Annotated in this window: 49 protein-coding genes (1 of these 49 cut by a window edge); 17 read left to right on the top strand and 32 right to left on the bottom strand. The window is 71.2% G+C overall.

Annotated features, from left to right (window positions below; all coding sequences use genetic code 11):
* Nucleotides 1–410 precede the first annotated feature (410 nt).
* Both AB3M34_RS06470 and AB3M34_RS06465 read left to right on the top strand, forming a co-directional pair.
* A complete protein-coding gene (locus AB3M34_RS06470) occupies nt 411–1,364 on the top strand; it encodes a hypothetical protein (protein ID WP_370618335.1) in 954 nt (317 codons plus the stop codon).
* Entirely contained in the window at nt 1,361–2,746 is a 1,386-nt protein-coding gene (locus AB3M34_RS06465) for an ABC1 kinase family protein (RefSeq protein ID WP_370618333.1), read from the top strand. Before AB3M34_RS06470 ends, AB3M34_RS06465 begins: the two co-directional genes overlap by 4 nt.
* A gap of 183 nt (nt 2,747–2,929) precedes the next feature.
* Here AB3M34_RS06465 and AB3M34_RS06460 read toward each other — a convergent pair whose 3' ends face one another.
* Nucleotides 2,930–3,199 (bottom strand): WhiB family transcriptional regulator, encoded by a 270-nt coding sequence (locus AB3M34_RS06460; protein WP_370618331.1) that lies wholly within the window; start codon nt 3,197–3,199, stop codon nt 2,930–2,932.
* Between the two features lie 413 nt (nt 3,200–3,612).
* Nucleotides 3,613–5,673: an ATP-dependent DNA helicase UvrD2 gene (locus tag AB3M34_RS06455; RefSeq protein ID WP_370618329.1), complete on the bottom strand. Its 2,061-nt coding sequence runs from the start codon at nt 5,671–5,673 to the stop codon at nt 3,613–3,615.
* A gap of 134 nt (nt 5,674–5,807) precedes the next feature.
* Between AB3M34_RS06455 and AB3M34_RS06450 the strand changes: the two genes are divergently transcribed.
* Nucleotides 5,808–6,059 (top strand): mycoredoxin, encoded by a 252-nt coding sequence (locus tag AB3M34_RS06450; protein WP_370618327.1) that lies wholly within the window; start codon nt 5,808–5,810, stop codon nt 6,057–6,059.
* Nucleotides 6,060–6,080: 21 nt separating this feature from the next.
* Here AB3M34_RS06450 and nudC read toward each other — a convergent pair whose 3' ends face one another.
* The 6 genes from nudC to moeZ all read right to left on the bottom strand — a co-directional run bounded on the left by nudC (nt 6,081) and on the right by moeZ (nt 16,708).
* Complete coding sequence (gene nudC, locus AB3M34_RS06445; RefSeq protein ID WP_370618325.1) at nt 6,081–6,953, bottom strand: NAD(+) diphosphatase; 873 nt, start codon at nt 6,951–6,953, stop codon at nt 6,081–6,083.
* Nucleotides 6,946–10,263, bottom strand: coding sequence for a UvrD-helicase domain-containing protein (locus AB3M34_RS06440; RefSeq protein ID WP_370618323.1), 3,318 nt, complete (start codon nt 10,261–10,263; stop codon nt 6,946–6,948). Before AB3M34_RS06440 ends, nudC begins: the two co-directional genes overlap by 8 nt.
* Nucleotides 10,260–13,766, bottom strand: coding sequence for an ATP-dependent helicase (locus tag AB3M34_RS06435; RefSeq protein WP_370618321.1), 3,507 nt, complete (start codon nt 13,764–13,766; stop codon nt 10,260–10,262). Before AB3M34_RS06435 ends, AB3M34_RS06440 begins: the two co-directional genes overlap by 4 nt.
* Nucleotides 13,767–13,779: 13 nt before the next feature.
* Nucleotides 13,780–14,124, bottom strand: coding sequence for an MGMT family protein (locus AB3M34_RS06430; protein WP_370618319.1), 345 nt, complete (start codon nt 14,122–14,124; stop codon nt 13,780–13,782).
* 138 nt (nt 14,125–14,262) lie between these two features.
* Nucleotides 14,263–15,234: a type IV toxin-antitoxin system AbiEi family antitoxin domain-containing protein gene (locus tag AB3M34_RS06425; RefSeq protein WP_370618317.1), complete on the bottom strand. Its 972-nt coding sequence runs from the start codon at nt 15,232–15,234 to the stop codon at nt 14,263–14,265.
* Between the two features lie 298 nt (nt 15,235–15,532).
* The gene (gene moeZ, locus AB3M34_RS06420) at nt 15,533–16,708 is read right to left on the bottom strand and encodes an adenylyltransferase/sulfurtransferase MoeZ (RefSeq protein WP_370618315.1); all 1,176 of its coding nucleotides are present in this window, start codon (nt 16,706–16,708) and stop codon (nt 15,533–15,535) included.
* Nucleotides 16,709–16,958: 250 nt separating this feature from the next.
* On the opposite strand from moeZ, the gene AB3M34_RS06415 reads away from it, so the two are divergent.
* Both AB3M34_RS06415 and AB3M34_RS06410 read left to right on the top strand, forming a co-directional pair.
* Nucleotides 16,959–17,600, top strand: coding sequence for a TetR/AcrR family transcriptional regulator (locus AB3M34_RS06415; RefSeq protein WP_370618313.1), 642 nt, complete (start codon nt 16,959–16,961; stop codon nt 17,598–17,600).
* A 131-nt stretch (nt 17,601–17,731) separates the two neighbouring features.
* Nucleotides 17,732–17,956, top strand: a complete 225-nt coding sequence (locus AB3M34_RS06410; protein WP_370618311.1) for a DUF3107 domain-containing protein — start codon at nt 17,732–17,734, stop codon at nt 17,954–17,956.
* A 22-nt stretch (nt 17,957–17,978) separates the two neighbouring features.
* Here the strand turns inward: AB3M34_RS06410 and AB3M34_RS06405 are convergent, their stop codons facing one another.
* Nucleotides 17,979–18,686: a ferritin-like fold-containing protein gene (locus tag AB3M34_RS06405; RefSeq protein WP_370618309.1), complete on the bottom strand. Its 708-nt coding sequence runs from the start codon at nt 18,684–18,686 to the stop codon at nt 17,979–17,981.
* A gap of 322 nt (nt 18,687–19,008) precedes the next feature.
* Here AB3M34_RS06405 and AB3M34_RS06400 point away from each other — a divergent pair, with 322 nt between their 5' ends.
* Nucleotides 19,009–20,490 carry a DEAD/DEAH box helicase gene (locus AB3M34_RS06400; protein WP_370618307.1) on the top strand — a complete coding sequence of 494 codons (1,482 nt, stop codon included), beginning with the start codon at nt 19,009–19,011 and terminating at the stop codon, nt 20,488–20,490.
* A gap of 119 nt (nt 20,491–20,609) precedes the next feature.
* On the opposite strand, the gene AB3M34_RS06395 is transcribed toward AB3M34_RS06400, so the two are convergent.
* Together AB3M34_RS06395 and AB3M34_RS06390 are read right to left on the bottom strand one after the other, a co-directional pair.
* The gene (locus AB3M34_RS06395) at nt 20,610–21,362 is read right to left on the bottom strand and encodes a L,D-transpeptidase (protein ID WP_370618305.1); all 753 of its coding nucleotides are present in this window, start codon (nt 21,360–21,362) and stop codon (nt 20,610–20,612) included.
* A gap of 48 nt (nt 21,363–21,410) precedes the next feature.
* Nucleotides 21,411–22,199, bottom strand: coding sequence for a ParA family protein (locus AB3M34_RS06390; RefSeq protein ID WP_370618303.1), 789 nt, complete (start codon nt 22,197–22,199; stop codon nt 21,411–21,413).
* A 35-nt stretch (nt 22,200–22,234) separates the two neighbouring features.
* Here AB3M34_RS06390 and AB3M34_RS06385 point away from each other — a divergent pair, with 35 nt between their 5' ends.
* Nucleotides 22,235–22,993: an SDR family NAD(P)-dependent oxidoreductase gene (locus tag AB3M34_RS06385; protein ID WP_370618301.1), complete on the top strand. Its 759-nt coding sequence runs from the start codon at nt 22,235–22,237 to the stop codon at nt 22,991–22,993.
* The gene (locus AB3M34_RS06380; RefSeq protein WP_370618299.1) at nt 22,990–23,865 is read left to right on the top strand and encodes an alpha/beta fold hydrolase; all 876 of its coding nucleotides are present in this window, start codon (nt 22,990–22,992) and stop codon (nt 23,863–23,865) included. The genes AB3M34_RS06385 and AB3M34_RS06380 overlap by 4 nt, the downstream gene beginning before the upstream one ends.
* A gap of 84 nt (nt 23,866–23,949) precedes the next feature.
* On the opposite strand, the gene AB3M34_RS06375 is transcribed toward AB3M34_RS06380, so the two are convergent.
* Both AB3M34_RS06375 and AB3M34_RS06370 read right to left on the bottom strand, forming a co-directional pair.
* Nucleotides 23,950–25,056, bottom strand: a complete 1,107-nt coding sequence (locus AB3M34_RS06375; RefSeq protein WP_370618297.1) for a ring-opening amidohydrolase — start codon at nt 25,054–25,056, stop codon at nt 23,950–23,952.
* A 62-nt stretch (nt 25,057–25,118) separates the two neighbouring features.
* Nucleotides 25,119–26,072 carry a carbamate kinase gene (locus tag AB3M34_RS06370; protein WP_370618295.1) on the bottom strand — a complete coding sequence of 318 codons (954 nt, stop codon included), beginning with the start codon at nt 26,070–26,072 and terminating at the stop codon, nt 25,119–25,121.
* Between the two features lie 192 nt (nt 26,073–26,264).
* Here AB3M34_RS06370 and AB3M34_RS06365 point away from each other — a divergent pair, with 192 nt between their 5' ends.
* Nucleotides 26,265–26,570 (top strand): DUF4333 domain-containing protein, encoded by a 306-nt coding sequence (locus tag AB3M34_RS06365; RefSeq protein ID WP_370618293.1) that lies wholly within the window; start codon nt 26,265–26,267, stop codon nt 26,568–26,570.
* Between the two features lie 26 nt (nt 26,571–26,596).
* Here AB3M34_RS06365 and AB3M34_RS06360 read toward each other — a convergent pair whose 3' ends face one another.
* From AB3M34_RS06360 to AB3M34_RS06350, 3 genes are read right to left on the bottom strand one after another with little or no spacing between them, the layout of a single operon-like run.
* Nucleotides 26,597–27,235, bottom strand: a complete 639-nt coding sequence (locus AB3M34_RS06360; protein WP_370618291.1) for a LysE family translocator — start codon at nt 27,233–27,235, stop codon at nt 26,597–26,599.
* A 27-nt stretch (nt 27,236–27,262) separates the two neighbouring features.
* The gene (locus tag AB3M34_RS06355) at nt 27,263–29,197 is read right to left on the bottom strand and encodes a hydantoinase B/oxoprolinase family protein (RefSeq protein WP_370618289.1); all 1,935 of its coding nucleotides are present in this window, start codon (nt 29,195–29,197) and stop codon (nt 27,263–27,265) included.
* Nucleotides 29,194–31,320 carry a hydantoinase/oxoprolinase family protein gene (locus tag AB3M34_RS06350; RefSeq protein WP_370618287.1) on the bottom strand — a complete coding sequence of 709 codons (2,127 nt, stop codon included), beginning with the start codon at nt 31,318–31,320 and terminating at the stop codon, nt 29,194–29,196. The genes AB3M34_RS06355 and AB3M34_RS06350 overlap by 4 nt, the downstream gene beginning before the upstream one ends.
* Before the next feature lie 211 nt (nt 31,321–31,531).
* On the opposite strand from AB3M34_RS06350, the gene AB3M34_RS06345 reads away from it, so the two are divergent.
* From AB3M34_RS06345 to AB3M34_RS06335, 3 genes are read left to right on the top strand one after another with little or no spacing between them, the layout of a single operon-like run.
* On the top strand, nt 31,532–33,061 hold the full coding sequence (locus AB3M34_RS06345) for an AMP-binding protein (RefSeq protein WP_370618285.1): 1,530 nt from the start codon (nt 31,532–31,534) through the stop codon (nt 33,059–33,061).
* On the top strand, nt 33,058–33,663 hold the full coding sequence (locus tag AB3M34_RS06340) for a TetR/AcrR family transcriptional regulator (protein ID WP_370618283.1): 606 nt from the start codon (nt 33,058–33,060) through the stop codon (nt 33,661–33,663). Before AB3M34_RS06345 ends, AB3M34_RS06340 begins: the two co-directional genes overlap by 4 nt.
* On the top strand, nt 33,660–34,619 hold the full coding sequence (locus tag AB3M34_RS06335) for a phosphotriesterase family protein (protein ID WP_370618281.1): 960 nt from the start codon (nt 33,660–33,662) through the stop codon (nt 34,617–34,619). The genes AB3M34_RS06340 and AB3M34_RS06335 overlap by 4 nt, the downstream gene beginning before the upstream one ends.
* A 204-nt stretch (nt 34,620–34,823) precedes the next feature.
* On the opposite strand, the gene AB3M34_RS06330 is transcribed toward AB3M34_RS06335, so the two are convergent.
* The 7 genes from AB3M34_RS06330 to AB3M34_RS06300 form a co-directional block, all read right to left on the bottom strand.
* The gene (locus AB3M34_RS06330; RefSeq protein WP_370618279.1) at nt 34,824–36,242 is read right to left on the bottom strand and encodes an amidase; all 1,419 of its coding nucleotides are present in this window, start codon (nt 36,240–36,242) and stop codon (nt 34,824–34,826) included.
* On the bottom strand, nt 36,239–36,910 hold the full coding sequence (locus AB3M34_RS06325; protein WP_370618277.1) for an SRPBCC family protein: 672 nt from the start codon (nt 36,908–36,910) through the stop codon (nt 36,239–36,241). Before AB3M34_RS06325 ends, AB3M34_RS06330 begins: the two co-directional genes overlap by 4 nt.
* The gene (cutA, locus tag AB3M34_RS06320) at nt 36,907–39,321 is read right to left on the bottom strand and encodes an aerobic carbon-monoxide dehydrogenase large subunit (RefSeq protein ID WP_370618275.1); all 2,415 of its coding nucleotides are present in this window, start codon (nt 39,319–39,321) and stop codon (nt 36,907–36,909) included. Before cutA ends, AB3M34_RS06325 begins: the two co-directional genes overlap by 4 nt.
* On the bottom strand, nt 39,318–39,836 hold the full coding sequence (locus tag AB3M34_RS06315; RefSeq protein WP_370618273.1) for a (2Fe-2S)-binding protein: 519 nt from the start codon (nt 39,834–39,836) through the stop codon (nt 39,318–39,320). The genes cutA and AB3M34_RS06315 overlap by 4 nt, the downstream gene beginning before the upstream one ends.
* Nucleotides 39,833–40,720 carry an FAD binding domain-containing protein gene (locus tag AB3M34_RS06310; protein WP_370618271.1) on the bottom strand — a complete coding sequence of 296 codons (888 nt, stop codon included), beginning with the start codon at nt 40,718–40,720 and terminating at the stop codon, nt 39,833–39,835. The genes AB3M34_RS06315 and AB3M34_RS06310 overlap by 4 nt, the downstream gene beginning before the upstream one ends.
* The gene (locus AB3M34_RS06305; protein ID WP_370618269.1) at nt 40,717–42,105 is read right to left on the bottom strand and encodes a uracil-xanthine permease family protein; all 1,389 of its coding nucleotides are present in this window, start codon (nt 42,103–42,105) and stop codon (nt 40,717–40,719) included. Before AB3M34_RS06305 ends, AB3M34_RS06310 begins: the two co-directional genes overlap by 4 nt.
* 150 nt (nt 42,106–42,255) lie before the next feature.
* Complete coding sequence (locus AB3M34_RS06300; RefSeq protein ID WP_370618267.1) at nt 42,256–43,944, bottom strand: PucR family transcriptional regulator; 1,689 nt, start codon at nt 43,942–43,944, stop codon at nt 42,256–42,258.
* A 35-nt stretch (nt 43,945–43,979) separates the two neighbouring features.
* Between AB3M34_RS06300 and AB3M34_RS06295 the strand changes: the two genes are divergently transcribed.
* From AB3M34_RS06295 to AB3M34_RS06280, 4 genes are all read left to right on the top strand, one after another.
* Entirely contained in the window at nt 43,980–44,780 is an 801-nt protein-coding gene (locus tag AB3M34_RS06295; protein ID WP_370618265.1) for a DUF2877 domain-containing protein, read from the top strand.
* Nucleotides 44,781–44,799: 19 nt separating this feature from the next.
* Nucleotides 44,800–46,338 (top strand): FdrA family protein, encoded by a 1,539-nt coding sequence (locus tag AB3M34_RS06290; RefSeq protein ID WP_370618263.1) that lies wholly within the window; start codon nt 44,800–44,802, stop codon nt 46,336–46,338.
* On the top strand, nt 46,335–47,753 hold the full coding sequence (locus AB3M34_RS06285; protein ID WP_370618261.1) for a DUF1116 domain-containing protein: 1,419 nt from the start codon (nt 46,335–46,337) through the stop codon (nt 47,751–47,753). The genes AB3M34_RS06290 and AB3M34_RS06285 overlap by 4 nt, the downstream gene beginning before the upstream one ends.
* An 80-nt stretch (nt 47,754–47,833) precedes the next feature.
* Nucleotides 47,834–48,808: a sulfotransferase family protein gene (locus AB3M34_RS06280; protein ID WP_370618260.1), complete on the top strand. Its 975-nt coding sequence runs from the start codon at nt 47,834–47,836 to the stop codon at nt 48,806–48,808.
* Between the two features lie 28 nt (nt 48,809–48,836).
* On the opposite strand, the gene AB3M34_RS06275 is transcribed toward AB3M34_RS06280, so the two are convergent.
* The 9 genes from AB3M34_RS06275 to AB3M34_RS06235 all read right to left on the bottom strand — a co-directional run bounded on the left by AB3M34_RS06275 (nt 48,837) and on the right by AB3M34_RS06235 (nt 56,918).
* Entirely contained in the window at nt 48,837–49,745 is a 909-nt protein-coding gene (locus AB3M34_RS06275; RefSeq protein ID WP_370618258.1) for a hypothetical protein, read from the bottom strand.
* 114 nt (nt 49,746–49,859) lie between these two features.
* The gene (locus tag AB3M34_RS06270; protein WP_370618256.1) at nt 49,860–50,699 is read right to left on the bottom strand and encodes a PHP domain-containing protein; all 840 of its coding nucleotides are present in this window, start codon (nt 50,697–50,699) and stop codon (nt 49,860–49,862) included.
* A 106-nt stretch (nt 50,700–50,805) separates the two neighbouring features.
* On the bottom strand, nt 50,806–52,425 hold the full coding sequence (locus AB3M34_RS06265) for a DHA2 family efflux MFS transporter permease subunit (RefSeq protein ID WP_370618254.1): 1,620 nt from the start codon (nt 52,423–52,425) through the stop codon (nt 50,806–50,808).
* Between the two features lie 14 nt (nt 52,426–52,439).
* Nucleotides 52,440–52,889: a MarR family winged helix-turn-helix transcriptional regulator gene (locus tag AB3M34_RS06260; RefSeq protein WP_370618252.1), complete on the bottom strand. Its 450-nt coding sequence runs from the start codon at nt 52,887–52,889 to the stop codon at nt 52,440–52,442.
* A gap of 58 nt (nt 52,890–52,947) precedes the next feature.
* The gene (locus AB3M34_RS06255) at nt 52,948–53,481 is read right to left on the bottom strand and encodes a MaoC family dehydratase (protein ID WP_370618250.1); all 534 of its coding nucleotides are present in this window, start codon (nt 53,479–53,481) and stop codon (nt 52,948–52,950) included.
* 37 nt (nt 53,482–53,518) lie between these two features.
* On the bottom strand, nt 53,519–54,724 hold the full coding sequence (locus AB3M34_RS06250) for a cation:proton antiporter (protein ID WP_370618248.1): 1,206 nt from the start codon (nt 54,722–54,724) through the stop codon (nt 53,519–53,521).
* 15 nt (nt 54,725–54,739) lie between these two features.
* Entirely contained in the window at nt 54,740–55,309 is a 570-nt protein-coding gene (locus AB3M34_RS06245; RefSeq protein WP_370618246.1) for a histidine phosphatase family protein, read from the bottom strand.
* Nucleotides 55,310–55,314: 5 nt separating this feature from the next.
* The gene (locus AB3M34_RS06240; RefSeq protein WP_370618244.1) at nt 55,315–56,373 is read right to left on the bottom strand and encodes a DUF2332 domain-containing protein; all 1,059 of its coding nucleotides are present in this window, start codon (nt 56,371–56,373) and stop codon (nt 55,315–55,317) included.
* On the bottom strand, nt 56,370–56,918 hold the full coding sequence (locus AB3M34_RS06235; RefSeq protein ID WP_370618242.1) for a general stress protein: 549 nt from the start codon (nt 56,916–56,918) through the stop codon (nt 56,370–56,372). The genes AB3M34_RS06240 and AB3M34_RS06235 overlap by 4 nt, the downstream gene beginning before the upstream one ends.
* 146 nt (nt 56,919–57,064) lie before the next feature.
* Here AB3M34_RS06235 and AB3M34_RS06230 point away from each other — a divergent pair, with 146 nt between their 5' ends.
* Nucleotides 57,065–57,517 carry the 5' end (the start) of an acetate/propionate family kinase gene (locus AB3M34_RS06230; RefSeq protein ID WP_370618240.1) on the top strand. The gene runs 783 nt beyond the window's last position, so the window shows 453 of its 1,236 coding nt (coding positions 1–453); its start codon is at nt 57,065–57,067; its stop codon lies beyond the right edge, outside the window.

The raw sequence follows: 57,517 nt of genomic DNA, 5'->3' as shown, positions 1-57,517 counted from the left end.
GGGACGAATTTTCTGTGTCCACAGGTGATCCAGGGCGTTCTGGCAGGTCACAGGCTGTGCAGAAGCTGCGACCGCTCACGACGTCCCCCCGTTGTGCACCGGTCGCCACACGATCTCCACAGCCTTCCTCGGCGGTTCCCACAGGGTTTCCCCAGGGTTGTCCACAGGCGTGGACAACGACACGCGACTTGGGATTGCCGACCTCACGAGGTCGACCTAGCGTGGCGTGAGATCGGGTCCTGGCCGGGCTGGGCGTCGGCAAGGGGAAGGCAGGCGGCTGGCCTGGCCGGGACCACCTCGTGCGGAGTCTGTGGATCGTCGACCCACCTGTGGACGGCGTCCCTCCGCACTCCGTTCCTCGGGCAGGGTGGACCGACCCCCTCGCCCACCATGCCCGAGGAGCACCCCGGATGAAGCCCTTGCTCCGCCCCGGCAGCACGGTCGTGCGCCGTAGCGCCCATGCTCTGCAGGTCGGCACCGTCCCCGGCTCGGCGGTCGTCGTGACCGACAGCTCAGGGGTCTCCGAGGTGCTCCGCTCGGCCGACGGCACCCGAGACCTCTTCACCATCGCGGCGACGTCGGGCGTGCCGGTCGACGAGCTCGTCCAGGCCGCCGACGCGCTCGTGCGGGCCGGGGCGGTGGTCGACGCGGAGTGGTGGGACGACGTCCGCGGCGACGCGCTGATCGGCGAAGCACGTGCACTCGCGATCGGCGGCATCACCCGTACGGAGGTCAGCGCGCGCCTCGCGACCCGGGCCTCCGCGCCGGTCGAGATCACCTGCGAACCCCACACCGAGCAGCTCGCCCACCGCCTCCGGCGAGTCCTCACCGACGCGGGCGTGTCCGCGACGCTCGGCCCCGTCGACCTGCCCGCGCTGGTGGTCGTGATCTCTGCCGGGCCGGGCCCACGGGAGGCGCTCGACGTCCTGACCGGCGCCGGCATCCCCCACCTCCCGGTCGTGCAGGAGGCCCACCACCTGCGCCTCGGCCCCCTCGTACGCCCCGGGCTGACGCCCTGCGTCCGCTGCGACGACGTGGACCGGGCTGGCTACGACCCGGCGTGGCCCGTGCTTCTCGAACAGCTCTCGCGGCCCATCGCCCAGGCTCCGCTCTCGCACCCGCACGCGTTCGACGCGCTCAGCGGCCACGCGATGGCGGTCGAGCTGGCCGCCACCGTCCTCGCCTACTGCGACGGGCGGCCGACCGACGTCGACGGCGCTGTGGTCATCCTCGGCGACGACCGGCGTACGAGCCCGCCCTCCCCCGTGGCGCTCCAGCCGGACTGCCCCTGCCAGATCCTCTCGGTCGGCTCGGGGTTCGACCGCCGTGTCCGGGTTGCCCGAGGTGTCAGAATGACGGCATGAGCGACGGCGGCAGCATGTCCGACGACCGCGCCGGCACCGGTGGCGATCAGCCCCGCAAGGGCAACCGCGATTCCGGTGTCCCCCAGCGGTCCATCGCGCGCGCGGCCAAGCTCGCGTCGCTGCCGATCGGGTTCGCCGGCCGTACGACCCTCGGCATGGGCCGCCGGCTCGTCGGGGCGCCCGCCAACGCCGTCCTGACCGAGGTGCAGATCCGCACCGCCGAGCAGATCTTCGCCGTCCTCGGAGAGCTCAAGGGCGGCGCCATGAAGTTCGGTCAGGCCATGAGCGTGTACGAGGCGGCCATGCCGCCCGAGCTCGTCGAGCCGTACCGCAACGCCTTCACCCGGCTGCAGGACGACGCCCCGCCGATGCCCACGTCGACGGTGCACCGGATCTTCGCCGGCGAGCTCGGCCCGCGGTGGCGGGAGCAGCTGATCGAGCTCGACGAGCTGCCCGCCGCCGCGGCGTCGATCGGCCAGGTCCACCGAGGACGCTGGTACGACGGCCGCGAGGTCGCGGTCAAGGTGCAGTACCCGGGCGCGGCCGGAGCGATGCGCAGCGACCTGCGTCAGATCGGGCGGCTGAGCCGGCTGTTCGCGATCGCCTTCCCGTCGATCGACGTCAAGCCGTTGGCCGAGGAACTGGCCGAACGCGTCCGCGAGGAGCTCGACTACGGCCTGGAGGCTCAGGCGCAGCGCGAGTTCGCGGCGGCGTTCGCCGACGACCCGCAGATCGTGGTCCCCGACGTCGTGACCCACACCGAGACGATCCTCATCACGACGTGGATGGAGTCCAAGGGTTCCCTCGCCCAGGTGATCACCGACGGCCTACCCAGCGAGCGCGACCACTACGGCGAGCTGTTCGCCCGGTTCCTGTTCGCCGGACCCACCCGCGCCGGCATGCTCCACGCCGACCCGCACCCCGGCAACTATCGGGTGATCGGCGACGGGCGGCTCGGCGTCGTCGACTTCGGCGCGGTCGCCCGCGTCCCGGGCGGACTCCCACCGGTGATCGGGCGGCTCCTGCGCGCGGCGGTCGACGACGACTACGGGACCGTCGTCGACGGCCTGCGCACGGAGGGCTTCCTCAAGCCCGGTGTCCGGATCGACGAGGAGATCATCCGCTCCTACCTCGAGCCCTTCGTCGAGCCGGCTCGCCACGACCTCTTCACGTTCGACCGCGACTGGATGCGTGAGCAGGCGCTGCGCATCTCACGTCCGGCGCGCGAGGGCCTCGGCACTGCGATGAAGATCAACCTGCCTCCCTCGTACCTGCTCATCCACCGTGTCTGGAGCGGTGGCCTCGCCATCCTCAGCCAGCTCGGCGCCACCGCGCCGTTCCGCGGGATCCTCGAGGAGAGCCTGCCCGGCTTCGCCGACTGACGGTCGCTCAGGCGGCAAACAGCCCTGGGCGAGAAGCAGAACGGGCGGCACCCCGCGTGCGCGGGGGCCGCCCGTTTCTCGGGTGGGGCTAGAGCATCCGGGCGAGCCGGATGCGCGCGCCGTACGCAGCGCGTACGAGGCGATCGAACATCGTGGAGCTCCTTCAGCATGTCTGTGACTCCGTCAGGCGACGGCGTCCTTGCGCGGACGGCCCCGCGGGCGCTTGCGGGGGATGACGGTGCCCTTGAGGAAGAGCTCGCCACCCCACACGCCCCACGGCTCCCCCCGCTCGAGAGCGCCCGCCAGGCACTCGCGTCGGATCGGGCACTCGAGGCAGAGTGCTTTTGCGTCCTCGACGCCTGCGGGCGTCTCGGCGAACCAGAGCTCGGGATCGTTGGCGTGGCACGGGATCGTCGTGTGCTGCACCGAGTGCTCGAGCACGGCGGTCGTCATGGTTTCTCCTGGTCATGAGAGAGGCGGTTGCTGGTGGTGGGGCAACGCGACCTGCCGATAAACGACAGAAAGGCCGCGGATCCCGGGTGTGGGTTCCGCGGCCTGAGTGGCGTCTGATCAACCGTTAGGTCGAATCAGGACTCCGGCGGGCAGATCCCGGGGACTTGTGCTTCATGGCGGTCGGCGACGTGAGGTCGGCGGCAGGCATAAACCACCCGAGGGCTCGCGTACGCGACGTGACGACATAGGTGCCACAGACACCCACGCCGTTGATGTTGATCGCTGTCATATCCATCACGCGTACGCTCCTCTCTCAGTTCGTTCCGGGGCTGACGAATCAAAACCCTACGCTGCCCCTGCGACAAGGCGCAAACCAATTAACGCCATGTTTGCGAAATATTTTTCAAGCCCGATCAGGCCGACCCGCACAGCGCGAGAACCTCGGCGCCGTACTTCTCGAGCTTGGTGCGTCCGACCCCCGGCACCTTGAGAAGGTCGGTCGGCTCCTGCGGCTTCGCCTCTGCGATGGCGGTGAGCGTGGCGTCGGTGAACACCACGTAGGCGGGGACCTTCTGGGCGGTCGCCTGCTCGCTGCGCCATCCGCGGAGGCGCTCGAACAGCTCCTCGTCGTAGTTGGACGGACAGTCGAGACAGCGACCCAGCTTGCGCTCTGCCCCCGTCGTCAGGACGGTGTCGCAGGTGCGACACCGGGCGATCGAGCGTTCCTTGCGCGTCCGGCGGCTCCGTGACGCGCCTGACGACATCTGCTCGTCGGCCGGGCGCAGACCGTCGAGGAACCGGGTCGGACGGCGGTTGCCGCGGCCTCCCGGGGTGCGTGCGAGCGACCACGAGATCTCGAGCCGGTCGCGAGCGCGGGTGACGCCGACGTAGAAGAGACGCCGCTCCTCCTCGACCGCCGTGTCGTCGGTCGCGTACGTGATCGGGACCGTGCCCTCCTGCATGCCGACGAGGAAGACAGCCTCCCACTCGAGACCCTTCGCGGCGTGCAGCGTCGTGAGCGTGACGCCCTCGGCGATCGGGGCGTGCGCGTGCTTGGCGCGGCGGTCGAGGTCGTCGACGAGCGCCGCAAGGTCGGCGTCGGGCTGCGCCGCCTGCAGGTCGGTGGCCATCGAGACGACGGCGTGCAGCGACTCCCACCGGTCGCGCTGGGCTCCTGCGGTGGTCGGCGCGGTCTCGGTGTAGCCCATGGACGCCAGGACGGTGCGGACGTCGGGGACCAGCCCGTCCTCCCCCGCATCACCGCTGCGCGCCTGGCCACGCAGCAGGGTCACCGCCTGGCGGACCTCAGGCCGGTCGAAGAAGCGCTCGACACCGCGCAGGACGTACGGGAGGTTGCGCGCGGCCAGCGCTTCCTCGTACGCCTCGGACTGGGCGTTGGTCCGGAAGAGGATGGCGACGTCACGCAGGTGGGTGCCGCCCGCCCGGAGCTGGAGGATCTGGGCGGCGACCGACTCGGCCTCGGCAACCTCGTCGGGGTGCGGGGTGTAGGTGACCCCGACCCCGGCGTCGCGCTGCGCGCGGAGGACCACGCCGTCGCGGCCCGCCCGTGCGAACACCGCGTTGGCGGCGGCAACGACCTGCGGGGTTGAGCGGTAGTTGCGGACGAGCTCGATGCGCTGCGCGCCGGGGTGGTGCTTGGAGAACTCGCGCAGGTGCTTGGGCGAGGCGCCGGCGAACGAGTAGATGGTCTGCTGCGGATCGCCCACCACGCAGATGTCGTGGCGCCCGCCGAGCCACTGGTCGAGGAGCGCGGCCTGCAGGGGATTGACGTCTTGGTACTCGTCGACGACGAGCCACCTGTACTGCCGGCGGATCTCAGCGCTCACCCGCTCGTGCTCGGCGAGCATCGAGACCGTGCAGAGCAGCACGTCCTCCATGTCCATTCGGCCGCGATCGCGCTTGACCTCCTCGTAGGCGGCCATGACGCGCGACACCGTCGCGTCGTCGACCGCGTCGAGGCCGCGGTGGGCGTCGGGCGCCAGCTTGGGGTAGTCGTCGGGGCGGACGTTGGAGACCTTCGCCCACTCGATCTCGGCCGCGAGGTCTCGCAGCAGCGCCGAGTCGGTCTGGACGCGACAGCGCTTCGCTGCCTCGGCCACCAGCGGGATCTTGGACGCGATCAGCTCGGGCAGCCCCGTGCCGTACAGCTTGGGCCAGAAGTAGCCGAGCTGCCGCAGGGCGGCGGCGTGGAAGGTGCGCGCCTGGACCCCGTCGGCGCCGAGCTGACGCAGCCGCCCACGCATCTCGCCCGCAGCCCGTGCGGTGAAGGTCACCGCCAGCACCTCGGTCGGCTTGTAGACCCCGGTCGCCGCGCCGTACGCGATGCGGTGCGTGATCGCGCGCGTCTTGCCGGTCCCGGCGCCCGCGATGACGCAGACCGGGCCGCGCAGCGCCAGGGCGACCTCTCGCTGCTCGGGATCGAGGGCGTCGAGCAAGGTGTCGGCGGACGGCACGGATCTCCTCGGGGGTCTGTGGCCGGGCGCGCTGGGCTGCACCCGATCGTCGGAATAGGCTGGCCGCCGCACAGCGTTGTCTCGTACGGCGGCGACCGTTCCGCCACCCAGCGTAGTTGGAGAGAAGGACACGAATGTCGGCCACGTTCACGATGTACTCGACACCTTGGTGTGGATACTGCAAGCGCCTCAAGAGTCAGCTCGACCGTGAGGGCATCGCGTTCGCCGAGGTCGACATCGAGCAGGACGAGGACGCCGCGTTCGTCGTCGAGCGCGCCAACGGTGGCAACCAGACCGTGCCGACGCTCGTCTTCGCGGACGGCTCCGCGCTGACGAACCCGTCGGTCGCTCAGGTCAAGGCCCAGCTCGCCGCGCTCAACGTCTGAGGCGTCTCAGGCGCCTGAAGGTCAGCGCCAGGAGCCGGCGAGCGGGGCGCCGTACCAGCGCTCGATCAGCCAGCGCGAGATCGACACCGACCCCGGCAGCGCCAGCTCGCCCGACGTCGTCATCCGGCGGACGTCCTCACGGCTGAACCACCGCGCGTCGGCGGTCTCGGTGCCGTCGACGGTGACCTCGGTCGTACGTGCCTTGCCGAAGAACCCGAGCATCAGGCTCGACGGGAACGGCCACGGCTGGCTCGCGGCGTACGACACCTCGCCGACCTCGACGGCCGTCTCCTCCAGAGTCTCTCGGCGCACCGCGTCCTCGAGCGACTCCCCCGGCTCGACGAACCCCGCCAGCGTCGAGAACCTGCCCTCGGGCCAGTCGGGACGGCGTCCGAGGAGGGCCCGATCGTCGTCGTCGGTGATGAGCATGATCACCGCGGGGTCCGTACGGGGGAAGTGCACTGCGCCGCACTCCGGGCAGCGGCGTACGTGTCCGCCCTCGGCCACGGCGGTCGGCGCTCCGCAGCGCGAGCAGCGCGGGTGGGTCCGGTGCCACTGGGCGACGCCGACCGCGTGGACACCCAGGCGGGCCTGTGCCGTCGACAGCTCGTGCGCGGCGACCCGCAGCGCGCGCGCCGGGTCAGGCACCTTGTCGAGCAGGACGGCGGCGTGCTCCGCTCCGTCGACCGTGCCGAGGTAGAGCCGGTCGCCAGCGGGGACGTCGTCGGGGCTGTGCCAGACGAGCCCGTCGGCATCGGCCGAGACGTGCTCACCGCCGACCAGGAGCACCCTTGTCGCCGGATCCGTCCACAGCCTGTCCATGAAGGCGTCGTCCACACGCCGCTCGGAGTGCCGGTTGTATGCGCCGTCCGCGAACGTGAATCCCTCAGCCACGCGGCGAGCCTACGCCCCCGTCGATCGGCTGCACGAGGCGCTCGAGCGCAGCGCGGTCGGGCAGGTCGGGCGGCGTCACAGAGGTGCCCAGCCGCACGTAGTGGAACGTCGCCTTCACCCGCTCCAGCGGGACACCGTGCTTCTCGGCCCACGCCAGGCGGTAGACGGCCAGCTGCAGCGGATCGGCGTCGGGCCGGCGGTTCGTCTTCCAGTCGACGATCTCGAACTCGTCGCCCGACCGGTAGACCGCGTCGATGCGTCCGCTGACCAGCTGACCGCCGAGCCGCAGGGTGAACGGCTCCTCGATCGCGTACGGGGTGCGGTCGCCCATCGGACCCGACTCGAACGCGCGGATCAGCTCGGCCAGCTCGACCTCGTCGGCGATCTCGTGCCCACGCAGCCCGGGGAGCTCGTCGTCACCGATCAGGGTCTGCTGGCCGAAGTGCGCCTCGATCCAGGCGTGGAACCGCGTGCCGAACCGTGCGGCGGGCGCGGGGGGACGCGGGAGCGGCCTGGCGAGGCTGCGGGCGAAGGCTGCCGGATCCTTGCGCATCGCCATCAGGGAGGTGGTCGACAGGTTCGGCGGCAACGGCACCTCCAGCGTCTCGCTCTGCGTGCGGCGCGCCTCGGTCAGGAGTCTTTCGACCTCCTCGTCGATCTCGGCGAGCCTGGCGAGCTGCGCGGACTCCTCCGGCGACTCCGCGTCGCCGACCTCGATGAGCATCGGCTGCGGATCGGACGGCGGGTCCGCCGCGTACGCCCGGACGAGCGCGGCGGCCTCGCGGCGGCGTACGAGCTCGTCCTCGGGCGGCTCCACCGGCCAGACGACGGCGTCGGCACGACCCCGCAACGGGTTGTCGGCATCGTGCTCGGGCTCGGGGACCCACAGCTCGGCGTCGGAGCCACGGCTGCGCAGCCAGGTCGCCACCGTCTCGAGGTAGGCGCTCGGCTCGGACGGGTCCTTGCGGGTCCGGCTCCACCGATGGCCGCTCGCGATCAGCAGGCGGCGGGCGCGCGTGAACGCGACGTAGGCGAGCCGGACCTCCTCCATCGCCGCGTCGGCCTTCATCGCCGCCTGGAACTCCTTGTGACCGGCGTTGCTCAGCTCCTCGACCACCGGGAGCTCGGCGCCGTCGCCGCGGAGGTCGTGCGGAAGCGCGGATGCGCTCTTCGTCCAGGCCGGTCGCGACCGGGTCGAGGGGAACACGTCGGCGGTGAGGAACGGCACGAGGACGACGTCCCACTCCAGGCCCTTGGCCGTGTGGACCGTCAGGAGCTTGACCGAGTCGGAGTCGCTCGGCGACGCCACCTCGAGGCCGCCGTTGTAGTCCTCCTCGGCGTCGAGGTAGGCCAGCACCGCCGACAGTCCGGCCGACGGGTCGGTCGCCACGACGTCGGCGACGACGTCGAGCAGCCGGGAGACGTTGTCCTGAGCGACCCGCGCCGCCGTGCCGGGCGTCGCGGCGAGCTCGACGTCGATGCCGAGAGCCGCCACCGCGAGCCGCGCGGTGTCGGCGGGCGAGCCGCTCGAACGGCGACGAAGCCCTCGCAGGAGGCGCGAGACCTCGGCGAAGCGGACGCGCGCCTCGTCGGAGTACGGGAGGCGGTGCCCTTCGTCGTCCGGACTGTCGACCGCATCGGCGAGGGACACGATCTCGGTCGGGTCGGTGCCGCGGACCGAGCGCTCGAGCTCTTCCTCGAGCGACGCGCTGGGCGCCTCGCGCATCGCCCCGACGAGCTGCTTGGCGCGGCGGCCCAGGAGTGCGAGGTCGCGCGGGCCGATCCTCCACCGTGGGCCGGTGAGGAGCCGGAGCAGGGCGGCGTTGGCCGTCTGGTCGGAGAGCACCCGCAGCACCGACACGACATCGGACACCTCCGGCTGCGCGAGCAGGCCAGAGAGCCCGACGACCTCCACCGGGACGCCCTCGGCGCGCAGCGCGGCGACCAGCGTGGGGACCTCGGTCTTGGTGCGAACGAGGACGGCGATCTCCGACCACGGAGTCGCGCCGTCGCCATGGGCTCCGGCGACCTGGTCGACGATCCAGTCGACCTCGTCGGCCACCGACTCGTGCAACGCGGCACGGACCGTCCCGCCGTCCGTGCCGTCGGCCGCCACCAGCGGGCGTACGACCTCGGTCGCCTGGTAGTACGGAGCGGCCACCCGGTTGGCGACCTCGAGGATCTCGGCCCGGCTGCGGCGGTTGACCAGCAGGTGGAAGAGGCTGCCCCGGGTCGCGTCGTCGTCACGGCTCGCACCGCGCCGGTCAGGATCGGCCGGAAAGTCGTCCAGGAACGCCGTGAGGTTGCTCGCCGCTGCACCGCGCCAGCCGTAGATGCCCTGGCACGGGTCGCCCACGGCGGTCACGCAGTGTCCGAGGCCGTCGCCGCTCCCGCCTGAGAACAGCCCACGAAGCATGTCGCGCTGGGCGACGGAGGTGTCTTGGTACTCGTCGAGGAGAACGACCGAGAACCGCTCCCGCTGCGACCGCGACACCTCGTCGCACTCGAGCGCCAGGCGGGCCCCGCGCTCCATCTGGTCGGAGAAGTCGACGACCCCGTCCTCGGACTTCGCGGCACGGTAGCGCTCGACGAGCGTCACCAGCTCGTCGCGGCGCCGTGTGACCTCGACGAGCTCGCCGTGGAGCTTGACCGGCTTCATCTCGGCCGTTGCTCGCTCGACGTCGACACGCATCTCGGCGTCGAACGCCCGCACCTCGTCGGGCGTCACGAGGTGCTCGGCCATCTGACCGTCGAGAGCCAGCACCTCCCCGATGACGGTCGGCAAGGACGTGCTCGCGTGCGTGAGGGAGCCGGGGTACGAGGCAATGGCGCGGAACGCACGCTGGAACCTCGAGGCGTCGGTCGTCACCCGCAGGTCGGGCTCGAAGCCGCGCAGCAGACCGTACTCGGTGATGAGCGTGCCGGCGTAGGCGTGGTAGGTGGACACGGTCGGCGTGCCGTACCGCTCGAGCAGGTCGGGCATCCCCGCCTCACGCGCCAGCGTCTCCAACGCCTGACGGACGCGGTGCGCGAGCTCGGAGGCAGCCTTGTTGGTGAACGTGAGGCCGAGGATCGCGCCCGGCAGCACTCCGTCGTGGCCGACGAGCCAGACCACCCGTGCGGCCATCACCGTCGTCTTGCCCGAACCGGCGCCGGCGATGATCGCGCTCGGCCGGTCGGTCGGCGCCTGGATCGCCGCCATCTGCTCGGCGGAGAACGGGATGCCGAGGACCGTACGGAGGTGGTCGGCGTCGTGGATGAGCTGCGGGAGCTCGACGGCGGTCGCGGTCGCCTCGGCGGTTGCGGTCACGAGGCCTGCTCCTCCGCGGTGAACCCGGTCGGCGCGACGGCGTCGAGGACCGACGAGCCCTCGGGCTTCGCCGGACACACCCGGGCGAACTGGCAGAACTGGCACGCCTTCGGGCTGGGCGTCGCGACCCACTGCTCCGATCGGACGGTGCGGACGGCGTCCTCGAGCAGGGCGTAGGCGAAGAACGGCGCGTCGTCGCGAGGCGGGTCCTGCGGCTGCACCTTGGGTGAGGTGGGGCGTCGTGAAGAGTCCTGGAGACGCAGCTGGACGAGCTCGGCACCGCCGCTGCGGGCGATCGCGGCGGCCTCGGCGTCGGCGTCGGCGGCGTCGTCGGCTTCGGTGCCGTCGGCTTCTGTGTCCAGCGCCGCTGCCGCTGCCGCGCTCGGGTCACCCGCCGGCTCCAGCAGGTCGTCGGCCACGCCGTGCTGGATCGCGAGCTGGTAGACGCCGAGCTGGGCGTGCTCGGCGATGTCGCTCCCCGTCGGGGCGTACTTGCCCGTCTTGAAGTCGACCACGTGGACGAACCCGTCGACGTCGACCTCGACGCGGTCCATCGAACCCCTGAGGATCACGTCGTCGTCGGCCACCCGCAGGCGTACTTCGAAACCGAGCTCGGCCGCGAGCGGACGACGGCGTGCGGCCTGCTCCTGCTCGGCGTGCCACTGTGCGAACCGCCCGATCGCCGACCGGGCCTCCTCGCGTTCACGCTGAGCGACCCAGGGCGCGGCGTAGGCGAGGCGCTCCCACACGACGTCGAGCGCCGCGTCGAGCGCGCCGGGATCGGCCGCCGTCCCGCCGCGTACGACGTCGGCTGCGAGCGCGTGGACGAGCAGGCCGAAGCCCTGGGCGGTCGAGCTGACCGTCTCGCCCTTGGCTTCGTGGGTGAGGAACCACGACAACGAGCAGGAGCTGATGGCGTCGAGCGAGCTGCCGGAGAGCTGAACCGGCTTGTCGAGCGCCCGGACGGGTTGCTCGGACCGGGTGACCTCGCGCAGACCCCACCACGCGTCGGGGTGGGCGGGCGCCACGGCGGGCACGGCGGTGGCCGCGAGAGTGCCCAGCCGTCGCGCTGCGGCGTCGCGCACAGCGGGCGTCGCGCCGTACTCGGCGAGCTCGCGCAGCTCGGCGATCACTCCGCGCAGCGACATGCCACGGCGAGGGCGGCGCTCGGGGAACGTCGACGCGCTGTTCGCGTGCCGCTCGATGTCGGCGACGAACGCCGACGGCTGGTCGCCGTCCGGGTCGGGGCTCGCCACCGCGGTGACCACCAGCCGGGTGCGGGCGCGGGTCACGGCGACGTAGAACAGCCGCCGCTCCTCCGCGACCAGCTCGGCGGCCGTCGCGGGCAGGCCGAGGCGGGCAGGAGCGACCGAGGCTCCGTCACCGGGGCTGAGCCGCTCGGCAGCCAGCAGCGAACCGCGGTGGCGTACGTCGGGCCAGGTGCCGTCCTGGACCCCGGCGACCACGACCATGTCCCACTCGAGACCCTTGGCACGGTGCGCGGTGAGCAGACGAACGGCCGCACCCCGCTGCCCGCGCTCGGCGAGGGTGTCGGTCGGGACCTCGTGGTGCGCGACCTCGTCGAGGAAGGCCGGGACCTTCTGGCGGCGCTGGCTCTCCTCGGCCCGGGCGGCGAGGGCGAACAGCGCGACGACCGCGTCGAGGTCGCGGTGGGCGGCCGCGGCGGCGTCGGCATCGGTGACCTGGAGCTCCGCGGCAGCATCCTTGCCCCCGACCGCCGCTCCGGCAGCGCCACCGTGCACGTCACCTCGAGCACCCTCGATCGCGGCGAGCAGCCGCCCCTGCCAGCCCGTGCCGCGCCAGATCGTCCACAGCACCTGCTCGGGTGACGTCTGCGACGCGATCAGCCGGGCTGCGTCGGCGAGTAGAACCGCAGCCGCGTACGCCCTGCGGGCGACGTCGCCCGCACGGCCTCGACGAGTCGCGCCGTCCACAAGGGGAGCGACCGTGAGAGGCACGCGGACAAGCTCGACCAGCAGCTCGCGGGAGCTGCGCGGGAGTCGTCGCTCGCCCTCGTCGTCGTACGCGTCGCGACGGCGCAGCTCCTGGCAGAGGATCCGCAGCTCGGCAGCGTCGAGGTCGCCGATCGGTCCGGTGAGGTAGCGCTCGACCGCCTCCGGGTCGGGATCGCGGCCCTCCGCGAGAGCCACCGAGAGTCGCATCGCACCGAGCAGCGCCGCGACGGCCGGCTCCGTGCGCAACGGCACCTCGGCACCCGCCATCTCGACCGGCACCCCCGCGGCCTGCAGCGCACGCTGCAGCCGCGGCATCGCCGTACCCGAGCGCACCAGCACCGCCATGTCGTCCCAGCCGACCCCTTCCTCGAGGTGCGCGCGGCGCAGCATCAGCGCGATGTGCTCGGCCTCCGCGGCCGGGTCGGCGAACCTGCGGACCCACACCTCGTCTCCGGCCGCGCGTGAGCTCGGCTCCGGGTCACGGAACCCCCGTGCCTCGACGGCGAGGCGCCCCAGGGGGATGCGCTGAGCGACCTCGCGCGACGCCGCCAGGATGCGGGGGCCGAACCGACGCGTACGGCGCAGGGACACCACCGGAGCGGGTGCCCCCGTCGTCGTACGGAAGGTGTCGGAGAAGCCGAGGATGCCGGAGACGTCGGCGCCCCGGAACGCGTAGATCGACTGGTCGGGATCACCGACCACGACCAGCTCGCGCCCGTCACCGGCGAGGGCCCGCAGCATTGCGACCTGGGCGGGGTCGGTGTCCTGGTACTCGTCGACGATCACGAACCGGAACCGGTCGCGCAGCGCCGGCTGGTGCTCCGGGTCGCCGGCCACGATGCCTGCGCGGTGCACGAGCTCGGCGTAGTCGATGAGGTTCTGGGCGTCGAGCACGTCGAGGTATTCCTCGAAGAACTGCGCCGCGGCCGCCCAGTCACCGCGTCCGGTCTCCGCGCCGGCCGCCGCGAGGTCCTCAGGGTCCAGGCCGAGCGCCCGCGTGCGGGTCATCAGCCGCTCGAGCTCGACGGCGAAGCCACGCGTGCGCAGGGCGGGACCGAGCCGCGCCGGCCACGCGACCGTACGGTCGTCCAGCCCGCCGACCACCAGCTCGCGGATGCGCGAGTCGGACTCCGACGCGGACAGCAGCTGGAGCGGCTCGGAGTAGCTCTTGGGGTCCTGGAACTCCCGCACGAGCCCGTAGCAGAACGAGTGGAACGTGGTCGCCAACGGCGTCGAGACGGAGCGGTCGAGCCGGTCGCTCACCCGGTGGCGCAGCTCCTCGGCGGCCTTGCGGCTGAACGTGAGGACGAGCACCTGTTCAGGGCGCAGTCCGTGGCGCTCGATGCGGTCGACCACGGTCTCGACGAGCGTCGTGGTCTTGCCCGTGCCGGGACCGGCCAGCACGAGGAGCGGCCCGGCTGCATGGTCGACCACGGCCTGCTGGTGAGCGTCGAGCGAGGGTGCGGGGGCGCGCTCGCTCGGGGGTGGCACCAGCGCGTACGCCGGGGGCCCGGGGTGGTCGGTCATGGCTCCTATTCGATCAGAGCGGGCCGACAGTTCCGTGGACCTCGTACGCCGCGGCGCGCATGTCGACGCGGACCTCCTGGTCGAGCCGGCTGCGCAGCGGCGTGCCCTCCTCGAGGTAGTGCTCACGGGCCCGGCCGCGCAGCTGTTCCGCCAGCGTCCCGTCGGCTCGGATCACCCGCCACCACGGCACCGCCGCGCCGTACGTCGCCATCACGCGTCCGACCTGGCGCGGGCCTCCGCGGCCGAGTGCGGCGGCCACCTGGCCGTACGACACGACGTGCCCCGGAGGCACCTGCTCGGCGATCCGCAGGACGGCCTCGACGTACGCGTCCGGGTCCAGCCCGTCGTCCTCGCTCACGCGCCCAGGTTCCCACGTGCCCCCCGTTTGGGGTGTTCGCACCTAAAGGGCGGGCATTGCACCTCGCATTCGCGGTGCCATCCTCGCGGCTCGGGTGCGAGCACCTCAAACGTGGCGACCGACGGCATGGCAGCGGGATCAAAGGAAGCGACGGCGTCCCCACTCGAGGTCGTCGCGAGTCCGCGCGATCGTCGCGCGTGTCGGTGCCCAGACCTCGCCCCAGAGGAACCGAAGCATCCCTCGGCGCGTCCCGCACATCTTCAACTCGCGTTTGCGTTCGTCAGCGACGACGTCCTCCGGCGACTTCCCGGGAACGAAGCCGCGGCCGTACTTGATCTTCCCGTCGAACTCACCGAGCATTCCGTGCTCGAGCCACGCGAAGTCCGATCGACCCACGAGCATGCCGTGGTCGTCGAAGACGTCGTGCTGGAGGTCCGGCATCGGGAGCCGGAACGCGTAGAACATCCAGCGGGTCAGCGACTCGCCCGGTGACTCGGCGCGACCGTCGGCGAGCGTCAGCGCGAGGCGCGGGCCCTGCGAGCCCTTCCACGAAGCGAACGCCTCGCCGGTCGCTTCCAGCTCGGCTCGCGTGACGTCTCCGCGGTGCAGCGCATGGTCCATGAGCACGAGCGAGCTGCGTGGGGGCAGCTTCACGCCCGCTTCCCAGATCGCCCGCGCCTGAGACGTCACGATCCGCCCGTCGACCACGACGAGATCCGCCTCGTCAACGGTGAACACGCGGTGGTCGACGCCCGCGCGTCGGCGGCCGGGGAGCTGGTCGAGGCGGACGACATCGACCCACCTACGGTCGATTCCGACGAGTGGGAGCCGTTGGACCGCCGCGGATGACGCGCCGCAAAGGACCGCGTTGGGTCCGACCTTGTCGGCGACCGCCAGGCAGAGCACGGCGTACTGCTCGTCAGGCGTGAGCGAGTCGTACGTCTTGGCGAACGCGTACGCGCCGTGGCGGACGCGCCGGATCGTGCTCGCCTTGCGGAGCGGGACGAGCACCTCGGGGTCGATACCGATGGCACGTAGATCCGCTCGACCGAAGTAGCCGCCGCGCGCGGCGGCGAGCACTTCCAAGGCCGCCAGGTCGTCGGGATGCATCTCTCGACGGTGACGGAGCTGAGCTCCCTGCGCGGACGTGAATCCACAGGTCGGTGCGCTGGGCGGCGCTCGTACACAGCCTCCCCGAGTCCCCCGTTTGAGGTGTTCACACCTCAAACGGGGACAACCCACCTCGAACTCGGGGTGGGATCGGGACCTATGAGGTGTTCACACCTCAAACGCGGGTGGGGGACGCCGCAGATGGCGTGAGAGCGGCCGCGCGCCCGGGCGGCGGAGCCGGGACGCAGCGACGCCCGGCACCGCCGTACGAGCGGGGCCGGGCGTCAGCGCTGGTGCGTCAGTACGACGGCTGCGAGGGATCGATCTGGTTCACCCACGCGACGACGCCGCCGCCGACGTGGACGGCGTCCTCGAGGCCCGCACCCTTGACGATCGCGAGCACCTCGGCCGAGCGGGCGCCCGACTTGCACTGCAGCACGACCTGCTTGTCCTGCGGCAGCTGCTCGAGCGCACTGCCGGCGAGGAAGTCGCCCTTGGGGATGAGCACGGAGCCCGGGATCTTGTTGATCTCGTACTCGTTGGGCTCGCGCACGTCGACGAGGACGAAGTCGCGCGTGCCCTCCTCGCGCTCCTTGAGCATGCTCGCCAGCGTCGTGACGGAGATCGTCGAGTCGGCGGCGGCGTCGGCAGCCTCGTCCGAGAGCACCCCGCAGAACGCCTCGTAGTCCTCGAGCAGTGCCGTCGGCGGCTCGCCGTTGGGGTCGCGGCGGATCTTGAGCTCGGTCCAGCGCATCTCGAGCGCGTCGAAGACGAGCAGGCGGCCGATGAGCGGGTCGCCGATGCCGGTGATCAGCTTGATGGCCTCGTTGACCATGACCGACCCGATCGACGCGCACAGCACGCCGAGCACGCCGCCCTCGGCGCACGACGGGACCATGCCCGGCGGCGGGGGCTCGGGGTAGAGGTCGCGGTACTGCGGGCCCTCCTGCGCCCAGAACACCGACACCTGGCCCTCGAAGCGGTAGATCGAGCCCCACACGTACGGCTTGCCGAGGATCACGGCCGCGTCGTTGACGAGGTAGCGGGTCGCGAAGTTGTCGGTGCCGTCGAGGATCAGGTCGTAGTCGGCGAAGATCTGCAGCACGTTGTCGACGTCGAGGCGCTCCTCGTGGAGGACGACGTTCACGTACGGGTTGATCTCGGCGACCGACTCCTTGGCCGACAGGGCCTTGGACTTGCCGATGTCGCTCTGGCCGTGGATGACCTGACGCTGGAGGTTGGACTCGTCGACGGTGTCGAAGTCGATGATGCCGAGCGTGCCGACACCCGCGGCCGCGAGGTAGAGCAGGGCCGGGCTGCCGAGACCGCCCGCGCCGATCACGAGGACCTTGGCGTTCTTGAGGCGCTTCTGGCCCGACATCCCGACGTCGGGGATGATCAGGTGCCGGCTGTAGCGGCGAACCTCGTCGACGGTCAGTTCGTCGGCGGGCTCGACGAGGGGTGCTAGTGCCACGACGTCTCCTCGGTCGGTGCGTTGCGTTCAGGTGTACGGGGAACGAGCCCCGCTGGTGTCGTCAACACCGTGCGACGGCGCGGTGTTCCCGCGACCGGCGTCCCTCCATGATGCCTCGATCGTCCCGCCCACCGGACACCCGTCTTACTCTCCGGACCCCGGCGCCAGGACGGGCGGTGAGACCGGTACGCCCCGGTTTGACCGACGCGCCGCGCGTACCCGTCAGTAGGAGCGAGATACGATCGCCCACGTGACCGAGACCACTACGACTGCCCCCCGCCCTCGCGGCGGCCGTCTTCCTCGCAGCGCCCGGCGAGCCCAGCTCCTCGAGGCCGCCCGCGAGATCTTCGTCGACAACGGCTACCACGCGGCGGCGATGGACGACATCGCCGAGCGTGCCGGAGTGAGCAAGCCGGTCCTCTACCAGCACTTCCCGGGCAAGCTCGAGCTCTACCTCGCGCTGCTCGACACCGCGTGCGACACCGTCGTGGAGGCGGTGCGCGAGGCGCTCGCCTCGACCGACGACAACAAGGCGCGGGTGCAGGCGACGATCGACGTCTTCTACAGCTACGTGGCGAGCGACCAGGCTGCGTTCCGGCTGGTCTTCGAGTCGGACATCACGAACGACCCCGAGGTACGCCGCCGCGTCGACCGCGTCAACAGCGAGACCGCCTCGGCGATCGCCGTGGTCATCCACGAGGACACCGCCCTCCCCGAAGTGGCCGCCGAGCTCCTCGCGATGAGCCTCGTCGGCATGGCGCACGTCAGCGCCCGCTACTGGCTCGACCAGGGCTCGGCGATGACCAAGGAAGAGGCCGTCGCGATGGTGAGCATGCTCTCGTGGCGCGGCATCGGCGGCTTCCCGCGGACCGACGAGCCCGAAGCCGACTGACCACGCCGGGCGGCGCCGCGTACGCGGGAAGCGAACGCGTGCGAGCCGGACGACGGCGGCGAGATAGCGTGAACCTGCCTGCAGCCCTCGCAGGCGGCAGGCACCTGTGAGACGAGAAGAGAGGCCACGACGTGGAGGTACGGATCGGCATCCAGCACAGCCCGCGCGAGCTGTCGCTGGAGACCTCGGACAGCAAGGACGCGATCCTGGGAGCGTTCAAGGAGGCCGGATCCGGTGACGGGCTGCTGGCCCTCTCCGACGAGCGCGGCCGCAGCGTCGTGATCCCGGTGGACAAGATCAACTACCTCGAGTTCTCCGGCGAGGGCGGCCGACGGGTCGGCTTCGGGGAGTCCTAGCCCGGTACGACGGGGGCCGGGCTCAGGAATCGAGTCCGAGCTCGGCCATCCGTCCCGCGTGGTTCTCCGTCATCCGCGCGAACATCCGCCCGATCGCAGCGAGGTCCATCCCGCCCGCCCGGTCGGCGCCCCCCACCAGCACCGTGGTGAGCCCGTCGTGCTCGGCGGCCACCAGCTGCGCCTGGCTCAGCGCCTCGCCCATCAGGCGACGCCCCCACAGCGCGAGGCGCCCCGCGATCGTCGGGTCTGCCGCGATCGCCTCCCGGACCCGGGTCACGACGAACGCCGAGTTGCCCGTGCCGTCCAGGCTCTCGAGCACGAGGGCGCGGGTGTCGACGTCGAGGTACGCCGCGATCTCACGGTAGAAGTCGGCCGCCAGCCCGTCGCCGACGAACGCCTTCACCAGACCCTCCAGCCAGTCCGACGGAGCGGTCTGGACGTGGAACCGCGTGAAGGACTCCTCGAACGGCTCCATCGCCGCGTACGGCTCGACCCCGAGGGTCTCGAGGCGGTCGCGCAGGCCGAAGAAGTGGCCCAGCTCCGCCTGCGCCATCTGCGCGAGCTCGGCCTTGTCGCGCAGCGTCGGGGCCAGCTTGGCGTCCTCGGCGAGACGCTCGAACGCAGACAGCTCGCCGTACGCGATGACGCCGAGGAGCTCGATCACACCCTTCCGGTAGAGCGGATCCTCGAAGGCGGCGGGCGTGTCAGGAGCGGACGTCGATTCGGCCATGGACGAAGGGTATCGACCTCCGAGGGTGTCGCCTGCCCCGTCCCTTCGGGGCACCGGGATAGAGTGGTAGTGCCCAGGCGTGGATCGAGTGCACTCTCGGACCACGGTCGCCGGGCCGCGCGGTCGCTGCTGAGCGGTACGCCGGGACCTCCCGACGCGCCGCCGCGTACGACCACAGGAGACCAAGCCGCCCAAGACGCGCGGCACGAACGACGAGAAAACGAGTAGACCCCTGACCACGTTCAAAGACCTGGGCGTTCTCCCCGAGATCGCCGAAGCCCTGGAGGACCAGGGCATCACCGACGCATTCCCGATCCAGGAGATGACGCTCCCCATCGCTCTGATGGGCAACGACCTGATCGGACAAGCCCGTACGGGTACGGGCAAGACGCTGGCCTTCGCCATCCCTCTCGTGCAACGCTCGATCGCGCCGCACGACCCCGAGTTCGAGATGTTGAGCGCACCCGGCAAGCCGCAGGCGCTGATCATCGCGCCGACCCGTGAGCTGGCGCTCCAGGTCTCGGCTGACGTCTCCGCGGCGTCGTCCAAGCGCGGCACGCGAGTCCTCACCGTCTACGGCGGTGTCCCGTACGAGCCGCAGCTCGAGGCGCTCGAGACCGGTGTCGAGATCGTCATCGGTACGCCCGGACGTCTCCTCGACCTGGCCAAGCGCCGGGCGCTCGACCTGTCGCACGTCAAGGCGCTCGTCCTCGACGAGGCCGACGAGATGCTCGACCTCGGGTTCCTCCCCGACGTCGAGGCCCTCATCTCGCGCACGCCCGAGCTGCGTCAGACGATGCTGTTCTCGGCCACGATGCCGGGCGCCATCGTCTCCCTCGCCCGCGTGCACATGCGGCACCCGGTCAACATCCGTGCGGAGTCCAGCGCGGACTCCGCGATGGTGCCGGCGACCGCGCAGTTCGTCTACCAGGCGCACGACCTGGACAAGCCCGAGATCGTCGCCCGCATCATGCAGGCCGACGACTTCGGTCGGGTCGTCGTGTTCACGCGCACCAAGCGCGCGGCGCAGCGTCTCGCCGACGACCTCGCCGAGCGGGGCTTCAACGCCGCGCCGCTGCACGGTGACATGGCGCAGGTCGCCCGCGAGAAGGCGATGGCGCGGTTCCGCGAGGGCAAGGTCGACGCGCTCGTCGCGACCGACGTCGCCGCCCGTGGCATCGACGTCGCCGACGTGACGCACGTCGTCAACTACAGCTGCCCGGAGGACTCGAGCACGTACGTCCACCGGATCGGACGGACGGGGCGTGCCGGCAAGAGCGGCAACGCGATCACGCTGGTCGACTGGGCCGACGTCGCACGGTGGAAGACGATCAACCGCGACCTCGACCTGCCGTTCGACGAGCCGCTGGAGACGTACTCGACCTCGGAGCACTTCTTCCACGACCTCGGCATCCCGAGCGACGTCACCGGCCGTCTCGTGCCGGCTGCGCCCGCCGCGCCGAAGGCCGAGCGTTCGCGCGGCAGCGAGCGTGGAGGCGACCGTCGCGAGGGCGACCGTCGCGAGGGCGACCGTCGCGAGGGCGACCGTCGCGAGGGCGGCGACCGTTCGTCGCGCAACCGCAACCGTCGCCGTACGCGTGGCGGGCAGCCGGTCGTCGAGGGCGCCGAGGACTCCTCGAGCGCTCCGTCGGCCGAGACCCCGTCGACGTCGGCTGCTCCCGTCGAGGACGGGGCTGCCGCTGCCGAAGGCGCGCCGCGTCGTCGCCGTCGCCGCCGTCGTCCGTCGGGTTCGTCCGGCGAGTCGGCCGCGTCGACCGACAGCGCCCCGGCGCCCGCCGAGTAGCCGCTCGGGTCCGACTTCTGCGTCGGGCCCACTGAAGAAGTCAGGCCCCACCGCACACGTGCGGTGGGGCCTTGCTTCTTCGGTGGGGCCTCGACGGGTGGGTCGACGGAGGCAGGCCGTCAGGCGACGACGACGACCTTCGTGCCGATCGGCGCGAACCCCCACAGGGCGATCGCGTCGGCGGACCGCTGGCGGATGCACCCCGACGAGAGCGGCGTGCCGAGCTGGGCCCGGGTCTGCAGCGGCTCGCCGGCGTCGTCGACCGGGATGGTGTGGAACCCGATGGGGGCGTTCGCCCCCTGGGTGAACCGGACGAAGTACTCCATCGTGCTGCCGAGGTCGTACGAGGTGGCGTGCCGCGAGCGCGAGTAGACCTCGTACGAGCCCGGGTCGAGGTTGTCGGTCTTGCTCCCCGAGCCGAGGTAGGTCCGGGTGACCGTGCCGTCCTTGCGGACCAGCCACACCCGTTGCTCGCTCATCGAGAACACGATCCGGCGACCCTTGCCGGACCTCGCCGGGAGCGGCGCCTGCGCCGTGCGCAGCGATCGCGAGGAGTCGTCCGGCACGGGTGCCGACGGCCGCGTGCCGCTGCGCGACGTGTCGGACGGGAGGACCTGCGCGTCGGTCACCGCCGGCGCCTCGGGCGGGTAGAAACCGACCGGTGGAGGATCGCCGTGCGTGGCCGCTGCGGCCGGCTCCATCGCCGTCTCGAAGGGCATCGCCGGGGCGAGGTCCTCGCGCAGCACGAACCCGGTGGCGCCGATGCCGCAGACCATGGTCGTCGCGACGAGGACCCGCCAGCGTCGCGGTCGGGAGCGAGCCGCAGAATGACGTCCGCGCGATGCGTCCGGACGTCGATCGCGGGGGCTCACGGGGTCAGCGTACGCGGCACGCGCGCCGCGCGGAACGTCCGCCCACAGTCACGTGCCGACGAGGAGCCGGTCGGCGACCTCGCGGTACGCGAGAGCGCCTCGGTGGGTCGCCGCCGTCTGCAGGATCGAGCGTCCGTAGGCGGGTGCCTCGGCGAACCGTACGGTGCGCGGGATGGGCGGCTCGACGACCTCGAGCGCGTACGTCTCGGTGATCGCCTCGAGCACCGCGCGGGCGTGCCGCGTGCGCCCGTCGTACGCCGTCGGCAGCACGCCGATCACGTGCAGGTCGGGGTTGGTGAAGGAGCGGACGTCGTGCACCGTGTCGAGGAGCTGGCCGACGCCGCGGTGCGCGAGCGTCTCGCACTGCAGCGGGATGAGCAGGTCGGTGGCCGCCGTCAGCGCGGCGGCCGTCAGCACGCCGAGCGACGGCGGGCAGTCGAGCAGGATCCAGTCGTAGTCGTCCGCGACCTGCTCGAGCGCCACGCGCAGACGCTGCTCGCGTCCGGTCATCGACGCGAGCGTCTCCTCGGCCTGCGCGAGCTCGATCGTCGACGGGAGCAGGTGCACGGCCTCGTCGGTCACCAGGACGGCGTCCTGCACGCTCGAGCCGCCCACGAGCACGTCGCGCACGGAGAGCTCCAGCTCCTCGGGGTCGACGCCGAGCGAGAACGTGAGGCTCGCCTGCGGGTCCAGGTCGACCAGGAGCACGTGCTGGCCCCGCTGCGCCATGGCGACACCGAGGGACGCGACCGTCGTCGTCTTTGCGACGCCGCCCTTCTGGTTGGCGACGGCGAGCACGCGCGGGCCGCTCCGGGTCTCCGCGGTGCGAGGGGTCACAGCGGCCATTCTTCACGATCTGCGAGGATCTGCCCATGTCTCTGGCACTCGTGACCGGCGCCACGTCCGGGATCGGCCTCGCCTTCGCCCGCGAGCTCGCCCGGCGGGGCGACGACCTGGTGCTGGTCGCCCGCGACGTCGACCGGCTCGGCGCGCTCGCCGACGAGCTGCGCGCGGCCGGGCGTACGGTCCACGTCGTCCCGGCGGACCTGGCGACCCGCGACGGCGTCGCCCGCGTCACCGCCTCCATCTGCGAGCTGCGCATCGACCTGCTCGTCAACAATGCCGGGTCCTCGATCGGCAAGTTCTTCGGCGACACCGACGTCGCTGCCGAGGACGCCCAGCTCGACCTCATGGTCAAGGCGCCGATGGACCTGATGGCCGCCGCGCTCGAGGTGATGCGGCCGCGCCGTTCTGGCCAGATCCTCAACGTCGCGAGCATCGCCGCGTTCACCCCGCGCGGCACCTACTCCGCCCACAAGGCGTGGATCGTCAACCTCAGCCAGTGGATGAACATCCAGTACGCGCGTGAGGGTGTGGTCACGACCGTCCTGTGCCCGGGCTTCGTCCGTACGGAGTTCCACCAGCGGATGGGCGTCGACCCGAGCGACGTCCCCGGCTGGATGTGGACGAGCACCAACCAGCAGGTCCGCGGCGCCCTCGCCGATCTCGCGAAGGGCAAGCCGATCTCGATCCCGACGCTGCGCTACAAGGTGCTCGGGACGTTCGCCAGGTACGCGCCGGCCGGTCTGGTCGCCGCCGTCGCCAAGAAGGGCAGGAAGATCGCCGAATGAGCAGCTCGAGCAGGCGGGACACCGCACCCGCGACGCCTCGTGTCGTGTCGACCGACCGCGGCGCGTTCGCCGTCCTGGACGCGCCCGTCCCCGGTGGCACCACTCGGCGCGGCCACGTGCTGCTCGTCCCCGGCTTCACGGGCAGCAAGGAGGACTTCGCGTTCATCCTCCCGCTGCTCGCGCGGGCCGGGTGGCACGCGACCGCGTACGACCAGCGCGGCCAGTACGAGTCGGTCGGCAAGCCGGACGACGACTACTCCGTACGCGGCCTCGCCGCCGATGCGCTCGCGCTCCAGGAGGCACTCGCTCCGCAGGGCCGGTCGCACCTGGTGGGGCACTCGTTCGGCGGGCTGGTCGCGCAGCAGGCGGTGCTCGACGACGCGTCGGCGTGGCGGAGCCTCACGCTGCTGTGCTCGGGTCCGGCCGGGTTCGCGCACCCCGACGTCGTCGCAGCAGCCGACGACCCCGAGCCGGCGCTGCGTCGGCTGCGCGGGTTCATCGAGGCCGTCCCGAGCCAAGGCCTCGAGACCGTCTTCGAGCTTCAGAACACCGACCTCGACGTACGCCCGCCCGTGCGTGCGTTCCTGCGCAAGCGGTTCCTCGCCAGCGCCCCGGAGTCGTTGTGCGCGATCGCCGAGCAGCTCATCGGCGTGCCAGACCAGGTCGACGCGCTCGCCGCAACGGACGTGCCGGTCGCGGTCGCGTACGGCAGCGGAGACGACGCGTGGCCGTTCGCTGCTCAGGAGCAGATGGCCCGGCGCCTGCGCACGGAGGCGGCGGTCATCCCCGGGACGGGGCACTCCCCTGCCACGGACGATCCCGCCGCGACCGTCGCCGTCCTGCTCTCGGCCTGGGAGCGCCTGGCCGCCTGAGCACCGGTCGTACGGTGGGCCGGCACGGTCGCAGACGTGGGCGGACGGCGTGACCCACCCCCATCGGTCACGCCGCCCGCGTCTTCAGCCGGCGTCGACGATGGCCGCTACCGGACCTCCGCCGTCGGGGCCCTGGTGCGCCGCCGACACCGACACGAACACCGCGGGGTCGCCTGTCACCACGGAGGTGACGCCGCCCACGGCAGCCTTGATCTGACGGTGCCAGTGGACGTCCGAGTCGTCGAGCATCGCATTGCGCCGTCCGCGAACCATACCGTCCTGGCTGGCCTCGCACTTGAGGAACACGTTGACGAGCCGTCCGTCGAGATCGCTGGTGTGCGGCCGCTCGGGCAGCTCGAGCCCCGCCGAGCGGATCGCGTCCCAGATGCCGTCGGCGTCGAGGGCGTCCTCCATCACGGCGTGGCCGATCCGGTAGCGACCGCCGATGCCGCGGACGTTGCCCACCACGACGACCTGCGCGCGGTCGAGCTCGACCCCGGACGAGCAGGACGCCACCGACGAGTACAGCGTGCGGTCGTTGAGGACGTCGGCGTCGGTGGGCATGTCGATCTCGCCGAGCGCCACCGCGATGCCGAGCGCCGTCGTGCCGTTCGAGAGGTCCATCGACGCGAGCGTGTCCTCCGTCCAGACGGTCTCGCCGCGCGACTTGGCGTCGCGGATCGTGTCGATGGTCAGCAGCGGCGTCTTGGTCTGGACGTAGTGCACGTCGGCGGTGTCCGTGATGCCGGCGCGCTTCATCGCGACCTCGACGGCGGCGGCGACCTTCTCGACCATGGCAGTGCGGCCGATGTCTTCCGGGAGCAGCACGTCGCTCATCGCGAAGCCGACGCTCAGACGCGGCTCGTCGGTCGCTTCCACCGCGTCGTCGGGGAGGGTCGCGAAGATCGTCGCGTGCGGGCTGATCACCCCGTCCGTGCCGCCCGACCACACGATCGGCACCTGCCCGACGTCCTCGGGCGAGCGCGATCCCTTGGCCACGAGGACCTCGCGGAACGCCCGGTCGGCGATGATCCGCGTGTAGTCGTTGACGCCACCGTTGCCTTCCGTCTTGCCGATGATCGCGATGACGCGGTCGGCCTCGAGCACGCCGCCGTCGATCAGCTTCTCGAGCTCGCTGGCGTCGGCGACGGAGTGGATCGGGACCTTGCGTACTTCGATCGCTGCTGGCATGGCCTTCCTCTCGGTTGGGGTACGGATGGAACGCTACGGCGACGTGGCGTCTACGGGCAGGCTCAGGCGGTCGGCAACGGAGCGGGATCGGCGACGACGCGGGTGCCGGCCTGCCCGGTGACCGCCTCTCCGATGCGGGACAAGGACGTGATGGTGCCGGTGCGGCCGGTGTGCTCCACGAACCGGGCGACCGCCTCGACCTTCGGACCCATCGATCCTGCTGCGAAGGCGCCCGTGGTCGCGAGGCGGCGCAGCTCGACGACGTCGACGACACCGAGCGGCTGGGCGTCCGGGGTGCCGAAGCCGACGACCGCCGCCTCGACGTCGGTCGCGATGACCAGCTGGTCCGCTTCGATCTGCGCCGCGAGGAGCGCAGCGGTGAGGTCCTTGTCGATGACGGCCTCCACGCCGGCGTACCGACCGTCCTCACGCACGGTGGGGATGCCGCCGCCGCCGGCGCACACCACGACGTAACCCTGGGCGAGCAAGGTGCGTGCGGTGCCCACCTCGAGGATCGCCCGCGGCTCCGGCGAGGCGACGGTGCGCCGCCACCCGCGTCCGGTGACCTCGACCCAGTGCTGGCCGTGCAGGCGCATCGCGGCCGCCTCGTCCGCGCTCGCGTACCGGCCGATCGGCTTGCTCGGCACGAGGAAGCCGGGGTCGTCCGCATCGACGAGGGTGCGCGACACCACGACGGCCGTACGCGGCTCGTGACCGCGGGACGTGAGCTCGTCGTCCAGCGCGTCCAGCACGAGGCGTCCGATGGTCGCCTGGGTCTGCGCGACGCACCAGTCCAGCGGGACCGGAGGGACGACCGTGGCGGCGATCTCGTTCTTGAGGAGCAGGTTGCCCACCTGCGGCCCGTTGCCGTGGGTCAGAACGATCTCGTGGCCCGCCTCCACGAGGTCCGCGACGCTGCGTACGGCCCCGACGACGGCCGCCCTCTGATCCTCGGGACGGGCCGAACCGTCCGCGGAGGTCATGGCGTTGCCGCCGAGGGCGATCACAAGTCGCATGCGTCGAATCTAGGGCGGGCGGGTCCTCGCCAGCACTGGCGAAGAACGCCAACACACTGACGATCAGTGGTGAAGTGTTGCCCACAGCCCGCACGCAGATCGACCGCCTTTCATGCCCACCACCGCCGGGGATCAAACCTTTTTTGCACGCCACCTCTCCTCACCGCGGCGGCCTCCCCTTAATCTGTCCGCATGCCTCGACGCCGCGCCCTCGCCCTGGTGCCTCTCGCACTGGTGCTGCTCGCCGGCTGCGGTCATGCTCCGATGCCGGAGAAGTCCGTCGAGCGCAAGGCCTCCGAGGAGCTCGCCAAGCAGATCGGTCTCGCTCCCGTCGTCGACTGCCCCGACGATCTCGTGTCGCGCGCCGGAGCGACGATGAGCTGCACCCTCTCCGACCCCAACGGGAGCGAGAAGGAGTACACGATGACAGTGCGGGTGAAGAGCCTCGAGAACGGCGTGGCGAAGCTCGACTTCGCGATCGACGACGAGATCGGCTGAGCGTCGCTCGGAGTCGTCCGAACCCGTCAGTCGGGACGGCCGCCCGCGGCGAGGCTCACGCCCAGGCCGATCATGATGCCCCCGCCCGCGCCCCGCAGGCGGGACATCCGCTGCGGCGACCGCGCGAACCAGTCACGGGCTGCGCCGGCGCCCAGCGCCCAGAGGCTGTCCATGCACAGCGCGATCACCACGAAGACCGCCCCCAGCAGCAGCATCTGGAGGGGCACCGCGCCCAGCTCACGCGCCACGAACTGCGGGAGGACGGCCACGAGGAAGACGATCGTCTTGGGGTTGGTGACGCCGACGACGAAGCCCTCGCGCAGGACCCGCGAGGTCCGCGTCGCCGTCGGCAGCGCGCCGACGGCATCCTCGCCCGCTCGGCGGTGCCGGAACGCCTGGATGCCGAGATAGACGATGTACGCGGCGCCGACCCACTTGATCACCGTGTAGGCGGCGGCCGACTGCGCGACCAGCGCACCCAGTCCAGCGGCGACCGCCACGATCTGCACCGCGACGCCGGTCGCGTTGCCGACGACGTTGACCAGCGCGGCACGACGCCCGAGCACCATCGCCCGGCTGATCGTGAAGAGCACGCTGGGGCCCGGGATCATGATGAGCAGGGTCGCCGCGATCGCAAAAGCGACGACGTCGTGGGCGTGGATCATGTCCGGATCGTACGCCGACCCGCTGGGTCACCAGACGTCGACGGCCGCATGGGCAGCGCCGTCGGCGAGCTGCGCGTAACCGGGACCGCGGTCGAAGAAGACGCCGTCGTCCCTCCGCGACGCGGCACGCTCGGCCCGCAGCGCGCGGGTCGCCTCCGCGTCGTACCCGACTCCGCCGTCACCGTCGGTCAGCACCACGCCGTAGTCGTCGCGCGCGCCACGACGCGACACCTTGGCCCACGCGACGTCGCGCACCACGAGGGCGGGATCGCGCTCCAGCGGATCTCCCCAGCCACCACCACCCGTCGTCCGGATCCGGATGACCTCACCGGCGCGGACGGGCTCGGCGTCCGCGAGCGCCTCGACCACCCGCTCACGCGGACCACCGGGATCGACCACCACCTCGAACGGACGCCCGGCGCGGCCGCCGTTGACTCCCCAGCACGCCAGGATCGACCGGTCCGCGATCGACATGAAGTGCGCGTCGGCGAGCATCCGAAGCTGCTTCTCGTAGCCGAGGCCGCCGCGGAACCGGCCCGGACCGCCCGAGTCGACCGCGACCGACAGCGACTCGACGACGAACGGGAACCGCGACTCGGTGAACTCCGTCGGCAGGTTCCGCGAGTCCGGAACCACGTGGATGGTGTCCTCGCCGTCGGCGTAGTAGCGGCCGCCGGAGCCGCCGCCGAGCACCTCCCGCATGAGGTAGGGACGTCCGGCGAGGTCGGTGCCGTAGACGCCGGTGTAGCGGATCGTCTCCTGGTCAGCCGGCATCTTTCCGTCCACGGCCTTCGCCAGCACGCCCGCGAGAACGCCGAGCAGGCGCAGGATCACGAACGTACGCGCATTGGTCGGCGCCGGGAACTCCGGCGTCAGCAGCGTGCCCTTGGGCGGGAACCGCATCTCGATCAGCGGCACGACTCCCTCGTTGACGTCGAGCTCCGCCATGCGTTCCGGCGTCTCTGCGAGGTTGCGCAGGATGGGCGCCAGCCACTTCTTGAGGAAGACGCCGTCGGAGTAGTCCCCGCAGTGGTTGATCGGACCCTTCGCCTGCGGCGACGTGCCGGCGAAGTCGAGGACCACCCGCTCGCCGCCGGGGTCGTCGGGACCCGTCCGGGTCAGCGTGATGCGCTGGGTGTGCAGCATCGGCTCGTCGACGCCGTCGTGCTCCGCGTAGTCCTCCCACACCCAGGTGCCGACCGGGATCTTCGACAGGATCTCGCGCCGGTACGTCTCGGTGGTGCGGTCGATGATCGCGTCGAAGCACGCCTCGACAGCCTCCGGGCCGTACCGCTCGAACAGCTCGCCGAGCCGCCGCGCTCCCATCAGGCACGCCGAGCACTCGGCGTCGAGGTCGGCCGCCAGCGACTCCGGCATCCGGGAGTTGCGCGTCATGATCGCGAGCGCGGCCCGGTTCGGGGTGCCGGCGTCCCAGAGCTTGATCGGGGGCACCATGAGCCCCTCCTCGTACACGCTGGTCGCCGCGCTCGGCATCGAGCCCGGCACTGCTCCCCCGATGTCGTCGTGGTGGCCGAACGCCTGGACAAACGCGACCACCCGTGCCTCAGCCTCTCCGCTGCGCGCGAAGACGGGCACGGTGACGCACAGGTCCGGAAGGTGCCCGATGCCACCCTCGGACCGGTAGACGTCGTTGTGGAAGAAGACGTCTCCGGGTCGCATCTCGTCGAGAGGGAAGTCGCGTGCGACCGGGTGGACGAGAGCCGAGTACGACCGCCCTGTCAGCTTGCGCAGCAGACGGTCGTGGATGCCCGCTCGGAAGTCGTGGGCGTCGCGGATCATCGGCGAGCGCGACGTCCGAGCGATCGCCGTCTCCACCTCGTGCTCGATCGAGGCGAGACTCCCCTGCACGATCTCGACGAGCACAGGGTCTGCCGCAGCACCGGCGTCGCCGGTGAGCGTGCCGAACGGGAACTGCGTCGGCGCAAGACGGGACTCGCTCACTTCTCGCTCCCCTCTCGGCTGACGATCACGTTCAAGAAGGGGTCGACGCACGCCACGAAACCCGGGTGGACAGGCACCGTCGAGCCGTACTCCTCGATCACGGCCGGCCCCTCGACCACCTGGCCGGGCAGCAGGGTCGCTCGGTCGTACACCCCGCTGTCGACGTACCCGCGGGCTGCGTCGAAGCACACCTCGCGGCGGCTCGCGGGCGCTGGGACGCCGACGTCGGCGCCGGCCTCGTGGCGGCGGACGACCGGGCGTCGCAGCGGTCCGATCCCGGAGACGCGCAGGTTCACCCACTCGACCTGCTGGCTGGCGTCACCGGCGAAGTCGTAGCCGTACAGCGCACGGTGCTCGGCGTGGAACGCGTCGGCGACGGCCCGGAGCACCTCGTCGTCCACCGGCCCGGCCGGCACGGGCACACGGACCTCGAACGCCTGACCGAAGTAGCGGAGGTCGGCCGTACGGACGAACCGCTGGTCCGCCGGCGCGAACCCCTCCGCCCGGAGAGCGACCGCAGCACGTTCGGCGAGGCCGGCGTACAGGCCCTCCACCTCGCGTGCGTCGAGCTCGGTGGCGAGGCGTACGGCGGTCTGGACGTAGTCGTTCTTCACATCGACCGTGAGCAGGCCGAAGGCCGAGACGTTGCCGGGGTTCGGAGGGACGAGCACGGTCGGGATGCCGAGCACGTCCATCAGCCGGCACAGCAGGAGCGACCCTGAGCCGCCGAAGGTCGTCAGCGTGAAGTCGCGAACGTCGAGTCCTCGCTTGACGGTGATCTGCCGGAGGGCGTTGGCCTGGTTCCAGGCGGAGATCTCGAGGACTCCCGTCGCGGCTTCCTCGACACTCATCCCGAGCCGCGCGGCGAGCCCCTCGAGGCCCTTGCGGGCCGCGTCGACGTCGAGGGGGATCTCGCCGCCGAGCAGGTGCGGCGGGATCCGGCCCAGGACGACGTGGGCGTCGGTGATCGTCACGTCCGTGCCCCCGGTGGCGTAGCAGAGCGGCCCCGGGTCGGCGCCGGCCGACTGCGGACCGACCTTGAGCGTGCCCTCGGGCGACAGCCAGGCGATGGACCCGCCGCCCGCGCCGACGGTCACGACGTCGATCATCGGGATCTTGCTCGGGTACGCGCCGACGCTGCCCTCGGTCGTGAGCGTCGGCTCGCCGTCGACCACGACCGACACGTCGGTCGACGTGCCTCCTCCGTCGCAGGTCAGGACTCGGTCGAAGCCGGCGACCGAGGCGATGAGGGCGGCGCCGAGCGCACCGGCCGCCGGCCCGGAGAGCACCGTGCTGATCGGCTGGTTCACGACCTCCGTGGCGGACAGCACTCCGCCGTTGGACTTCATGACGTAGAACGGGACGCCGCCGTCGGCGTACTCCTCGAGGCGGTGTGCGATCCGGCGGACGTACGCGGCGACCTTCGGCTTCACCGCCGCGTCGACGAGGGTGGTCATCGACCGCTCGTACTCGCGGTACTCGCGGAGCACCTCCGACGAGATCGAGACCACTGCTTCGGGGTGCTCCTCCGCGAGGATCGCCCGCATGGTCTCCTCGTGCGCAGGGTTGGCGTAGCTGTGAAGGAAGCAGACACCGAGCGTGTCGATGTGCTCGTCGCGGAACCATCGCGCCGCGACACGAGCGCCCTTGACGTCGAACGGGCGGATCTCGTCGCCGGTCCAGGCCATCCGGCCGTCGACTCCTCTGACGCGGTCCCGCGCGACGATTCGGTCGGGCTTCACCCAGAAGTACGAGTTGCCGTAGCCGTCGGGGACCGACTGACGGGCGATCTCGAGCACCGACTCGTACCCGGTGTTGGTGATGAACCCGAGCCGCCCCACCTGCCCTTGCAAGAGCTGGTTCGTCGCGACCGTCGTGCCGTGGGAGACCGCGGCGATCGCGTCGCGCCCTCGACGGTCGCTCCCGGTCGAAGCGAGGTCGGCCGAGGCCAGGATCTTGTCGATCCCCGCGAGGAAGCCCTCGGCCGGATCGTGCGGGGTGGACGGCGTCTTGGTCGTCAGAACCTCGCCGCTCGCCTCGTCGAACGCGACGACGTCGGTGAACGTGCCCCCGGTGTCGATGCCGATGCGGAGCGTCCCGGCACGGCTCGGACCTGACGTCATGGCGCTCCTTGATCGGGTCTGGGGCTGCCCCTCGATTCCAACGCACCCGCCGCGCGTCCCCCACGGCGAAGGTCGCCGGAGCGCCCCTCCCAACCTTGTCACTACCTGCCAGGCACCGCCGACGACCTCGGTACTCATCCATGCTTGAAACCTGAATCATGATTCAGGTAGCGTCCGTGACGCCGGTCACACCCGTTCAGAGGAGCAACCCTTGAGCAACGTCGCCACCGCCGTCTTCGAGCACGCGAGCAACGAGCCGCAGAGAGTCGCCGTCCGGGCCGCCGGCTCCCAGGTGACGTTCGGTGCGCTCCGCGACGCGGCCGCCTCGTTGGCGAAGCGGGTGGTCGACGCCGGCATCTCCCCTGGCGACCGCGTGCTTCTCGTGGCACCGACGATCCCCGAGTTCGTCGCCGCCTACTACGGCCTCCACGCCGCCGGCGCCACCCTCATCACGATGAACGTCATGGCCACGGCTCCAGAGATGGAGTACGTCATCGACGACGCCGGAGTCAGCCTCGTCGTGGCGTGGCAGGACAACGCCGTAGCCGCCGAGCGCGCCGCCGACGGCCGCGGACTCCCCTTCTGGAGCATCGGTCCGCTCCACGAGTGGGACACGAGCGACCGCCTCGACGCACCGGTCGACCTCCCCGACGACGCGACGGCGATCATCATCTACACCTCGGGCACGACGGGCCGGCCCAAGGGCGCCGAGCTGGCCGTCTCCGGCGTCGCCGCGATCGTGGACGCCGCCGAGCACGTCCTCGAGTTCAGCGAGGACGACCGCTCCGGCACCGCGCTGCCGCTCTTCCACGTCTTCGGCCAGATCATGGTCATGCACCTCGCGATCTCGTTCGGCACGTCCGTGTCGCTGCTGCACCCGTTCGACCCGCGCAAGCTCGTCGAGATGATCCGCGACGACGAGCTGACGGTCGTGTCCGGGGTCCCGACGATGTGGGTCGCGATGCTCCACGCAGCCGGCGACGCCACACCGGCGGACTTCGCGCGCCTCCGGCTCGCGTCGTCGGGTGGTGCGTCGCTCCCGATCGAGGTGATCCGCGCCTTCGAGGACAAGTTCGGCACCCGGATCCGCGAGGGGTACGGCCTGTCCGAGACCTGCGGCTGGGCCACGTTCTCGCCGCTCGAGACCGAGCCCAAGATCGGTGCCGTCGGCCGCGCGGTCCACAACGTCGACATCGAGATCCGCGACCTCGAGGGCAACGCCGTGCCGAACGGCGAGGTCGGCGAGGTCTGGATCCGGGGGCCCATCGTCATGAAGGGCTACTGGAACCGGCCCGAGGCGACGGCCGCCGTGCTCCAGGACGGCTGGCTGCGCACCGGCGACCTCGGCACGCTCGACGACGACGGTGACCTCCGTATCGTCGACCGGCTCAAGGACCTCATCATCCGCGGCGGCTACAACGTCTACCCGAGCGAGGTCGAGGAGGTCCTCTACGAGCACCCAGCGATCGTCGAGGCAGCCGTGGTCGGCGTGGCGGACCCGACGTACGGCGAAGAGATCGGCGCCGTGATCGTGCTCGCGGAGGGCGCTGAGCTCGATCCCGAGGAGCTGCGCACGTGGGCCAAGGAGCGCCTCAGCGCGTACAAGGTCCCGCGGCTCTTCCAGTTCGCCGACGCTCTCCCGAAGGGACCGTCGGGCAAGATCCTCAAGCGCGCGATCGACCGCGACGGACTCTCGGGCCCTGCGAGCGACGCACAGCCGACGGGCGTCACGGACCGGTGACGACCAGGACCACCGCGCGCGGGACGCGTACCCGCACCGCGCTCGTCGCCGCTGCACGCACGGTCTTCGAGCGTGACGGCTTCACGGACGCCCGCATCGCCGACATCGCCGCCGAAGCGGGGTGCGCGACCGGCACCTTCTACACGCACTTCGTGGGCAAGGAGGAGATCCTCGCGGTCGTCCTGTACGAGGCACAGCACGACGTCATGCGCCCCACGCTCGCCCTCGACTCCCCGGATCCGTTCGCTGCGCTCGCCGAGGGGCACCGGCGGTACTTCGAGAACTACCAGCGCAACGCCCGGCTCATGCTCGTCCTGGAAGAAGTGGCCGCACTCGACCCGGCATTCCGGGAGGTCCGGCGGCGACGCGGCGAGGCACTCGCGCGACGCACGGCGGAGGTGATCGTCGCGCTTCAGGAGCGGGGCGTCGCCGACCCTGACCTCGATCCGTACCCGACCGCCCGAGCCCTCGACGGGATGATCTCGCACCTGGCCTACTACTCGTTCGTGCTCGGCGAGGGCATGAGCACCGAGGAGATGGTCACGACGACCAACCGCATCTGGCGCAACGCACTCACCCGTCGGAGCAAGGAGGCCCCATGAGCACAGTCCAGACCGTCACCGGCCCGATCGACAGCGCCGACCTCGGCCGTACGCTCGTCCACGAGCACATCTTCATCGTCGGTGAGGAGTTCCGCGAGAACTACGCCGACGACTGGGACGAGGACCAGAAAGTTGCCGACGCGGTGCGCGACCTGTCCGAGCTGAAGAGCCTCGGCATCGACACGATCATGGACCCGACCGTGCTCGGGCTCGGTCGCTACATCCCGCGCATCCAGCGGATCGCCGAGCAGATCGACCTGAACGTCGTTGCGGCGACCGGCCTCTACACGTACAACGAGATCCCCTTCCAGTTCCACTACTCGGGCCCCGGCCTGCTGTTCGACGTGCCCGAGCCGCTGACCGAGATGTTCGTACGCGACCTCACCGAGGGCATCGCCGACACGGGGGTCCGTGCCGCGTTCCTCAAGTGCGCGATCGAGGAGCAGGGCCTCACGCCGGGCGTCGAGCGGGTGATGCGGGCCGTAGGTCAGGCACACGTCCAGACCGGTGCGCCGATCACCGTGCACACCAACCCCCACACCGCGTCGGGCCTGGTCGCGCAACGGGTGCTCGCCGAGGAGGGCGTCGACCTGACGAAGGTCGTGATCGGGCACTCCGGCGACTCGACCGACCTCGAGTACCTGAGCATGCTCGCGGAGGCGGGCTCGCTGCTCGGCATGGACCGGTTCGGCCTCGACCTGCTGCTGCCGTTCGAGCAGCGTGTCGACACGATCGTCGAGCTCGTACGCCGCGGATTCGTCGACAACGTCGTGATCGCCCACGACGCGTCGTGCTTCATCGACTGGTTCCCGCCGGGCGCGAAGGAGGTCGCCGTGCCTCGCTGGAACTTCCGGCACATCAGCGAGGACGTGATCCCGGCGCTGCTCGAAAAGGGCCTGACGGAGGACGACCTCACGAAGATCCTCGTGGACAACCCGCGCCGCCACTTCGAGTAGGCAGCGGGTCCTTAGCCGCCGTGCGGCGCGCAAACCCCCGGCGCGTCGCACGGCCTCTTTTCCTCGGGCTCCCCAGCCCCGTTTGAGGTGTGAACACCCCTGGGGCGGCGATTGCACCCGCTCTATGAGGTGCGATGCCCGTGTTTGAGGTGTTCACACCTCAAACGGGGATCGCGCGGCGTACGGCGCGCCGGCGCCGGGCCTTCACAGCGAGGGGCGCGGGCCACCGACGCCGATGCCGGCCCCGGAGAGCTCCTCGTACGCCCGCGCGATCGCGAGCAGACGGCGCTCCGAGCCTGCGGGGCCGACGAGCTGCAGCCCGACCGGGAGGCCCTCCGGGGTGAACCCGGCGGGCACGCTGATCGCCGGGCACCCGGTCACCGTCACGAAGAACGCCGAGCGCATCCAGTCGACGTACGACTCCTGCGGGCGGCCGTTGATCACGTGCGGATACTCCTGGTCCGCCGGGAAGGGCGGCACCTGGCTGACCGGCATCACCAGCACGTCGTACGCCTCGAAGAACGCTCGGGCGTGGTCGGCGAGCACCGTGCGCTGCGCGTAGGCGACGGCGACGTCGTGCCCGGTGAGCGGACGGCCCGCGCGGATGTTGTCGGCGAGCGACTGCTTCACGGCGTCCGGATGAGCGTCGAGAATGTCGCCGAGCGCGTACTCCATCAGCCACGCCCGCAACGTCCGGAAGGTCGTCTCGGCTTCGGGGAGCTCCGGCCATGCGTCGGTCACGGCCGCTCCGGCGTCCGCGAGCTGCGCTCCGGCGGCGCGGACCACGGCCTCGACCTCGGAGTCGACCTCGAACGCGCCGCCGAGGTCGATCGAGAAGGCGACGCGCAGCCCGCCGAGGGAGACCGGGGCCGGATCAGCGAAGACGCCTCCGGGTGTCGAGTCGGCCGTCGGCACCCGCGGATCCGGACCGGCGAGGACGCTCAGCAGCAGCGCCAGGTCTCCGACGTCGCGTGCGAGCGGCCCCTGCACCGACACCGTCTCCCAGAGGTTCCACGTCGGCCACGTCGGCACGCGCCCCCAGCTCGGCCGCAGCCCGACGACGTTGCAGAACGACGCCGGGTTGCGCAGCGAACCGCCCATGTCCGACCCGTCGGCAAGGGCGACCATGCCCGACGCGAGCGCCGCCGCCGAGCCGCCGCTCGACCCACCGGCCGAGCGCCCCGTGTCGTACGGGTTGAGCGTCGTGCCGAACACCGGGTTGAAGGTGTGGGAGCCGGCCGCGAACTCGGGAGTGTTGGACTTCGCGACGACCACCGCGCCGGCGGCACGCACCCGCTCGACGACCAGGTCGTCGTACGCCGAGACGTGGTCGGCCATCACCGGCGAGCCGAAGGTCGTCCGCCACCCGGCGACGTGGTGAGTGTCCTTCACCGCGTACGGGAGGCCATGCAACGCTCCGAGCTGCGCCCCCGAGGCGGTGATGTCGTCGGCTGCGGACGCCTGGGCGTACGCCCGCCCGACGTCGATCGACACGAGCGCGTTGACGGCTCCGTTGACCTGGTCGATGCGGGCGAGGTGCAGGTCGAGCAGCTCGCGGGCCGAGATCTCGCGGGCGGCGATCGCCGCCGCCATCGCCCGGGCGCTGCTGTAGACGTCGATCATCGCGACCGGCGGCCGAGAAGGCTCCCGACGAGCACACCCGCGAGCACCAGCGCCCCACCGACGACGGCGCCGCGGAGGAAGTCGTCGGGGTGTGCGGCAGAGCCGCGGGCGGAGCGGGCGGGCGCGGTGAAGCGTTGGCCGACGGCGGGGTCTCGATCGCTTCGCGCCTCGACCAGCGGAGGAGAACCGTCCTCGACCAGCGGAGGAGAACCGTCCTCGACCAGCGAAGGGTTGGCGATCGCGTCGTCGACGGCACCGAAGAACTCTCCGGCCATCCGCTTGCTCACCGCGGCCAGCATCCGCTGGCCGACCCCGCCGAGCATCCCGCCGACGATCGCGTCGGCGTCGTAAGCGACACCGGTCGTGCCGTCGCCGCGATCGGTGAACCGCACCGCGACGTCCGCGGCGACCGTGCCCGCTGCGCCGGCACCCTCGGCACGCATCACCAGCGACTGGAGTGGTGCGAGATCGCTCAGCGTGCAGGTGCCGGCGTACGTCCCGCGGATCGCAGCGACCCCCGCGTTGACCGTCATCGCGTACGCGTTGTCACCGGTGGCCTCGAGCACCTCGCACCCCGGGATCGTGCGGACCAGGACCCGGGGGTCGAGGAGCGCTTCCCAGACGGCGTCGACCGGTGCGTTGAGTACTGCCTCGCCGGCTACCTTCATGAGTCTCCGTCCATGGCGGCGACCGCCGCCTCGTCGGACCCGGCGGCCGCACGCCGCAGGGCGTACAGCTCGCTGGGTGAGATGGGCATCCGTGTGATCACGATGCCTTCGGCGTCCTCGATCGCCGACGCGAACACTGCCGCGCTCGGGATCACTCCCGCCTCGCCGGCGCCCTTGATCCCGAGCGGGTTCAGGGGCGACGGGGTCTCGAGGTGGTCGACGTCGATCGATTCGGGCACCTCGGTGACGTACGGCATGAGGAAGTCCATGAACGACGCGTTGAGGAGCTGGCCGTGCTCGTCGTAGACCATCCGCTCGTACAGCGCACCGCCCACTCCCTGCGCGACGCCGCCGTGGATCTGACCCTCGACGATCATCGGGTTGATGAGCCGGCCGCAGTCGTGGACGACGGCGTACTTCAGGATCCGGATCTCGGCCGTGTCCGGGTCGGTCTCGACGATCACGGCGTGCATCCCCGACGCGAAGGTCGAGCGCGGCGGCGAGTAGAAGTCGCGGCTCTCCAGCCCCGGCGACGTGCCTTCAGGCACCGGCACCTTGCCGGGGTCGCCGACCGAGAACTGGGTCGCTGCCTTGCTCGCCTCGTCGAACGCGTAGCGCAGCGGGTTGCTGAGCACGGCGAGCGTGCCGAGGCTGATCTGCGCGCCCGGCGCTCCCACGACCTCGACGACGCCGTCACGGAGCTCGAGGTCGTCGACGTTCGCCTCGAGCGCGTCGGCAGCCAGCTCGAGCGCCTTGCGCCTCACCGAGCGCGCCGCCAGGGCGATCGCGGAACCGCTCATGACCGCGGCGCGCGACGCGTACGTGCCGACCGCGTAGGGCATCCGCCGCGTGTCGCCGGTCACGACCTCGACGTCCTCGAACCGCACCCCGAGTTCGTCGGCGACGATCTGCGCGAACACCGTCTGGTGTCCCTGTCCCTGGGTGGTGAGGCCGGTCGACACCTTGACCTTGCCGGTCGTCTCCACCTGGATGTGGCCGCCCTCGTACGGGCCGACGCCCGTCCCCTCGACGTAGCAGGCCATGCCGATCCCCACCCGGCGTCCCTCGGCACGCATCTCGTCGCGGAACGCCGCGAACTCGTCCCACCCGACGAGCGCCTTGAGCTTGTCGAGCATCTGCGGGAAGTCGCCCGAGTCGTAGATCAGCGGCTTGCCGTCCTGGAAGATCAAGCCCTGGTCGTACGGGAACTCGTCGGGCTGGATGAAGTTGAGCGCGCGCACCTCGGCACGGTCGCGTCCGAGGTATGCGGCGATCGCGTCCATCGTGCGCTCCATCGCGTACACGCCCTGCGGGCGCCCGGCGCCTCGGTACGGGGTGACGATGACGGTGTTCGTGTAGAGGCTGTGGAACGTGGCCGAGTAGACGGGGGGCTTGTACGGCCCGAGGAGCTGCGTCGTCGTGATGATGGGGACGATCACGCCGTACGGGATGTAGGCGCCGTTGTCGTGCCAGATCTCGACGTCGAGGCCCAGGATGCGCCCGTCGTCGTCGAAGCCCACCTCGACGTGCTGCTGCTGCGACCGCTCGTGGGCGGCGGAGACGAAGTGCTCGCGGCGGTCCTCGGTGAACTTCACCGGGCGCCCCAGGGCCATCGCCGCGAGGGGTACGAGGAGCTCCTCCGGCCAGGGGTGGACGACCTTCACGCCGAACCCGCCGCCGACGTCCGGCGTGATCACGTCGACGACCGACAGGTCCAGGCCGAGCTTCGCCGCGATCGCGGCACGGACACCCGTCGACGTCTGGGTGGACGACCAGACCTCGAGCCGGCCGTTGTCGGTGTCCCACTTCGCGACCGTGCCGCGGCCCTCGAGCGGCGTGCACGCGCTGCGCTCGACGTCGAGGTCGAGCGCGAGACGGTGGGGTGCACGCGCGATCGCGGCCATCGCGTCGCCGGTCGCCTGTGTCGACGTCGCGGCGACGTTGTCCGGCACGTCGGCGTGGACCAGGTGTTCGGCAGCGCGGGCGGCGTCCAGCCCCACGACCGGCGGGAGGAAGTCGTACGACACCACGATCCGACCGGCAGCGTCCTCCGCGACGTAGCGGTCGACCGCGACGACCATCGCGATCGCCTCGCCGACGTAGTTCACCTCGTCCTTGGCGAGGGCGTACTGGGTGCGTCCGTGCGTGAGGTCGGGGTGCGGGATGAGCAGCGGGAGCGGCTCGGCCATCGCGCCGGTGAGGTCGTCGTAGGTGTAGACGGCCACGACGCCGTCCACGTCGAGGACGGCCTCGACGTCGATGTCGAGGATGCGGGCGTGCGCGTGCGGCGAGCGCAGGAGCGCCACGTGCAGCGCATCGGCGGCGAGGTCGTCCAGGTAACGGCCGCGACCGCGCAGGAACCGCTCGTCCTCGACGCGGGCGACGCGCTCACCGAACGACTTCGTCGTCATGCGGAGCCCCCTTCACGCCGGATCTCGGCCGCGCGCAGCACCGACTTCACGATGTTCTGGTAGCCGGTGCACCGGCAGAGGTTGCCGGCGATCATCTCCCTCGCCTCGTCGTGCGTCGGGTCGGGGTTCCCCTCCAGACCGGCCGTGATCGTGGTCAGGAAGCCCGGGGTGCAGAACCCGCACTGGAGGCCGTGGCAGTCCTTGAACGCCTGCTGGACCGGACCGAGCCGGTCGCCCTCCTCGGTCAGACCCTCGACCGTCGTCAGCACCGCCCCGTCCATCGAGACGGTGAGCAACAGGCACGAGCGCATCGGCTGCCCGTCGACCAAGATCGTGCAGGCGCCGCACACCCCGTGCTCGCAGCCGACGTGGGTGCCGGTCAGACCGAGGTCGTGGCGCAGCGCGTCCGACAGCAGCCGGCGCGCCGGGACCTCGAGCGTGTAGGCAGTTCCGTTGACCGTCATGGCCACCGGGTGCAGGGCGTCGGGGGCGGAGAGGTCCGACGGGCTCGTCATCGTGCTGCTCCCTCGGGCTCGGCAGCGGCCGCACGCGCGGACGCGTCGCGGACCACCCGCCGCGTGAGCACGCCGGCGAGGTGCCGTCGGTAGTCGGCGGTGCCGTGGATGTCAGAGTCGGGGTCGAGGGCGCCGGACGCGATCTCGGCAGCAGCGTCGAGGTTGCGCTCGCTCGCCGTGCCGTCCACGAACGCCTCCGAGAGGTCGAGGACGTGCGGGGTCGGCGAGACCGCCAGGTAGGCAGCACGCACCGTCTCGATGGCACCGCTCGGACCGACCGAGACCACGGCGGCGACGCCGCACATCGCGTAGTCGCCGTGCCTGCGCGCCACCTCGTCGATGGCGGTGCCCGTCCGCGGCGGACAGGCGGGGACGACGAGCTCGAGCGCGAGCTCGTCGGGTCGCAGCGACGACTCGAGCGGACCGACGAACAGGTCCGCCGCGGCGACCTCGCGACGCCCCGCCACCGACGCCGCGACGACGTGCGCACCGAGCAGCGCCACGACGGCCGGCATCTCGGCCGCCGGATCGGCGTGGACGACCGACCCCAACGTGGTGCCGCGGTTGCGGATGGTCGGGTGCGCGACCAGCCGCAGGGCCTGACGCAGCAAGGGCTGGGCCCGCCAGGCATCGGCGTCTGCCTCGACCTGGCGGTGCCGCGCGAGCGCACCGATGCGTACGCCGCTCTCGTCCGTCCGCACGGAGGCCAGCGCCGCCAGCCCGTTGATGTCGACGAGCGTGCTCGGCTGCGCGAGGCGCATCGACAGGAGCGGCACGAGGCTCTGGCCGCCGGCGAGCACCTTCGCGTGCGGGTCGGCCGCGAGCACGGCGAGCGCCTCGTCGACGGTGGCCGGGCGGACGTACGAGAACGGAGCGGGCTTCACAGTGCTCTCGTCACCTCTTCTCCGCCTTCGTCGCTGCTGTGCGTGCCGGGTCGCTTCCAGGCGACCAGGTGGTAGAAGACGATGACCAGGATCGTGCCGAGCGCGATGCCGCCGAGCTCGAAGTCGTCGGTGATCACCAGGGTCACGTTGCCGACACCCACGATGATGCCCGCCGCGAGGCCCACGATGTTGACAGGATCGCCGAAGTCGACACGGTTCTCGACCCAGATCTTGGCGCCGACCAGGCCGATCATGCCGTAGAGGATGACGGTGATCCCGCCGAGGACGCCGCCCGGGATCGCGTTCACGATCGCCCCGAACTTCGGGCACAGACCCAGGAAGATCGCGACGACAGCGGCGACGTAGTAGGCGGCGGTCGAGTAGATGCGGGTCGCCGACATGACGCCGATGTTCTCGGCGTACGTGGTGGTCGGGGAACCGCCGAACGAGCTCGCGAGAGCGGTGGCGAGGCCGTCGGCCCCGATCGCGCGGCCCATGTAGGGGTCGAGGTCCTCGCCGGTCATCTCAGCGACCGCCTTCACGTGGCCGGTGTTCTCGGCGATCAGGGCGATGACGCCGGGCAGGACGAGAAGGATGAACGTGAAGCTGAAGCTCGGCGCGTGGACGGCCGAGACTCCGTCGCCGAGCGTGCCCGACGGGAAGCCGATCCAGTCGGCCGCGCTCACCGCGTCCCAGTTGACGCGGTCGTGCGACACCTCTTCGCCGGCTGAGGGCAGGAACGACGTGATCGGGCCGAAGAGCGCGTCGGACGCCCACGACACCAGGTAGCCGAAGACCAGTGCGAGGAAGACGGCGATGCGACCCCAGAAGCCCGGAAGGAGCACCGCGGCGACGACCATGAACGCCGCGGTGAGCAGCGCGATCCACTGGTCCTGCGGCCAGTAGACGCCGGCGACGACGGGCGCGAGGTTGAACCCGATCAGCATGACGACGGCACCGGTCACCGCGGGCGGCAGCAGCTTGTGCAGGAACCGGGTCCCGGCGAAGTGCACCGCCACGCCGACGACCGCCAGCACCAGACCGGCGACGAGGATGGCGCCCGTGACGTCGGCGGAGTCACCGCCCTGCGTACGGATCGCCGCCACCGCCGCGACGAAGGAGGCGCTCGTGCCGAGGTAGCTGGGGACCATGTTGTTCGTGATGAGCAGGAACATGATCGTGCAGATGCCCGAGAAGAGGATGGCGAGGTTGGGGTCGAGTCCCATCACCACCGGGAACACGAACGTGGCGCCGAACATCGCGACGACGTGCTGGGCGCCCAGCCCCGCCGTACGCCCCCAGCTGAGGCGTTCGCGTGGGCCGACCGCCTCCCCCGGTGGCGGCGTCCTGCCGTCGTGCACCACGTCCCACTTGAACATCGACATCCCGGTCTCCTCAGAGTGTGCGAGCGGCCGCCGGGGGTTTCGGGCAGCGCACCCGGTCCAATGACGTGACCCTAGTGGCGGCGGAGAGGCCGCTGCATGGTGCGAACATGCCAACGGACCTCGTACGGGGCTGTCAGCCCTTGCTCGCCCTCACTCCCGCATGTGGAGGATCTGCAGGGAGACCGCGACGTCGAGCCGGATCTGCGGATCGGTGCTGAACGGGCCGAGGATGCTCTCCAGCTTCGTCACCCGGTACCGCATCGTGTTGTAGTGGAAGTGCTGCGTCCGCGCCGCCTCGGCGACGTTGAGGTTCACGTCGAGCAGCACCTGCAGGGTCGCGCGCAGGTCGGTCGCCGCCGGAGTGTCCTCGGCGAGCGGTCCGAGGACCTCCGTCACGAACACACCGAGCTCGGCCTCCTCGACCTGCGAGAGCAGACGGCGCACGCCGAGCCGGTCGAAGTAGGTCGTCGAGCTGTTGCCTTTCATCCGGCGCCCGACGTCGACAGCCTTGTGCGCCCGGGCGTACGCGTCGGGAAGCATCTCGACGCCTGCGACGACGCGGCTGATCCCCGCCGAGAACGGCCGGCGGCCACCGCCCGAGTCACCGCGGACGGCGGAGAGTGCCTCCTCCACGACGTCCACCACGTCCGACCCGTCCGCGCTGACGGGCAGCAGGGCCACCACCTGCGACGAGAAGTCGGCCACGGCGATGCTGCGCCCGCGCCGCTCGACGACCTGGCGCCATGCGGCGGCGAACCGGTCCTGGTACCCACGTCGCGTCCGGCTGGAGACCGCCGGCTCGTCGGGGCCGGGAGGGTCGAGCTCGGCGACCACGACGACGAGCGGACGGTCGATGTCCCAGCCCAGGCTCTCGGCGTGCTCGATGACGTACTGCGGGCTCTCCGCGCGGTCGGTCAGGACGTCGCGGAGGAAGTCGCCCCGGTACTTGCCCTCGACGGCGACGACCGCCTGCAGCCGCGTGATGAGGAGTGCGGCGACGGTCGCGGCCCGCTCAAGCGCATAGACGTCGGTGGCCTGCAGCGTCCGCTTCTCGCTGACGACGATGAGCCGCGCGAGCTCGGTCCCGGACGCCGCGACGTGCAGGGCGCGGATCTCCCCCGCTCCGAACGGCCGTGACCGCCGCATCCTCTCCACGCGGATGCGCCCCGAGACGTCGAGGAACTCGCTCACCTCCAGGCTGGCCCGGACCTCGTCGCTGAGCGCGCCCGCCCACTCCCGCCCGTCGATGGACGTGATGAGCACGCCGACGTCGAGCACCTCGGACACCTCGGCGGCGATCTGCTCGAGGTCGCCGCCCTCCAGCACGATCAGCGTGAGCGCAGCGTGGAGTGCGTCGATCTGCGCGAGGACGCGGGACTGGAACGTGTTGAGCGCCGCGTAGCCGTCCTTGAGGACGTCGTCGAACGCGACGTCCTCCGGGATCTGCACGATGGGAAATCCCAGCACGTCGGCGAGGGTGAGGACGGTCTCCGGGACCTCGTCGACGTAGCGGCCGAGCTTGATGGCGAATCCTGCCACACCCGCGTCGTAGAGGCCCTGCACCAGCGCCTCCATCCGGGGGACGTCGAGGCGCCGCGAACCGTCGAGCAGCGGGAACCCGGTCGTCACGAGCAGCTCGTGAGGCTTCACCCAGGCGAGGACGTCCGGGACCTCCATGACGTTCAGCCCCGTCACGGCGCGCTGGCTCCCGATGTGGCCCGCGAGCATCTTCGCTCCCACGAGCGCGTCGATCGTGATCATCTCCGCGAGCGGCAGCCCGTGCGGGGCTGATGTCAGGTTGTGGTCCGGATCGGATCCATCGTTGGCAAGTCTCGCCATCGGCTCACCGTAGCGAACGCTCCTACGCTGGCGCCATGGTCGCGACGATCACATCGTGGACCGATGCCGCTCGTTCCGCCGGTCCTCGGCGCGACGCGCATCCGTCCGCAGCCACCGCTGAGGTCGCTGCGCGCCTGCACGGACCACGTCGTTCGACCGAGATCGTGCACCGGAGCCGCCACGCCGTCTACGTCCGCGACGGCGACCGCTGCCTCGCCGTCCTCGCGCGCGACGCCGTCGCCGTCCCGTGCGGACTGCTCACGGGCTGGCCCGACCTGGCCGCGACCCGCACCGTCGTCCTCGGGGAGGGCGTCTGCGTCGTCGACGGCCGCACCCTCCGGGTGAGTCGCTACGTCGAGGCGCGCGTCGCAGTCCGACCAGCCCTCGCCGCCGACGACCTCTCTGATGCTTCCCTGCTCGTGGCGGTCGCCGCTCACCTGCCCACGGGCACGACGGCGTACGACCGCCTCGGCGACGACGACCCGCGCGCGGTCGCCGGCCTGCTCGGTCGCGGTCCCGGACTCACCCCGCTGGGCGACGACGTCCTCGCCGGCTGGCTCGTCACGCGGTACGCCGCCGGGTTACACGCCGGTCAGGTGGTCGACCGGGTCCTGTCCGACGCGCCGACCCGGACGACCACCGTGTCCGCGACGCTGCTGAGCCACGCCGCACGCGGAGAAGCGGTGCCGGAGCTGCGGGCGCTCGTCGACGGGCTCGGTGCTCCGGGGACGGACGCGCGCCTCGCCGCCCTCCTCGAGGTCGGCCACACCTCCGGTGCTGGGCTCGCTCTCGGCGTCGCCCTCGCCGTACGCCGTCGTGCGGCGGTCGCTGCGTGACCTCGATCCAAGGAGCTCCATGACCGACCACGTAAGCCTCCGGTCCGGCGTGTACGCCGACTCGGTGAGCCTGCTCCAGGTGAGCAAGCAGGTCGCGGCGACGCCGGGCGTGCGCGACGCCCAGGTCGCGATGGCGACCCCGCTCAACCTCGAGACGCTCGCGGTGATGGGGTTCGACGTGCCGGCCGACGCCTCTCCCAACGACATGGTGGTCGCTCTGCGACTCGACGCTGCCTCAGTCGAGACGGTCTCACTCGAAGGCGCCCTCGCCGCCGTCGACGCCGCCCTCGCCGCCGCGAGCGCACCTCGGGCAGCCGGCGACACCGCGGTCGCTCCCCCGCGGACCACAGCGACGTCGCTGCGCGACGCACCCGAGGAGACGATCGTCATGGTGTCCGTGCCCGGCCCGTCCGCCTTCGTGGAGGCGATGGACGCCGTCGAGGCCGGCCACGACGTGATGGTGTTCAGCGACAACGTCCCGCTCGACCAGGAGGTCGCGCTCAAGCAGGCTGCGGCGACGCGCGACGTGCTCGTCATGGGCCCGGACTGCGGCACCGCCGTCGTCGGAGGCGTCGGCCTCGGCTTCGCCAACGTCGTCCGCCCGGGGCCGGTGGGTGTCGTCGCAGCGTCGGGGACCGGCACGCAGCAGATCCTGGCGCTGCTGGACCAGGCCGGTGTGGGCGTCAGCGCGGCGCTCGGCGTGGGAGGGCGTGACCTGTCGGCGGCGGTCGGTGGACGATCGACCCGTACGGCGCTGGCCCGGCTCGACGCCGATCCGGCGACGACCCACGTGGTCCTCGTGTCGAAGCCTCCCGCGGCCGAGGTCGCCGACGCCATCTCCGCGTACGCGGAGTCGCTGTCGGTCCCGGTCGAGCTCGTGCTGCTGTCGGCCGACACCGACCTGACGGGAGGCACCGAGGCGCTGCTCGCGACGCTCGACGTGCCGACGCCGACGTGGCGGCGGTGGGGTGTGCCCGACGCGGTCCATGGGCCGGGACGCCTGCGCGGCCTGTTCGTCGGCGGCACGCTGTGCGACGAGGCCATGCTCGTCGCGACCCAAGAGCTCGGGCCGATCCGGAGCAACATCCCGCTCACGGGCGACGACGCGCTCGACGCAGCCTCCGTGCTCGCCGGCGACCTCGGCGACGAGCACGTGATGATCGACTTCGGCGACGACGCCCTCACGGTCGGACGTGCCCACCCCATGATCGACCCGACACTTCGCCTCGCCGCCCTCGCGCACACGGCGGCCGACGCCGACACGGCGGTCGTGCTGCTCGACGTGGTGCTCGGGCACGGCGCGGAGCCCGACCCCGCGGCTTCCCTGGCCCCCGCGATCGCCGACGCCCGCGCGACCGCGGCGGCCGAGCACGGTCGTACGCTCCCGGTCGTCGTCACGCTCGTCGGCACCAGGTCCGATCCGCAGGACCTCGAACGCCAGGCCGCGGCGCTCGCCGAGGCCGGGGCGTACGTCTTCTCGTCCAACGCCGAGGCGACCCGGCATGCCGTGGCGCTGGTCGCTCCGGTGCCCGCAACGACGGCAGGAGAAGCCCGATGACCGCCGCCCCCACCGTCGTCACGGTCGGCACCAGCCTCCTCGCCGACGCGATCGACGAGCAGGCCGTCGTCGCGCGCCGCGTCGACTGGCAGCCACCGATGCCAGGCACCGCCGACGACCTCGCCGCCGTTGCCGCCGACCCGCTGCGTGCAGAGGCGAACGCCAGGGCGGTCGCCGCGTACCTCGGCGTCACCGCCCAGCTCGTGGACGTCCTTCCGGCGTCCGAGGCGCTCGGGCTCCAGCGGGGCGACTTCCTGCACGCCGGCCCACCGATCGACTGGGAGCGCGCATCCGGCCCGATGCGCGGCGCCCTGATGGGCGCAGCCGCGCTCGAAGGGCTCGTGGCGGACCCCGAGGACGCTCCGGCGTTCTTCAGGGCCGGGGCCGGGGCCGGCTACACGCTCGACCCCTGCCACCACCATCACGCCGTCGGGCCGATGGCGGGTGTCGTGACGCCGTCGATGTGGGTCTTCGTGCTCGAGGACGCCTCCACCGGCGCTCGCACGTACTGCCCGCTCAACGAGGGCCTCGGCAAGGTGCTCCGCTACGGCGCGTACTCCGACGACGTCCTCGCCCGCCTCCGGTGGATGTCGTCCGTCCTCGGACCGGTGCTCCAGCGCGCCGTCCGCTCGGCCGGCCCCGTCGATGTCACCGCACTCCTCGCGCAGATGCTCCAGATGGGCGACGAGGCCCACAACCGCAACCGGGCCGGCACGCTCATGCTGCTGCGAGACCTCGTGCCGGCGATGATCCGGTCGGGCTCACGCGCCGGCGACGTCGCGGACGCCGTCGCGTTCGTCGGCGGCAACGACCACTTCTTCCTCAACCTCGCCATGCCCGCCTGCAAGCTCGCGCTCGACGCGGCCCGCGACATCGAGGGCTCCACGATGGTCGTCGCGATGGCGCGCAACGGCACCGACTTCGGGATCCAGGTCTCCGGCACCGGCGACCAGTGGTTCACCGGCCCTGCGCAGGTCGCCGACGGCCTCTACCTCGGCTCGTACGGACCCGACGACGCCAACCCCGACATCGGCGACTCGGCGATCACCGAGACCGCAGGCATCGGCGGGTTCGCGATGGCCACCGCACCCGCGATCGTCAGGCTGGTGGGCGGCTCGGTGCCGGACGCGCTCGCGACGACGCGGCGCATGGGCGAGATCACGCTGGCGGAGAACCCTCGCTGGACCATCCCGGTGCTCGAGTTCGCGGGCACGCCGACGGGCATCGACGTCACCCGCGTGTGCCGGACGAGCATCCTGCCGCAGATCAACACAGGGATGGCGGGGCGCGTGGCAGGCACCGGTCAGGTCGGCGCCGGGCTCGTGACCCCACCCACTGAGATCTTCCCGGCAGCGCTCGCGGCGCTGGCCGAGCGGGCCCACGAGAGAGCCGCAGGACGGGCCCCCACGGAGTGACCCGACTCACGGCGAGGCGTACCCCGAACCCCGTGACCTAAACTCTCGACCTTCGCCGCAGCGGTTCCTAGCATCGATCCATGGGGGACCTCACCACACCTCGTCCGGACGCGCTCCTCATCGGCGCTCCGAAGGCCGGAACCAGTGCTCTGCACGCGGCACTGGCGGTCCATCCGCAGGTCTTCTCGAGCCGGCCCAAGGAGCCGAAGTACTTCATGTGCGCCGACGCGCCTCCGCCGGCGTACCGGGGTCCCGGAGACGCGCACAGCCAGCGCGAGTGGATCTGGCGCCGCGAGGACTACGAGAAGCTCTTCGCCCCCGCCCGAGGCGACCAGCTGCGGCTCGAGAGCACCCCGTTCTACCTCTACCTCCGCAACGCCCGGCGGCGGATCACCGAGGAGCTGCCCGACGCGCGTCTCGTCGCGGTGATCCGGGATCCCGTCGACCGCGCGTACTCGAACTGGATGCACCTGTGGTCCGACGGCCTCGAGCCGGTCAGCGACTTCGTCGACGCGTTCGGTCGCGAGCAGGAGCGCATGGCTGCGGGGTGGGCGCCGTTCTGGCACTACCGCCGCCTCGGCATGTACGGCGCTCAGCTGGACGACCTCTACCGCCACGCCGACCCGGCCAACATCCTGGTCCTGCGCTACGGCGAGCTGGTCGACCGTCCGGCCGAGACACTCGACCGGGTGTGCGTGTTCCTCGGGCTCGAGCCCGGCATCGTCACGACCATCCCGCGCGACAACTCGAAGCCGTACGTCGCCCCGGGCTGGCGTCGTGACGTCGGATCCCGCGTGGTGCGCGCAGGTGCCCGGGCGGGTGCACTGACCCACCCGGCCGTGTGGCGGCGCGCCAGCCGGCCGCTGCTCTCGGTGCTCCAGCGGGGCGGCGTCGCGGTCCGGCCGAAGCTCGACGGCACTGCTCGGACAGCGCTCATCGAGCACTACCTCGAGGACATCGACCTTCTGGAGAAGGTGACGGGGCAGTCGTTCGACGACTGGCGTCAGCCGGAGAGCCGTGGCTCCTTCGCGAGCCGCGTCGCCGGCGCCCCCTGACCGCGAGTCACCGCGCACGCACGGCGAGTCACCCCAGGACGGTTGTCACCGACGTCATGAGGTCGTGCGACCCGTCCGACCGCGCGGCCTCGAAGTAGAAGCGCGTCCGGCCGTCGGGGAGGTCGACGGCACACACGTAGCGCAGTGCCCCGTCGGACTCGGGCGACCACGCCACCGGAGCGTCGCGCACAGGGGCGAGGATCCCCGGGATGCTCCGCTCCTGTGCGATCCCGGTGCGCTCGAACCAGTTCGACGCGGCGTCCGCGCGGCCGTCGTACAGGGCGATGAGCGGGTCTCGGCCCAGGATCGCGGTGATCCGCGCGCCACGAGCGTCCCAGCTGCCGGGGGTCGGTGACAGCACCTCTCCCTGGTCGACCCAGGCCAGGCCGTCGACGCTGGTCGCGTAGCGCGTCGTCATCCGGTCCTCGGCGCCAGGGACGTCGAGCGGGTGGCAGCAGACCCACATGTGCCAGCCGTCCTCGTCGTGCAGCACCACGGGGTCCTTGACGCCGACGGTGTCGTCACCGGGAAGCACGAGCGTACGTCGCCCCGCGGCGAGCCCCTCCGGCGTCGCGGCGTCGACGGCCTCGATCCACCAGTGCTTGGAGCCGGGCGTGGCGCAGCTCAGGTAGATCCGCCAGCCGTCCTCACCACGGTGCACGAGGGCTGGACGCTCGAAGGACTCCGCACCGAAGTCGTCGCGCCAGATCTCGGCGACGGTCCCGAAGCGGACCCCGTCGTCGGAACGCGCCACCACGACGCTCACGCCACGGCCGGCGGTGATCGGCCGCCGGACACGGTAGGCGAGCCAGACCGCTCCGTCGGCGTAGAGGGCGGATGGTGCGCCGGTCCAGTTGCCGGGTCCGGGTGCGGGCGCTTCGACGACGACCTCAGCGCCCTCGAAGCGGGGAAGGGCCGTTTCGACGATGATGCTCACCCCGGAAGCGTACGTAACAACCCGGCCCCGGTCGCGGGTTTCACTCACAGGCGCGGCGAATGCCTCGCCGTCGCGCAGAAAGTGGCTCGCGGTCGCAGAGAGACCGGCTCGCGGTCAGAAGAGGGGGACGCGGTCACCGAGCAGGCGCGCCGCCTGGTCGGGGGCGGTGGTGTTCACGCCCAGGTCGTACCCGATCTTGCCCGTGCCGTGGTAGTCGCTCGACCCGGTGACCACGAGGTCGAGCTCATGCGCGATGGCGCGCAGCCGGGTCCGGGTGTCGGCGTCGTGGTCGTTGTGGTCGACCTCGAGCCCGACCAGCCCGACGTCGACGAGCTTCGCGAGGTTCTCGACCGTGAGCACCGAACGGCTCTGCCGCGTCCACGGATGGGCGATCACGGGACGACCGCCTGCATCGACGAGCAGACGGATCATGGACTCGAGGTCCGCGGCGTACCGGTCGACGTACGCCGGGCGTCCGGGCATCAGGAACCGCTCGAACGCCTCGTCGCGGTTGACGACGACGCCCTTCGCGATCAGCGCGTCCGCGACGTGCGGCCGTCCGGTCGCGGCGGCGTCGCCGGACACCATGAGCACGTCCGCCTCGGTGATGTCGATGCCGAGGTCCTGGAGGCGGGCGATCGTACGAGGGAGCCGGTCCTGGCGTCCGCCGAGCACCCGCTCGAGCTCGACGAGGAGCGCCGCGTCCGTCGGGTCAGGCTCGTAGCCGAGAAGGTGGACACCCTTGTGGTGGAACCGGCAGGAGATCTCGAGCCCCTTGACCAACGTGATGCCGACCCTGTCAGCAGCGACCTGCGCCTCGTCCCACCCGGTCATCGCGTCGTGGTCCGTGAGCGCGACCACGTCGAGTCCCGCCCGGGCCGCGTTCTCCACGAGCTCCGTCGGGCTGTCGGTGCCGTCGGAGCGGCGGGAGTGGGTGTGGAGGTCGATGAGCACGCCGCCAGGCTACCGGCCGCGCAACGAGATCGGCGGTGAGCCGACCGTCACCAGACAGGTGCTGGTGACGGCAGACTCACCGCCGATGGGTGGTGCGGGTCGAACCTCAGTGCATGACGATCGGGGCCGCCGCTGCGCCCTCCTCGACCTCTCGCTCGATCTTCTTGCGCGGCAGGAACGCCGCCGGGATCAGCGTGAGCGCGATGAGCACCGTCGCGAGGACGAACGTCACGCCGAACGCGTCAGCCGCCTCCGCGAACCCTCGCTGCAGTAGCCCCGCACCCGACAGCATGTCGAACAGCTCGGGCACGGTGCGCGAGCCGATGGCCGCGTTCGCGAGCGACGCGTCGGTGATCTCGCTCGGGGTGCCGGGCGGCAGCTGGAGGAGGTCGCCGAGCTTCTCCCCCGCCTTGAGCTGGTTGGTCAGCACCACCGAGAACACCGCCGTGCCGATCGACGCCGCGACCTGCTGGACGATGTTCATCAGCGTCGAGCCCCGGGCGATCGTGTGGTCGGTCAGGGTTGCGAGCGCCGCCGTCATCGTCGGCATCATCGTGAGACCCATGCCGAGACCCATCACGAACAGACCCGGCAGCAGGATCCAGTAGGAGGTGTCCGCGGCGACCTGGGTGAACACCGCCATGCCCGCAGCGGTCAGCGCAAGGCCGGTCAGCACGATCTTGCCGGGACCGATCTTGTCGGTCAGCATGCCGCCGATCGGCATCGTGAGCATCGCGCCGATGCCCTGCGGGACGAGGAGGAAGCCGGCCATCAGGGTCGTCTCACCGCGCACCTGAAGGAAGTACGCCGCGAACAGGATGCTCGCCCCGAAGAACGCGATCGCGAAGGCAGCCATGGTGATCACGGCCACCGTCAGGTTGCGGTGCTTGAAGAGGCGCAGGTCGACCAGCGGGTGCTCCGGCCGGAAGGCGTGGAACACGAAGGCCACGATGAGCGCGGCGCCGATCGCCGACGTCACCAGCACCTTGGTCGCCCAGATGGTGCCCTCCTCGGGGATCGAGGAGACACCGAACAGGAAGAGTGCGAGACCAGGCGACAACAGGATCATGCCGGTCCAGTCGAAGGACTCCGACGGCTCGGGCGAGTCCTTGGGAAGCACGCGCCACGCGTAGACGAGCGCGATGATGCCGATCGGCAGGTTGATCAGGAAGATCCAGTGCCAGGTGAGGCTCTCGATGAGCCAGCCGCCGATGATCGGACCGAGGATCGGGCCGAGCAGCATCGGGACGCCCAGCACGGCCATGACGCGACCGATCCGGTGAGGGCCGGCGGCGCGGGTCATGATCGTCATGCCGAGCGGCATCAGCATGCCGCCGCCCAGGCCCTGGACCACGCGGAACGCGACCAGCTCGGTGATGCCGCCGGCGAGGCTGCAGAGCACGGAGCCGAGGGTGAAGAGGGTCAGCGCCGTCATGTAGAGACGCTTCGTGCCGAAACGATCAGCAGCCCACCCTGTCAGTGGGATGACGGTCGCGAGCGCGAGCGTGTAGGCCGTCATCGTCCAGGCGACCTCGGCATAGGTCGCGTCGAACTCGGACTGGAACGTCGGCAGCGCGACGCTGACGACGGTGATGTCGAGGATCGACATGATCGCGCCGAGCACGACCACGCCGGCGATCTTGAGGACTGCCGCGTCGAGCTTGTCGCTCTGCGGGTCCACGTCGCCGGGCACGCCGCCCGGCGCGGATTGGATGTCTTGACTCATGAAAAAGCGGTTCCTTACCCGGGGGTGGTGGGTTGGCGTTCGGCGATCGCTGCTGTTAGCGCACGATCAAGAAGGCTACGTGTGGGTTCGGACAGATCGCGAACGATTTCTAGCAGGGCAGCCCGCTTCGTCCTGAGCTGTCGACCGACGAGGTCACGTCCCTCGTCGGTGAGAGTGACGACCCGCACACGACGGTCCTGCTGGCACTCATGGCGGCTCGTCAGCCCGACGCCGACCAGCTGGTCCACGGCCCGACCGGCAGCAGCGACCGAGATCCCGAGCGCACGCGCGATGTCGGTGATCTGCGTGTCGCCCGGGCGGGACGAGACCAGCAGAAGCGTGCGCACCTGCGTGGCGGAGAGCTCGGCTTCGACGAAGGCGTCGAGCCCCTCGTCCTCACAGCACGCAGCCACCTGGAGGAAGAACTCCTCCAGGTGGCCGGCGAGAGACTCGGGTGTTGTCACCCGCAAATACTAACGCGGACGCAAGTGTTGCGCGAAATCCATTATTGCGTGACGTACATCACTCTGCGGTCGGGCCGGGCCAGTTCTTGTCGGCCTGCGGCACCGGACGACCGGGCTGCTCACCGCCGCGCGCCTCGAGGTAGTTGTCCTTCGGGACCATGACCTTGCGACGGAAGATGCAGACGACCTTGCCGTCCTGGTTGTAGCCGATCGTCTCGACGTAGACGACGCCGCGGTCGTCCTTCGAGGTGCTCTCCCACTTGTCGAGCACCGTGGTCTGGCCGTAGATCGTGTCGCCGTGGAAGGTCGGCGCGACGTGGCGCAGAGACTCGATCTCGAGGTTCGCGATCGCCTTGCCCGAGATGTCGGGAACGCTCATGCCGAGCAGGATCGAGTAGACGTAGTTGCCCACGACCACGTTCTGACCGAACTGCGTGGTCTTCTCCGCGTAGTTCACGTCCATGTGGAGCGGGTGGTGGTTCATCGTCAGCAGGCAGAAGAGGTGGTCGTCGTACTCGGTCACCGTCTTGCCAGGCCAGTGCTTGTAGGTCGCGCCGACCTCGAACTCCTCGTAGCTGCGACCGAACTGCATGGGGACTCCTCGCGTCAGGGGGACTGCAGGTGCGCAGTCATGATGACCGATCGGGCGAGACTCCTTGCTGGTGGGTCGGCCTCCGCAGGTGGATCAGCGTCGCCGTCATCGGCAGCAGCAGCACGGTGACGGCACCACCCGCGACGAGGATCGACGCCGTCGCCGACGTCATCTCCCCCGCGTCGACGGCGACCTGGCTCACCGCGACGATGAGCGGGAGGCCGGTCGATGCCCACAGCGCCACCCGCACGGAGTCACGGGTGTCGAAGCTCTTCGTCCCGTCGGGTTCGCGCTGGCGCAGCGTCTCCACCAGGACCGGGCCGCCGCGCACCAGCAGGATGAGCAGGACGAACGTGATCATGACCATCGGCGCCTCGGCGATGGCAGCCGGGTCGATCGCCATCCCCGAGGTGACGAAGAAGATCGGGATGAGGAACCCGAACGCGAGCCCGTCGAGCTTCGTCTCGAGACGCTCGTCACCACCGGGGAGCACACGGCGGAGGATGAACCCGGCCGCGAACGCCCCCAGGATCGTGTCGAGCTCGAAGACGATCGCGATCATGCTGAGCGTGACGAGGAGAAGCACGGTGAATCGCACCGTCGTCTGCGCGGTGGTCTCCGCGCCCGCGCGCACGAGTCCGGGCACGATCCGGGCGCGAGGGAACAGGCGTGTCGGGACCGCCGCGACGAGGAGCGCGGCCCCGACGAAGACCACGAGCGTGACCAGCGAACGCTCCGGACTGTTGACGCCGAGAAGGATCGCCATCGCCAGCACCGGACCGAGCTCGCCGAACGTGCCGTGGTTCACGACCGTCCTGCCGAACCGCGTGCCCATGAGCTGCATGTCCTTCAGGATCGGCAGCAGGGTGCCCAGCGCGGTCGAGGTGAGCGCGATCGCCACGGCCGTCTCCGCGTGCTGCTCGTTCTGCGTGCCGAGGACCGAGATCGTCACGAAGGCGAGCGCCAGGCACACCAGCCACGTGCCGAGTGCGCGACGGCCGCCCCTGCCCCGCAGCTCGTCGACCTCGATCTCGTACCCGGCCAGGAGGAAGAGCATCCCCAGCCCGAGCTCGTTCAGCAGCTCGATCGGGGCGTCGACCTCCGCGAGCTCGAGGCCGAACGGACCGACGAGGATGCCGCCGACCAGCAGCAGGACGACCTCCGGGACGAGCCGGCGCGGCACGGCAGCGGCCACGACCGGCGCGATCGCCGCCACCAGCACGATCCAGAACAGTGACTCCATGGTCCTTCTCCGTGCTCAGGCGTTCCAGCGCTCGACGACCGGGTCCGAGCCGTGCTCGTACCCGAGGATCGACAGTGTCGCCGTCCCGAGCGCGAGACGCGCCCCGAAACGCACGGGTTCGTCGAGAAAGCGCGCCGCGAGGGCACGGAGCGCGTGACCGTGTCCGAAGACCAGGGCGGGCCCGTCTCCGGCGCGGACGCGTTCGACGACCCGGTCGAGCCGCGTCGCGATCTCGTCGGCGCTCTCGCCCCCCGCGGCCTCCGCGCCGTTGCTCCAGACCGTCCAGCCGGGCACCGTCTCGCGGATCTGCGGCGTCGTGAGCCCTTCGTACGCGCCGTAGTCCCACTCCGCCAGGTCGGGCTCGACCTGGGCGTCAGGGAAGCCCGCGAGCTCGGCCGTACGGCGCGCCCGCAGCCTGGGGCTCGTGAGGACCTGCGCGAACTCGGTGCCGGCCAGGCGTGGTGCGAGCTCGCGCGCACGCTCCTCGCCGACGGGCAGCAGCGGGAGGTCGGTACGGCTGGTGTGCCGGCCGTTCTCCGCCCACTCGGTGGGTCCGTGCCGCACCATCCACAACGAGCTCGCCATCTCCGTCACCCCGTCCACGTCGTCGGGAGGCCGTGCGCGGGAGCGTGACCGATGACCGTGGCCTCCCCGAACGGCCAGGTCGTGAGCAGGACAGGGTACGGACCGTCGGCTCGCCCGTCGGGCTCGAGCGTGACCCTGGCGAGGACACGGTCCGGGCCGGCGTCCTGCGCCAGCTCGGCGACGCGGGCGTCGATCCGCTCACGCTCGTCGTCCGCGACGTACATCCAGGTGACCGAGTGCCACAGCACGGTCGCCGTCCCCTGCTCGAGCTCGACGCCGTCGAGACCGTCGGCCGCGCTGCACCGCTCCAGCACGGCCGGGACCTCCGCGGCGACCTCGCACGCCGCTCGCAGGCGCGCGAGGCGCTCTGTCATGTCGGGCCACGTGTACGCCTCGAGGGTGCGACGGTCGTCGATGCGGGTCGGGTCGAGCGGGGCGAGGTCGAAGCCCCGTCGCTCCACCACCTCGAGCGGGGCGTCCACCGCGGGCGTGAGCCCTGCCCAGGCGCCGTCCATCACCACGGGCGAGTCCACCGGGCCCCACCAACCCCGCGGCGAGCTGAACCGGAAGTGGTCCGCACGCAGGTTCAGCCCCCCACTCGCGCCGATCTCGATGAGCCGGACCGGCAGAGCGAACCTGTCGGCGACGCGAAGGAGCCCGCCGACGAGCGCGGCCGAGCGTCCGACCTCGTTGGTCTGAGGCACCCTGTCGAGCGCCTGACGGAGCGCGTCGCGATGCTGGTCGACGACGGCGAGAACCGCGGGCAGGGCCGCCGCAAGGTCCCACCTGCCTCCGACGCTCGGGTAGTGCTCCTCGAGGCTCGGGGCCTCGCCGTCGAGCACGAGCCGGTGGAGTCCGCCGACGAGGCGCAGACCGAGTGCTGCCGGCGGGGCCGCATCGTCAGCGACCACCTCGTCGAAGACCGCGCGAGTGGGCCCACCGGCGTTGACGTCACCGGCGAGAGCGGCGAGCAGGCCGGCGTACATGGGTGAGCCGAGGCTTCCGCACTGGCGCGCCTGCCACTCGAGGGCTTCGGCCGCCTGCTGGACCACTCCGCCGGTCACGCTCCCGGCGGCGCGGTCGGCGACTGCGGCGGCGCCGTGGGCGACTGCGGTGCCGGCTGCTGGGTCCCCGGACGGGTCAGTCCCGCGAGGACGCGCTGGCCTTCTGCGAGGTGCTTGTGCTCCACCAGCAGCTCGTAGCGCGACGCCACGACCTGCGAGATCGACGTGAAGTCGCGGCGGCCACCGGTGAACGCATAGCCGATCAGCCCCCAGACGACACCGAACACGAGACCGAAGAGCATCGCAGCCAGCACCACTGCGAACCACCGGCCCGGCTCGGCGAAGATGCCCACGATCAGCCCCAGGAGCACGCCGAACCACGCGCCCGTGGCGGCGCCGTAGCCGGCCGCCTTGCCCCAGGTCAGACGGCCCGTCACGCGCTCGACCTGCTTGAGGTCCGTGCCCACGATCATGATGTTCTGGACGGGGAACTTCTGGTCGGACAGGTAGTCCACCGCGCGCTGCGCATCGGCGTAGTTCTCGAAGTCGGCGAGATGCTGCGGATACTCCAGCGTCAACCCGGTCCTGCCCTGCTGCTGCACCATGCGATTCCTCCTCGTCGGCTGTCGCTCAGCCTAGTGACTGCGTGCGACACGCGCCGGGCGCATCCCTCGGTCGGCGCGTGTCCCTCGATGTGCGCGCGAGAACCCACGACGACAGACTGGCAGGGACGCCCACGCGAGGAGGATCGATGCCCGACGAGACGGTGCTCGTCATCAACGCGGGTTCGTCGTCGTTGAAGTACGAGCTGCGTGACGCCACCTCGGGAGCACGCCTCGGCCGCGGGATCGTCAACCGGATCGGCCACGACGGGACGGCCCTCCGGTACCAGGTCAGCGGGGAGTCCCCGGTCGAGCGACCGCTGCCCGGCGCCTCGTACGCCGAGGCGATCGCCGCGATGTTCGAGCGCTTCACCGAGGCCGGCGCGCGGCTCGACGGTCTGGTCGGGGCGGGCCACCGCGTCGTCCACGGTGGTACGGAGTTCAGCGAACCCGTGGTGGTCGACGACGCAGTCCTCTCCCGCATCGACGCGCTCTCGTCGCTCGCCCCCCTGCACAACCCCGTCGCCGTCGAGTGCATCCGGCTGATGAAGGAGCACGACCCCGACCTGCCGCAGGTCGCGGTCTTCGACACCGCCTTCCAC

This window comes from Mumia sp. Pv4-285, from assembly GCF_041320275.1.
In the GTDB taxonomy this organism is placed as follows: domain Bacteria; phylum Actinomycetota; class Actinomycetes; order Propionibacteriales; family Nocardioidaceae; genus Mumia; species Mumia qirimensis.
Note: the sequence above shows the minus strand (reverse complement) of the source record. Positions and strands in the feature narration are given on the sequence as shown.

Excerpts from the sequence above, each read along its gene's own strand:
- AB3M34_RS06285 (WP_370618261.1), top strand. The coding sequence starts at position 46,335 with ATGACCGCCGCCCCCACCGTCGTCACGGTCGGCACCAGCCTCCTCGCC.
- AB3M34_RS06405 (WP_370618309.1), bottom strand. The coding sequence starts at position 18,686 with ATGGCCGAATCGACGTCCGCTCCTGACACGCCCGCCGCCTTCGAGGAT.
- AB3M34_RS06245 (WP_370618246.1), bottom strand. The coding sequence starts at position 55,309 with ATGGCGAGCTCGTTGTGGATGGTGCGGCACGGACCCACCGAGTGGGCG.
- AB3M34_RS06305 (WP_370618269.1), bottom strand. The coding sequence starts at position 42,105 with ATGTCGATGTTCAAGTGGGACGTGGTGCACGACGGCAGGACGCCGCCA.
- AB3M34_RS06265 (WP_370618254.1), bottom strand. The coding sequence starts at position 52,425 with ATGAGTCAAGACATCCAATCCGCGCCGGGCGGCGTGCCCGGCGACGTG.
- AB3M34_RS06335 (WP_370618281.1), top strand. The coding sequence starts at position 33,660 with ATGAGCACAGTCCAGACCGTCACCGGCCCGATCGACAGCGCCGACCTC.
- AB3M34_RS06350 (WP_370618287.1), bottom strand. The coding sequence starts at position 31,320 with ATGACGTCAGGTCCGAGCCGTGCCGGGACGCTCCGCATCGGCATCGAC.
- AB3M34_RS06470 (WP_370618335.1), top strand. The coding sequence starts at position 411 with ATGAAGCCCTTGCTCCGCCCCGGCAGCACGGTCGTGCGCCGTAGCGCC.
- AB3M34_RS06315 (WP_370618273.1), bottom strand. The coding sequence starts at position 39,836 with ATGACGAGCCCGTCGGACCTCTCCGCCCCCGACGCCCTGCACCCGGTG.
- AB3M34_RS06360 (WP_370618291.1), bottom strand. The coding sequence starts at position 27,235 with ATGATCCACGCCCACGACGTCGTCGCTTTTGCGATCGCGGCGACCCTG.
- AB3M34_RS06465 (WP_370618333.1), top strand. The coding sequence starts at position 1,361 with ATGAGCGACGGCGGCAGCATGTCCGACGACCGCGCCGGCACCGGTGGC.
- AB3M34_RS06300 (WP_370618267.1), bottom strand. The coding sequence starts at position 43,944 with ATGGCGAGACTTGCCAACGATGGATCCGATCCGGACCACAACCTGACA.
- cutA (WP_370618275.1), bottom strand. The coding sequence starts at position 39,321 with ATGACGACGAAGTCGTTCGGTGAGCGCGTCGCCCGCGTCGAGGACGAG.
- AB3M34_RS06365 (WP_370618293.1), top strand. The coding sequence starts at position 26,265 with ATGCCTCGACGCCGCGCCCTCGCCCTGGTGCCTCTCGCACTGGTGCTG.
- AB3M34_RS06385 (WP_370618301.1), top strand. The coding sequence starts at position 22,235 with ATGTCTCTGGCACTCGTGACCGGCGCCACGTCCGGGATCGGCCTCGCC.
- AB3M34_RS06235 (WP_370618242.1), bottom strand. The coding sequence starts at position 56,918 with ATGGTGCAGCAGCAGGGCAGGACCGGGTTGACGCTGGAGTATCCGCAG.
- AB3M34_RS06450 (WP_370618327.1), top strand. The coding sequence starts at position 5,808 with ATGTCGGCCACGTTCACGATGTACTCGACACCTTGGTGTGGATACTGC.
- AB3M34_RS06460 (WP_370618331.1), bottom strand. The coding sequence starts at position 3,199 with ATGACGACCGCCGTGCTCGAGCACTCGGTGCAGCACACGACGATCCCG.
- AB3M34_RS06280 (WP_370618260.1), top strand. The coding sequence starts at position 47,834 with ATGGGGGACCTCACCACACCTCGTCCGGACGCGCTCCTCATCGGCGCT.
- AB3M34_RS06370 (WP_370618295.1), bottom strand. The coding sequence starts at position 26,072 with ATGCGACTTGTGATCGCCCTCGGCGGCAACGCCATGACCTCCGCGGAC.
- AB3M34_RS06380 (WP_370618299.1), top strand. The coding sequence starts at position 22,990 with ATGAGCAGCTCGAGCAGGCGGGACACCGCACCCGCGACGCCTCGTGTC.
- AB3M34_RS06375 (WP_370618297.1), bottom strand. The coding sequence starts at position 25,056 with ATGCCAGCAGCGATCGAAGTACGCAAGGTCCCGATCCACTCCGTCGCC.
- AB3M34_RS06325 (WP_370618277.1), bottom strand. The coding sequence starts at position 36,910 with ATGAAGGTAGCCGGCGAGGCAGTACTCAACGCACCGGTCGACGCCGTC.
- AB3M34_RS06250 (WP_370618248.1), bottom strand. The coding sequence starts at position 54,724 with ATGGAGTCACTGTTCTGGATCGTGCTGGTGGCGGCGATCGCGCCGGTC.
- AB3M34_RS06425 (WP_370618317.1), bottom strand. The coding sequence starts at position 15,234 with ATGCATCCCGACGACCTGGCGGCCTTGGAAGTGCTCGCCGCCGCGCGC.
- AB3M34_RS06435 (WP_370618321.1), bottom strand. The coding sequence starts at position 13,766 with ATGACCGACCACCCCGGGCCCCCGGCGTACGCGCTGGTGCCACCCCCG.
- AB3M34_RS06295 (WP_370618265.1), top strand. The coding sequence starts at position 43,980 with ATGGTCGCGACGATCACATCGTGGACCGATGCCGCTCGTTCCGCCGGT.
- AB3M34_RS06290 (WP_370618263.1), top strand. The coding sequence starts at position 44,800 with ATGACCGACCACGTAAGCCTCCGGTCCGGCGTGTACGCCGACTCGGTG.
- AB3M34_RS06400 (WP_370618307.1), top strand. The coding sequence starts at position 19,009 with ATGACGCTCCCCATCGCTCTGATGGGCAACGACCTGATCGGACAAGCC.
- AB3M34_RS06255 (WP_370618250.1), bottom strand. The coding sequence starts at position 53,481 with ATGCAGTTCGGTCGCAGCTACGAGGAGTTCGAGGTCGGCGCGACCTAC.
- AB3M34_RS06330 (WP_370618279.1), bottom strand. The coding sequence starts at position 36,242 with ATGATCGACGTCTACAGCAGCGCCCGGGCGATGGCGGCGGCGATCGCC.